General features: G+C 61.9%; 54 protein-coding genes and 1 tRNA gene (2 of these 55 only partly in view). 21 read left to right on the top strand and 34 right to left on the bottom strand.

Annotated elements, in window-relative coordinates; translation table 11 throughout:
* The 6 genes from tuf to rpoB all read right to left on the bottom strand — a co-directional run.
* Positions 1-650: the 5' portion of an elongation factor Tu gene (tuf, locus tag AC1DD5_RS02740; protein ID WP_223933983.1), read on the bottom strand. The gene continues 541 nt to the left of window position 1, outside the view; 650 of the gene's 1,191 nt are visible here — the first part of the coding sequence; it begins with the start codon at positions 648-650; its stop codon lies off the left edge, out of view.
* Positions 651-882: 232 nt separating this feature from the next.
* Positions 883-2,997 carry an elongation factor G gene (gene fusA / locus AC1DD5_RS02735; protein ID WP_431115948.1) on the bottom strand — a complete coding sequence of 705 codons (2,115 nt, stop codon included), beginning with the start codon at positions 2,995-2,997 and terminating at the stop codon, positions 883-885.
* A 69-nt stretch (positions 2,998-3,066) separates the two neighbouring features.
* On the bottom strand, positions 3,067-3,537 hold the full coding sequence (gene rpsG / locus AC1DD5_RS02730) for a 30S ribosomal protein S7 (protein WP_003803829.1): 471 nt from the start codon (positions 3,535-3,537) through the stop codon (positions 3,067-3,069).
* A gap of 1 nt (position 3,538) precedes the next feature.
* Positions 3,539-3,913, bottom strand: coding sequence for a 30S ribosomal protein S12 (rpsL, locus tag AC1DD5_RS02725; RefSeq protein ID WP_009358312.1), 375 nt, complete (start codon positions 3,911-3,913; stop codon positions 3,539-3,541).
* Positions 3,914-4,266: 353 nt separating this feature from the next.
* Positions 4,267-8,166 carry a DNA-directed RNA polymerase subunit beta' gene (locus AC1DD5_RS02720; RefSeq protein WP_477520556.1) on the bottom strand — a complete coding sequence of 1,300 codons (3,900 nt, stop codon included), beginning with the start codon at positions 8,164-8,166 and terminating at the stop codon, positions 4,267-4,269.
* Between the two features lie 104 nt (positions 8,167-8,270).
* On the bottom strand, positions 8,271-11,777 hold the full coding sequence (gene rpoB / locus AC1DD5_RS02715; protein WP_400278053.1) for a DNA-directed RNA polymerase subunit beta: 3,507 nt from the start codon (positions 11,775-11,777) through the stop codon (positions 8,271-8,273).
* Between the two features lie 474 nt (positions 11,778-12,251).
* Here rpoB and AC1DD5_RS02710 point away from each other — a divergent pair, with 474 nt between their 5' ends.
* Positions 12,252-13,451: an acetyl-CoA C-acetyltransferase gene (locus AC1DD5_RS02710; protein ID WP_477520555.1), complete on the top strand. Its 1,200-nt coding sequence runs from the start codon at positions 12,252-12,254 to the stop codon at positions 13,449-13,451.
* Complete coding sequence (locus AC1DD5_RS02705; RefSeq protein ID WP_477520554.1) at positions 13,451-13,945, top strand: aminoacyl-tRNA deacylase; 495 nt, start codon at positions 13,451-13,453, stop codon at positions 13,943-13,945. Before AC1DD5_RS02710 ends, AC1DD5_RS02705 begins: the two co-directional genes overlap by 1 nt.
* Positions 13,946-14,070: 125 nt before the next feature.
* Here AC1DD5_RS02705 and rplL read toward each other — a convergent pair whose 3' ends face one another.
* The 9 genes from rplL to AC1DD5_RS02660 form a co-directional block, all read right to left on the bottom strand.
* A complete protein-coding gene (rplL, locus tag AC1DD5_RS02700) occupies positions 14,071-14,448 on the bottom strand; it encodes a 50S ribosomal protein L7/L12 (protein WP_189013656.1) in 378 nt (125 codons plus the stop codon).
* Between the two features lie 76 nt (positions 14,449-14,524).
* On the bottom strand, positions 14,525-15,115 hold the full coding sequence (rplJ, locus tag AC1DD5_RS02695) for a 50S ribosomal protein L10 (RefSeq protein WP_477520553.1): 591 nt from the start codon (positions 15,113-15,115) through the stop codon (positions 14,525-14,527).
* A gap of 326 nt (positions 15,116-15,441) precedes the next feature.
* The gene (locus AC1DD5_RS02690; protein ID WP_477520552.1) at positions 15,442-16,614 is read right to left on the bottom strand and encodes a GNAT family N-acetyltransferase; all 1,173 of its coding nucleotides are present in this window, start codon (positions 16,612-16,614) and stop codon (positions 15,442-15,444) included.
* Positions 16,593-17,705 carry a GNAT family N-acetyltransferase gene (locus AC1DD5_RS02685; protein WP_477520551.1) on the bottom strand — a complete coding sequence of 371 codons (1,113 nt, stop codon included), beginning with the start codon at positions 17,703-17,705 and terminating at the stop codon, positions 16,593-16,595. Before AC1DD5_RS02685 ends, AC1DD5_RS02690 begins: the two co-directional genes overlap by 22 nt.
* Positions 17,706-17,826: 121 nt before the next feature.
* Positions 17,827-18,534 carry a 50S ribosomal protein L1 gene (rplA, locus tag AC1DD5_RS02680; RefSeq protein WP_442004053.1) on the bottom strand — a complete coding sequence of 236 codons (708 nt, stop codon included), beginning with the start codon at positions 18,532-18,534 and terminating at the stop codon, positions 17,827-17,829.
* A gap of 131 nt (positions 18,535-18,665) precedes the next feature.
* Positions 18,666-19,097, bottom strand: a complete 432-nt coding sequence (rplK, locus tag AC1DD5_RS02675) for a 50S ribosomal protein L11 (protein WP_166183617.1) — start codon at positions 19,095-19,097, stop codon at positions 18,666-18,668.
* 130 nt (positions 19,098-19,227) lie between these two features.
* A complete protein-coding gene (gene nusG / locus AC1DD5_RS02670; RefSeq protein ID WP_442004052.1) occupies positions 19,228-20,088 on the bottom strand; it encodes a transcription termination/antitermination protein NusG in 861 nt (286 codons plus the stop codon).
* Positions 20,089-20,201: 113 nt separating this feature from the next.
* A complete protein-coding gene (secE, locus tag AC1DD5_RS02665) occupies positions 20,202-20,483 on the bottom strand; it encodes a preprotein translocase subunit SecE (RefSeq protein WP_442018772.1) in 282 nt (93 codons plus the stop codon).
* An 81-nt stretch (positions 20,484-20,564) separates the two neighbouring features.
* A tRNA-Trp gene (locus tag AC1DD5_RS02660) sits at positions 20,565-20,637 on the bottom strand.
* A gap of 256 nt (positions 20,638-20,893) precedes the next feature.
* Here AC1DD5_RS02660 and AC1DD5_RS02655 point away from each other — a divergent pair.
* Positions 20,894-22,123: a pyridoxal phosphate-dependent aminotransferase gene (locus tag AC1DD5_RS02655; protein ID WP_442018771.1), complete on the top strand. Its 1,230-nt coding sequence runs from the start codon at positions 20,894-20,896 to the stop codon at positions 22,121-22,123.
* A gap of 221 nt (positions 22,124-22,344) precedes the next feature.
* Here AC1DD5_RS02655 and AC1DD5_RS02650 read toward each other — a convergent pair whose 3' ends face one another.
* Positions 22,345-23,019 (bottom strand): LuxR C-terminal-related transcriptional regulator, encoded by a 675-nt coding sequence (locus tag AC1DD5_RS02650; protein ID WP_477520550.1) that lies wholly within the window; start codon positions 23,017-23,019, stop codon positions 22,345-22,347.
* Positions 23,016-24,539 carry an ATP-binding protein gene (locus AC1DD5_RS02645; RefSeq protein WP_477520549.1) on the bottom strand — a complete coding sequence of 508 codons (1,524 nt, stop codon included), beginning with the start codon at positions 24,537-24,539 and terminating at the stop codon, positions 23,016-23,018. The genes AC1DD5_RS02650 and AC1DD5_RS02645 overlap by 4 nt, the downstream gene beginning before the upstream one ends.
* 125 nt (positions 24,540-24,664) lie before the next feature.
* Between AC1DD5_RS02645 and AC1DD5_RS02640 the strand changes: the two genes are divergently transcribed.
* The 5 genes from AC1DD5_RS02640 to AC1DD5_RS02620 all read left to right on the top strand — a co-directional run bounded on the left by AC1DD5_RS02640 (position 24,665) and on the right by AC1DD5_RS02620 (position 29,014).
* The gene (locus AC1DD5_RS02640) at positions 24,665-26,239 is read left to right on the top strand and encodes a PspC domain-containing protein (RefSeq protein WP_477520548.1); all 1,575 of its coding nucleotides are present in this window, start codon (positions 24,665-24,667) and stop codon (positions 26,237-26,239) included.
* A gap of 1 nt (position 26,240) precedes the next feature.
* Complete coding sequence (locus tag AC1DD5_RS02635) at positions 26,241-26,702, top strand: hypothetical protein (protein ID WP_477520547.1); 462 nt, start codon at positions 26,241-26,243, stop codon at positions 26,700-26,702.
* Between the two features lie 63 nt (positions 26,703-26,765).
* Complete coding sequence (locus AC1DD5_RS02630; RefSeq protein ID WP_477520546.1) at positions 26,766-27,014, top strand: PspC domain-containing protein; 249 nt, start codon at positions 26,766-26,768, stop codon at positions 27,012-27,014.
* 207 nt (positions 27,015-27,221) lie between these two features.
* Positions 27,222-28,247: an ATP-dependent 6-phosphofructokinase gene (locus AC1DD5_RS02625; protein WP_223934019.1), complete on the top strand. Its 1,026-nt coding sequence runs from the start codon at positions 27,222-27,224 to the stop codon at positions 28,245-28,247.
* Between the two features lie 17 nt (positions 28,248-28,264).
* Positions 28,265-29,014, top strand: coding sequence for a GNAT family N-acetyltransferase (locus AC1DD5_RS02620; RefSeq protein WP_442018765.1), 750 nt, complete (start codon positions 28,265-28,267; stop codon positions 29,012-29,014).
* 104 nt (positions 29,015-29,118) lie between these two features.
* On the opposite strand, the gene AC1DD5_RS02615 is transcribed toward AC1DD5_RS02620, so the two are convergent.
* The 7 genes from AC1DD5_RS02615 to AC1DD5_RS02585 all read right to left on the bottom strand — a co-directional run bounded on the left by AC1DD5_RS02615 (position 29,119) and on the right by AC1DD5_RS02585 (position 35,211).
* Positions 29,119-30,633 carry a DHA2 family efflux MFS transporter permease subunit gene (locus AC1DD5_RS02615; RefSeq protein WP_442018764.1) on the bottom strand — a complete coding sequence of 505 codons (1,515 nt, stop codon included), beginning with the start codon at positions 30,631-30,633 and terminating at the stop codon, positions 29,119-29,121.
* Complete coding sequence (locus tag AC1DD5_RS02610) at positions 30,617-31,246, bottom strand: PadR family transcriptional regulator (protein WP_442004043.1); 630 nt, start codon at positions 31,244-31,246, stop codon at positions 30,617-30,619. Before AC1DD5_RS02610 ends, AC1DD5_RS02615 begins: the two co-directional genes overlap by 17 nt.
* A gap of 110 nt (positions 31,247-31,356) precedes the next feature.
* Positions 31,357-31,791, bottom strand: coding sequence for an ankyrin repeat domain-containing protein (locus AC1DD5_RS02605; protein WP_442004042.1), 435 nt, complete (start codon positions 31,789-31,791; stop codon positions 31,357-31,359).
* Entirely contained in the window at positions 31,788-32,873 is a 1,086-nt protein-coding gene (gene ygfZ, locus AC1DD5_RS02600) for a CAF17-like 4Fe-4S cluster assembly/insertion protein YgfZ (protein WP_477520545.1), read from the bottom strand. Before ygfZ ends, AC1DD5_RS02605 begins: the two co-directional genes overlap by 4 nt.
* A 57-nt stretch (positions 32,874-32,930) precedes the next feature.
* Positions 32,931-33,653, bottom strand: coding sequence for a flavodoxin family protein (locus tag AC1DD5_RS02595; RefSeq protein ID WP_442018762.1), 723 nt, complete (start codon positions 33,651-33,653; stop codon positions 32,931-32,933).
* A gap of 56 nt (positions 33,654-33,709) precedes the next feature.
* The gene (locus AC1DD5_RS02590) at positions 33,710-34,309 is read right to left on the bottom strand and encodes a nitrobindin family protein (protein ID WP_442018761.1); all 600 of its coding nucleotides are present in this window, start codon (positions 34,307-34,309) and stop codon (positions 33,710-33,712) included.
* A gap of 167 nt (positions 34,310-34,476) precedes the next feature.
* Complete coding sequence (locus AC1DD5_RS02585) at positions 34,477-35,211, bottom strand: permease (protein ID WP_431115973.1); 735 nt, start codon at positions 35,209-35,211, stop codon at positions 34,477-34,479.
* Between the two features lie 262 nt (positions 35,212-35,473).
* On the opposite strand from AC1DD5_RS02585, the gene AC1DD5_RS02580 reads away from it, so the two are divergent.
* From AC1DD5_RS02580 to asd, 8 genes are all read left to right on the top strand, one after another.
* Positions 35,474-36,172 carry a winged helix-turn-helix transcriptional regulator gene (locus AC1DD5_RS02580; RefSeq protein ID WP_477520544.1) on the top strand — a complete coding sequence of 233 codons (699 nt, stop codon included), beginning with the start codon at positions 35,474-35,476 and terminating at the stop codon, positions 36,170-36,172.
* 237 nt (positions 36,173-36,409) lie between these two features.
* Positions 36,410-37,390, top strand: coding sequence for a mycothiol synthase (gene mshD / locus AC1DD5_RS02575; RefSeq protein WP_442018760.1), 981 nt, complete (start codon positions 36,410-36,412; stop codon positions 37,388-37,390).
* A 105-nt stretch (positions 37,391-37,495) separates the two neighbouring features.
* A complete protein-coding gene (locus AC1DD5_RS02570; RefSeq protein ID WP_442004037.1) occupies positions 37,496-39,745 on the top strand; it encodes an RNA degradosome polyphosphate kinase in 2,250 nt (749 codons plus the stop codon).
* Between the two features lie 9 nt (positions 39,746-39,754).
* Positions 39,755-40,723 carry an NUDIX hydrolase gene (locus AC1DD5_RS02565; RefSeq protein WP_442018759.1) on the top strand — a complete coding sequence of 323 codons (969 nt, stop codon included), beginning with the start codon at positions 39,755-39,757 and terminating at the stop codon, positions 40,721-40,723.
* Between the two features lie 91 nt (positions 40,724-40,814).
* Positions 40,815-41,618: a thymidylate synthase gene (locus tag AC1DD5_RS02560; protein ID WP_477520543.1), complete on the top strand. Its 804-nt coding sequence runs from the start codon at positions 40,815-40,817 to the stop codon at positions 41,616-41,618.
* Positions 41,615-42,214, top strand: a complete 600-nt coding sequence (locus AC1DD5_RS02555; RefSeq protein ID WP_477520542.1) for a dihydrofolate reductase — start codon at positions 41,615-41,617, stop codon at positions 42,212-42,214. Before AC1DD5_RS02560 ends, AC1DD5_RS02555 begins: the two co-directional genes overlap by 4 nt.
* 10 nt (positions 42,215-42,224) lie before the next feature.
* Positions 42,225-42,446: an NF038396 family protein gene (locus AC1DD5_RS02550; protein WP_442018758.1), complete on the top strand. Its 222-nt coding sequence runs from the start codon at positions 42,225-42,227 to the stop codon at positions 42,444-42,446.
* Between the two features lie 108 nt (positions 42,447-42,554).
* Positions 42,555-43,697: an aspartate-semialdehyde dehydrogenase gene (asd, locus tag AC1DD5_RS02545; RefSeq protein WP_224165018.1), complete on the top strand. Its 1,143-nt coding sequence runs from the start codon at positions 42,555-42,557 to the stop codon at positions 43,695-43,697.
* A 23-nt stretch (positions 43,698-43,720) separates the two neighbouring features.
* Here asd and AC1DD5_RS02540 read toward each other — a convergent pair whose 3' ends face one another.
* Together AC1DD5_RS02540 and AC1DD5_RS02535 are read right to left on the bottom strand one after the other, a co-directional pair.
* Positions 43,721-44,722, bottom strand: coding sequence for a DUF559 domain-containing protein (locus tag AC1DD5_RS02540; protein ID WP_477520541.1), 1,002 nt, complete (start codon positions 44,720-44,722; stop codon positions 43,721-43,723).
* A gap of 178 nt (positions 44,723-44,900) precedes the next feature.
* The gene (locus AC1DD5_RS02535; protein ID WP_477520540.1) at positions 44,901-46,043 is read right to left on the bottom strand and encodes a winged helix DNA-binding domain-containing protein; all 1,143 of its coding nucleotides are present in this window, start codon (positions 46,041-46,043) and stop codon (positions 44,901-44,903) included.
* An 86-nt stretch (positions 46,044-46,129) separates the two neighbouring features.
* On the opposite strand from AC1DD5_RS02535, the gene AC1DD5_RS02530 reads away from it, so the two are divergent.
* Positions 46,130-46,609, top strand: coding sequence for a hypothetical protein (locus AC1DD5_RS02530; RefSeq protein WP_442018756.1), 480 nt, complete (start codon positions 46,130-46,132; stop codon positions 46,607-46,609).
* A 24-nt stretch (positions 46,610-46,633) separates the two neighbouring features.
* Here the strand turns inward: AC1DD5_RS02530 and AC1DD5_RS02525 are convergent, their stop codons facing one another.
* From AC1DD5_RS02525 to AC1DD5_RS02500, 6 genes are all read right to left on the bottom strand, one after another.
* Complete coding sequence (locus AC1DD5_RS02525) at positions 46,634-47,701, bottom strand: UDP-N-acetylmuramate dehydrogenase (RefSeq protein ID WP_477520539.1); 1,068 nt, start codon at positions 47,699-47,701, stop codon at positions 46,634-46,636.
* 37 nt (positions 47,702-47,738) lie between these two features.
* On the bottom strand, positions 47,739-48,176 hold the full coding sequence (locus tag AC1DD5_RS02520) for a MaoC family dehydratase (protein WP_477520538.1): 438 nt from the start codon (positions 48,174-48,176) through the stop codon (positions 47,739-47,741).
* 2 nt (positions 48,177-48,178) lie between these two features.
* A complete protein-coding gene (locus AC1DD5_RS02515; RefSeq protein ID WP_224088363.1) occupies positions 48,179-48,640 on the bottom strand; it encodes an FAS1-like dehydratase domain-containing protein in 462 nt (153 codons plus the stop codon).
* 43 nt (positions 48,641-48,683) lie between these two features.
* Positions 48,684-48,908 carry a DUF3188 domain-containing protein gene (locus tag AC1DD5_RS02510; protein WP_216925047.1) on the bottom strand — a complete coding sequence of 75 codons (225 nt, stop codon included), beginning with the start codon at positions 48,906-48,908 and terminating at the stop codon, positions 48,684-48,686.
* Positions 48,909-48,992: 84 nt separating this feature from the next.
* On the bottom strand, positions 48,993-49,913 hold the full coding sequence (locus AC1DD5_RS02505) for a DUF2797 domain-containing protein (RefSeq protein WP_477520537.1): 921 nt from the start codon (positions 49,911-49,913) through the stop codon (positions 48,993-48,995).
* Positions 49,914-49,915: 2 nt separating this feature from the next.
* A complete protein-coding gene (locus AC1DD5_RS02500) occupies positions 49,916-50,779 on the bottom strand; it encodes an HpcH/HpaI aldolase/citrate lyase family protein (RefSeq protein ID WP_442004024.1) in 864 nt (287 codons plus the stop codon).
* A gap of 369 nt (positions 50,780-51,148) precedes the next feature.
* Here AC1DD5_RS02500 and AC1DD5_RS02495 point away from each other — a divergent pair, with 369 nt between their 5' ends.
* From AC1DD5_RS02495 to AC1DD5_RS02480, 4 genes are read left to right on the top strand one after another with little or no spacing between them, the layout of a single operon-like run.
* Positions 51,149-52,177: an ABC transporter substrate-binding protein gene (locus tag AC1DD5_RS02495; RefSeq protein ID WP_477520536.1), complete on the top strand. Its 1,029-nt coding sequence runs from the start codon at positions 51,149-51,151 to the stop codon at positions 52,175-52,177.
* A 2-nt stretch (positions 52,178-52,179) separates the two neighbouring features.
* Positions 52,180-53,088: an ABC transporter ATP-binding protein gene (locus AC1DD5_RS02490; protein ID WP_442018750.1), complete on the top strand. Its 909-nt coding sequence runs from the start codon at positions 52,180-52,182 to the stop codon at positions 53,086-53,088.
* Entirely contained in the window at positions 53,088-54,047 is a 960-nt protein-coding gene (locus AC1DD5_RS02485) for an ABC transporter permease (protein ID WP_442018749.1), read from the top strand. The genes AC1DD5_RS02490 and AC1DD5_RS02485 overlap by 1 nt, the downstream gene beginning before the upstream one ends.
* 52 nt (positions 54,048-54,099) lie before the next feature.
* Complete coding sequence (locus AC1DD5_RS02480) at positions 54,100-55,038, top strand: TauD/TfdA dioxygenase family protein (protein ID WP_477520535.1); 939 nt, start codon at positions 54,100-54,102, stop codon at positions 55,036-55,038.
* Positions 55,039-55,146: 108 nt separating this feature from the next.
* Here the strand turns inward: AC1DD5_RS02480 and AC1DD5_RS02475 are convergent, their stop codons facing one another.
* Both AC1DD5_RS02475 and AC1DD5_RS02470 read right to left on the bottom strand, forming a co-directional pair.
* The gene (locus AC1DD5_RS02475) at positions 55,147-56,901 is read right to left on the bottom strand and encodes a glycoside hydrolase family 13 protein (RefSeq protein ID WP_477520534.1); all 1,755 of its coding nucleotides are present in this window, start codon (positions 56,899-56,901) and stop codon (positions 55,147-55,149) included.
* 76 nt (positions 56,902-56,977) lie between these two features.
* Positions 56,978-57,671, bottom strand: the 3' portion of a protein-coding gene (locus AC1DD5_RS02470; RefSeq protein ID WP_477520533.1) for a carbohydrate ABC transporter permease. The gene runs 218 nt beyond the window's last position; the window shows 694 of its 912 coding nt (coding positions 219-912); the start codon falls outside the window, past its right edge; its stop codon occupies positions 56,978-56,980.

Raw genomic sequence — 57,671 nt, 5'->3', positions numbered from 1 at the left:
ATCGGCATCAGGAACGGCTTGTCGCGGTCACGTACGGGGTCCGGAACGGACTCGTCGACAGCTGCCATCAGGTCCTGGACGGACTTGACCCAAACCGGGTCGCCTTCCAGAGCCTTCAGACCGGAAACGCGAACAACCGGAGCTTCATCGCCATCGAAGCCCTGCGAGCTCAGGAGCTCACGAACTTCCATTTCGACGAGGTCGAGGAGTTCTTCGTCATCAACCATGTCCGACTTGTTCAGTGCGACCAGCAGGTAGGGAACACCAACCTGGCGGGCGAGCAGAACGTGCTCACGAGTCTGGGCCATCGGACCATCGGTTGCGGCAACCACGAGGATTGCGCCGTCCATCTGGGCAGCACCGGTGATCATGTTCTTGATGTAGTCAGCGTGACCGGGGGCGTCAACGTGTGCGTAGTGACGCTTCTCGGTCTGGTACTCCACGTGGGAGATGTTGATGGTAATACCGCGCTGGCGCTCTTCCGGAGCAGAGTCGATGGACGCGAAGTCGCGCTGCTCGTTGATGTCCGGGTACTGGTCGTACAGCACCTTGGAAATGGCGGCAGTCAGCGTCGTCTTACCGTGGTCAACGTGACCAATGGTGCCGATGTTGACGTGCGGCTTAGTCCGCTCGAACTTTGCCTTTGCCACAGGTTCCTCCTAGAACGATTTCAAGTGAAGTGCTCCTCGGCCGCGCTTTTCGCGGCAGAAACTTTAGCAAGTCTACTTGGGGGCTTGGTTTTGGTGAAATTGCAGATTCAGGAACCAATACTAGTTCCTAGAGCCTGTTCGCGCAGGGGGCCGGGCCGCGACTTTCGCCGCAGCCCCGCCACTCACGCTGAGATGCCTTCCCGGAACCGGAATTGCATCCGTTACCGGGAGATTACTCGCCGCGGGTTTTCTGGATGATCTCGTCGGCTACAGCCTTCGGGACCTCCGCGTAGCTGTTGAACGTCATGGAGTACACGGCACGACCCTGCGTCTTGGAACGGAGGTCGCCAATGTAACCGAACATGCCGGACAGCGGAACGTGTGCACGGATAACCTTCACACCTGCTGCGTCCTCCATGGACTGCATCTGGCCACGGCGGGCGTTCAGGTCACCAATAACATCACCCATGTATTCCTCAGGTGTGCGGACCTCAACATCCATCAGCGGTTCGAGCAGAACAGGGTTCGCCTTGCGTGCAGCTTCCTTGAAAGCCATACGGCCGGCGATCTTGAACGCCATTTCCGAGGAGTCAACATCGTGGGACGCGCCATCGATCAGCGTGGCCTTGATGCCAACAACCGGGTAGCCGGCCAGGACGCCGTCGTTCAGTGCATCCTGGATACCAGCGTCAACGGACGGGATGTATTCGCGCGGAACGCGGCCACCGGTGACCTTGTTCTCGAACTCGTACAGCTCGCCGGAAGAGGTGTCCATCGGCTCGATCGCGATCTGGATCTTTGCGAACTGACCCGAACCACCGGTCTGCTTCTTGTGCGTGTAGTCGTGACGCTCTACAGCGCGCTTGATGGTTTCGCGGTAAGCAACCTGCGGCTTGCCAACGTTCGCCTCAACCTTGAATTCGCGGCGCATGCGGTCCACCAGGATGTCCAGGTGGAGCTCGCCCATGCCGGCGATGATGGTCTGGCCAGTGTCTTCGTTGAGGGAGACCTGGAAGGTCGGGTCCTCAGCGGAGAGCTTCTGGATGGCCGTGGAGAGCTTCTCCTGGTCACCCTTGGTGTTCGGCTCGATGGCAACCGAGATCACGGGCTCCGGGAAGCTCATGGACTCGAGGACGATCTGGTTGTTGGCATCACACAGGGTGTCACCCGTAGTGGTGTCCTTCAGACCGATGGCTGCATAGATGTGGCCGGCAGTAGCGCCCTCAACGGGCATTTCCTTGTTGGCGTGCATCTGGAACAGCTTGCCGATACGTTCCTTCTTGCCCTTGGTGGAGTTGACCACCTGGGCGCCGGCCTCAACGTGACCGGAGTATACGCGGATGAAGGTCAGCTGACCGAAGAACGGGTGCGCCGCAATCTTGAAGGCGAGGGCCGAGAACGGCTCGTCAGCAGAGGGCTTGCGGGTGAGTTCCTTCTCTTCGTCGCGGGGATCGTGACCGATCATCGGCGGGACGTCGAGCGGGTTCGGCAGGAAGTCGACAACAGCGTCAAGCATGGGCTGTACGCCGCGGTTCTTGAAGGCAGAGCCACAGAACACCGGGTAGAGCTCGGAGTTGATGGTCATCTTGCGGATGCCGGCCTTCAGTTCCTCAAGGGTGAGTTCTTCACCTTCGAGGTACTTCTCCATGAGCTCTTCGGAAGCCTCGGCCACAGTCTCTACGAGCTGTGCACGGTACTCTTCAGCCTTGGCCTGGAGGTCCGCCGGAATTGCCTGCACTTCGTAGGAAGCGCCCATGGTGACGTCACCCTTTGCGTCGCCAGGCCAAACCAGGGCACGCATTTCGAGGAGGTCAACGACACCGATGAAGTCGTTCTCAGCGCCGATGGGCAGCTGCATGACCAGCGGCTTGGCACCGAGGCGGGAAATGATGGTGTCTACGGTGAAGTAGAAGTCAGCGCCCAGCTTGTCCATCTTGTTGACGAAGCAGATACGCGGAACGTTGTACTTGTCAGCCTGGCGCCATACAGTCTCGGACTGCGGCTCCACGCCTTCCTTGCCGTCGAACACTGCGACAGCACCGTCGAGGACGCGCAGGGAGCGCTCAACCTCAACCGTGAAGTCAACGTGGCCCGGGGTGTCGATGATGTTGATCTGGTTCTTGTCCCAGAAGCAAGTCACGGCGGCAGACGTGATGGTGATGCCGCGTTCCTTTTCCTGTTCCATCCAGTCGGTCGTCGAGGCGCCGTCGTGCGTCTCGCCGATCTTGTGGTTCACACCCGTGTAGAACAGGATGCGCTCGGTAGTGGTGGTCTTGCCGGCATCGATGTGGGCCATGATGCCGATATTGCGGACCTTGTTAAGGTCGGTAAGCACGTCCTGTGCCACGGGGTCTCCCTTTCGGATGGACTACACGTTCGCCGCCGGCTCGGTTGAGCCGACGGCGCCCGGGAGGATTTACCAGCGGTAGTGTGCGAAGGCCTTGTTGGACTCGGCCATCTTGTGGGTGTCTTCGCGACGCTTGACAGCGGCACCGAGACCGTTCGAGGCATCCAGGATTTCGTTCTGGAGGCGCTCGGTCATGGTCTTCTCGCGGCGGGCCTTGGAGTAGCCCACGAGCCAACGCAGGGCGAGGGCGGTGGAGCGACCCGGCTTGACCTCAACCGGAACCTGGTAGGTGGCGCCACCAACACGGCGTGAACGCACCTCGAGGGAAGGCTTGACGTTGTCCATGGCCTTCTTGAGGGCAGCAACGGGGTCGCCGCCGGACTTGGCACGTGCACCTTCGAGGGCACCGTAAACGATGCGCTCTGCGGTGGACTTCTTGCCGTCAACCAGAACCTTGTTGATCAGCTGAGTGACCAACGGGGAGCCGTAAACGGGATCGGAAACTAGCGGCCGCTTCGGGGCCGGACCCTTGCGAGGCATATTACTTCTTCTCCATCTTTGCGCCGTAACGGCTGCGGGCCTGCTTGCGGTTCTTGACACCCTGGGTGTCGAGTGCGCCGCGGACGATCTTGTAGCGGACACCCGGAAGGTCCTTCACACGACCACCACGGACGAGCACGATGGAGTGCTCCTGGAGGTTGTGGCCAACGCCGGGGATGTAAGCGGTAACTTCAACGCCACCGTTGAGGCGCACACGTGCCACCTTACGAAGAGCCGAGTTCGGCTTCTTGGGGGTGGTGGTGTAAACGCGGGTGCAAACACCGCGGCGCATCGGGCTGCCCTTCAGCGCGGGAGCCTTGGTCTTGGAGACCTTAGGCGTGCGGCCCTTGCGGACCAGCTGGTTAATCGTAGGCACTTTCGTGTTCTCCGTTGTTTGATCTCTGCCCCCACACACAGGCGCCAGCCAGTGTAAACGTGGGAACTTTGGCGTTGCTCATGCGGCCGGCCGAAACTCCGGTAGGCGTGCAAAAGTGCGGCATTCGTTGCGCATGTTGCCCGCAACCCGGAAACAGGCTCCACCCAGCACCATGAGAACAAAACCAAAATGATGCTGCGGCGGCCTTCATCCACTGCCACACAGAACAATTACCAAAATTCTAGCACGGCTTGATCTGAGGCCTTAATCGGGTGTATGGCGTTCCAATGACAGGACGGGCCCCGCACTCAAGAGTGCGGGGCCCGTCCTTCAGCCATTAACTACTGCTGGTTTCAGCGGAAGTCGTTACCGAGATCGTAGTCATCCAGCGGGATGGCGTGGAACTCGGGAGCACCGTCGCCGCCCAGGGCGTCATAGGAGAAATCGGTGAAAGCGCTGGGGCCCGTGAACAGGCTTGCCTTTGCTTCCTCGGTCGGCTCAACCGTGACCTCCGTGTAACGGGGCAGGCCCGTTCCGGCCGGGATGAGCTTACCGATGATGACGTTCTCCTTGAGGCCGAGCAGAGGATCGCTCTTGCCTTCCATGGCCGCCTGCGTCAGGACGCGGGTGGTCTCCTGGAAGGAAGCGGCCGACAGCCAGGACTCGGTTGCCAGGGACGCCTTGGTGATACCCATGAGTTCCGGACGACCTGAAGCCGGGGACTTGCCCTCGGACACGACGCGGCGGTTCTCGTCTTCGAAGCGGGAGCGCTCTGCAAGCTCACCAGGGAGCAGGTCGGAGTCGCCGGATTCGATGACGGTCACGCGGCGCAGCATCTGGCGGACGATAACCTCGACGTGCTTGTCGTGGATACCAATACCCTGGCTGCGGTAAACGCCCTGGACCTCGTCCACAAGGAACTTCTGTGCGGCACGGGGACCCATGATGCGCAGAACCTGCTTCGGGTCCACCGGACCGTTGATCAGCTTCTGGCCGACGCTGACGTGCTCGCCATCCTCGATGAGGAGACGGGAACGGCGCAGCACCGGGTAGGCAATCTCTTCGGAACCATCGTCCGGAGTGATGACCAGGCGCATCTGGCGCTCGGACTCTTCGATGGTGATGCGGCCGGCTGCTTCAGCAATCGGTGCGACACCCTTCGGAGTACGGGCTTCGAAGAGCTCCTGGATACGGGGCAGACCCTGGGTGATGTCGTCGCCACCACCAGCAGAAACAGCACCACCGGTGTGGAACGTACGCATGGTCAGCTGGGTACCGGGCTCACCGATGGACTGTGCGGCGATGATGCCCACGGCCTCGCCGATGTCCACGGTCTTGCCCGTTGCCAGCGAACGGCCGTAGCAGAGTGCACAGGTGCCGACCTTGGACTCACAGGTGAGTACGGAGCGGACCTTGACTTCGGTGATACCTGCAGCCAGCAACTGGTCGATAACGACGTCGCCGCAGTCGGTTCCGCCGGCAGCCAGGACGTTGCCCTGGGCATCGACGACGTCGACAGCCAGCGTACGTGCGTAGGCGCTGTTCTCGACGTTCTCGTCCAGGACGAGCTCACCGTTGGAATCCGGCACGGCGATCGGCGTGAGCAGACCGCGCTCGGTACCGCAGTCCTCTTCGCGGACGATGACGTCCTGCGAAACGTCCACCAGACGACGGGTCAGGTAACCCGAGTTGGCGGTACGGAGAGCGGTATCGGCCAGACCCTTACGGGCACCGTGCGTGGCGATGAAGTATTCCAAGACCGACAGGCCCTCGCGGTAAGAGGACTTGATCGGGCGAGGGATGATCTCACCCTTCGGGTTGGCCACAAGACCACGGATACCCGCGATCTGGCGAACCTGCATCCAGTTACCACGTGCACCGGAGGACACCATGCGGTTGATGGTGTTCATCGGGGACAGGCTGTCACGCATCGCCTGGGCGATCTCGTTGGTGGCCTTGTTCCAGATCTCGATCAGTTCCTGGCGACGCTCGTCGTCGTCGATCAGGCCCTTGTCGTACTGACCCTGAATCTTGGCAGCCATGTTCTCGTAACCAGCCAGGATGGCGGGCTTGGAGGTAGGCACCTCGATGTCGGAGATAGCCACGGTGACGCCCGAGCGGGTTGCCCAGTAGAAACCGGCATCCTTCAGGTTGTCCAGCGTGGCAGCCGTGACAACCTTCGGGTAACGCTCGGCGAGGTCGTTGACGATCCGGGACAGTTCGCCCTTGTCGGCAACAGCCTCAACCCACGGGTAATCCTCGGGCAGCGTCTGGTTGAAGATGACCTGGCCCAGGGAGGTCTGGACGAGGGCCGTCTGACCCGGCTCCCAACCTTCCGGAGCTTCCCAACCGGCGTAAGGCACGAAGTTGTCCAGACGGATCTTGACCTGGGAGTTCAGGTGCAGATCACGGGCGTCGTACGCCATGATGGCTTCCGAAACCGAGGAGAAGATGCGGCCTTCGCCGGCAGAGCCGACGCGCTTGGTGGTCAGGTGGTACAGGCCGATGATCATATCCTGCGAAGGCAGGGTAACCGGGCGGCCATCGGACGGCTTCAGGATGTTGTTCGAGGACAGCATCAGGATGCGGGCTTCAGCCTGGGCTTCCGGGCTCAGCGGCAGGTGCACTGCCATCTGGTCGCCGTCGAAGTCAGCATTGAAGGCGCCACAAACCAGCGGGTGAAGCTGGATTGCCTTGCCTTCCACAAGCTGCGGTTCGAAGGCCTGGATGCCAAGGCGGTGAAGGGTAGGTGCACGGTTGAGCAGCACCGGGTGTTCGGTGATGATCTCTTCCAGCACGTCCCAAACCTGCGGACGGTAACGCTCGACCATGCGCTTTGCCGACTTGATGTTCTGGGCGTGGTTCAGGTCAACCAGGCGCTTCATCACGAACGGCTTGAAGAGCTCCAGGGCCATCTGCTTGGGCAGACCACACTGGTGCAGCTTCAGCTGCGGGCCAACAACGATGACCGAACGGCCGGAGTAGTCAACACGCTTGCCGAGGAGGTTCTGGCGGAAACGACCCTGCTTGCCCTTGAGCATGTCGCTCAGGGACTTCAGCGGACGGTTGCCCGGACCCGTAACGGGGCGGCCACGACGACCGTTGTCAAAGAGGCTGTCAACAGCTTCCTGAAGCATGCGCTTCTCGTTGTTGACGATGATCTCCGGAGCACCGAGGTCAAGCAGTCGCTTGAGTCGGTTGTTGCGGTTGATCACACGGCGGTAGAGGTCGTTGAGGTCAGAGGTCGCGAAGCGGCCACCGTCCAACTGGACCATCGGGCGCAGTTCCGGCGGGATCACCGGGACAGCGTCCAGAACCATGCCGAGCGGGCTGTTGTTGGTGGTCAGGAATGCGTTGACAACCTTCAGGCGCTTCAGGGCACGCGTCTTGCGCTGGCCCTTGCCGTTCTGGATGGTGTCGCGCAGGGACTCAGCCTCAGCCTGCATGTCAAAGGTCTCAAGACGCTTCTTGATCGCCTCGGCACCCATGGAGCCTTCGAAGTACATGCCGTAGCGGTCACGCAGTTCGCGATACAGGCCCTCGTCGCCCTCAAGGTCAGCGACCTTGAGGTTCTTGAAGCGGTCCCAGACCTGCTCAAGGCGCTCGATATCGGCGTCGGCACGCTTGCGGACGTTCGCCATCTGGCGGTCTGCGGAGTCGCGGGCCTTCTTCTTGTCGGCAGCCTTGGCGCCTTCACCTTCAAGACGGGCAAGCTCGTCTTCAAGGTCGCGGGCGATCGTGGCGATGTCGCTGTCGCGGTTGTCCACCAACTGCTTCTTCTCGAGGTCGTGCTCGATCTGGAGGTTCGGCAGTTCAGCGTGGCGGTTTTCCGTGTCAACGCTGGTGATCATGTAGGCAGCGAAGTAGATGACCTTCTCAAGGTCCTTCGGAGCCAGGTCCAAGAGGTAGCCCAAGCGCGAGGGAACGCCCTTGAAGTACCAGATGTGGGTTACAGGCGCAGCCAGTTCGATGTGGCCCATGCGCTCACGACGCACCTTGGCGCGGGTGACTTCAACGCCACAACGCTCACAGATGATGCCCTTGAAGCGGACGCGCTTGTACTTGCCGCAGTAGCATTCCCAGTCGCGGGAAGGACCGAAGATCTTCTCGCAGAAAAGACCGTCCTTCTCAGGCTTGAGGGTGCGGTAGTTGATGGTTTCCGGCTTCTTGACCTCACCGTAAGACCAGCCACGGATGTCTTCCGCGGTGGCGAGGCCGATCTGCATGAGGCCGAAGGAGGATTCGCTGGACATATGGTCCCTGTTCTCTCTTGTTCTCTAAATTCTGAAGTCTTGGTTACGGGAAGAGGGAGCTGTTCCGGTGGACAGTGACATACTGCTGCCCACCGGAACGGCTGCTAAACCTCTTCTACGGAACTGGGCTCTGCACGAGACAGATCGATGCCCAGTTCTTCCGCAGCCGTGAAGACTGCGTCATCAGAGTCACGCATTTCGATCGTGGTTCCGTCGGTGGAAAGAACTTCCACGTTCAGGCACAACGACTGCATTTCCTTGATCAAGACCTTGAAGGACTCGGGAACGCCAGGCTCAGGGATGTTCTCGCCCTTGACGATGGCTTCGTAGACCTTCACACGACCGTGGATATCATCCGACTTGATCGTCAACAGTTCCTGAAGGGTGTAAGCGGCGCCATAAGCTTCGAGCGCCCACACTTCCATTTCACCGAAGCGCTGGCCACCGAACTGAGCCTTACCACCCAGCGGCTGCTGCGTGATCATGGAGTACGGGCCGGTGGAACGCGCGTGGATCTTGTCGTCCACCAGGTGGTGGAGCTTCAGGATGTACATGTAACCGACGGAGATCGGGTCCGGGAACGGCTCGCCGGAGCGGCCGTCGAACAGACGGGTCTTGCCGGAGGAATCGATCAGGCGGTCGCCGTCGCGAGTCACGTTGGTGGAGTCAAGCAGGCCCGTGATTTCTTCTTCGCGGGCGCCATCGAACACCGGCGTGGCAACGGTGGTCTGGCCGGTTTCACGGGGCAGGTTGGGCAGGTTCTTGACCCACTCCGGCTCGCCTTCGATCTTCCAACCGGTCTTGGCAACCCAACCGAGGTGGGTTTCAAGGACCTGGCCAACGTTCATACGACCCGGAACACCAAGTGGGTTCAGGACGATGTCCACCGGGGTACCGTCTGCAAGGAAGGGCATGTCCTCGATCGGAAGGATCTTGGAGATAACACCCTTGTTGCCGTGACGGCCGGCGAGCTTGTCGCCGTCGGTGATCTTGCGCTTGGCTGCAACGTAGACGCGGACCAGCTGGTTCACGCCCGGGGGCAGTTCGTCGTCGTTGTCGCGGTCAAAGACGCGGACGCCGATGACCGTACCGGACTCGCCGTGGGGCACCTTCAGGGAGGTGTCGCGGACTTCGCGGGACTTCTCACCGAAGATAGCGCGGAGAAGACGCTCTTCCGGAGTCAGTTCGGTTTCACCCTTGGGTGTGACCTTTCCGACCAGGATGTCTCCGGCTTCAACCTCGGCACCAATGTGGATGATGCCGCGCTCGTCCAGGCCTGCAAGGACTTCCTCGGACACGTTGGGGATGTCACGGGTGATTTCCTCGGCACCAAGCTTGGTGTCGCGGGCATCAATTTCGTGCTCCTCGATGTGGATGGAGGAAAGAACGTCCTCAGCAACAATGCGCTGGGACAGGATGATGGCGTCCTCGAAGTTGTGGCCTTCCCATGACATGAATGCCACGAGCAGGTTCTTACCGAGGGCGAGTTCACCCTGGTCCGTTGCAGGACCGTCGGCGATGATGCCGCCGACTTCCAGTCGCTGGCCTTCGTTGACCAGGACGCGGTGGTTGTAGCAGTTGCCCTGGTTGGAACGGGCGAACTTGTTGATGCGGTAGTTGGTCTCCGTGCCGTCGTCGTTGATCATGACAACGAGCTCAGCGGAAACCTCGGTGACCACACCTGCCTTCTTCGCGATGACAACGTCACCGGCGTCGACGGCTGCTGCGCGCTCCATGCCGGTACCCACGAAAGGAGCCTCGGAACGGACCAGCGGCACAGCCTGGCGCTGCATGTTGGCACCCATGAGTGCACGGTTGGCATCGTCATGCTCGAGGAACGGGATCAGTGCGGTTGCCACGGACACCATCTGGCGCGGGGAAACGTCCATGAACTGGACTTCTCCGGCGGGAACCAGAACAGGCTCGCCTCCACCACCACGGGCACGGACAAGGACGGTCTCTTCCGAGAACTTCTTGTCAGCGTCCAGCGGAGCGTTGGCCTGTGCGATCAGGACCTCTGCTTCGTCGTCGGCCGTGAGGTACTGGACCTCGTCGGAAACGACACCTTCGGAAACCAGGCGGTACGGCGTCTCGATGAAGCCGAACGGGTTGATGCGTCCGTAGGAAGCCAGCGAACCGATCAGACCAATGTTCGGGCCTTCAGGGGTTTCGATGGGGCACATACGTCCGTAGTGGGACGGGTGAACGTCTCGAACTTCCATGCCTGCGCGGTCACGGGAAAGACCACCCGGGCCAAGAGCCGACAGGCGGCGCTTGTGGGTCAGACCCGAAAGCGGGTTGTTCTGGTCCATGAACTGCGACAGCTGGGAAGTTCCGAAGAACTCCTTGATGGCAGCGACAACCGGGCGGATGTTGATCAGGGTCTGCGGCGTGATGGCCTCGACGTCCTGCGTGGTCATGCGTTCGCGAACAACACGCTCCATGCGGGAAAGGCCGGTGCGGACCTGGTTCTCGATCAGTTCGCCAACGGCGCGGATGCGACGGTTGCCGAAGTGGTCGATATCATCGATTTCGACGCGGAGCTCGTGGTCTTCGCCGTCGCGCTTGCCCATGAGGGTCTTCTCGCCGGCGTGCAGCGCAACGAGGAACTTGATCATGGCGACGATGTCTTCAACGTGCAGGACCGAAGCTTCCTTGTCACCAAGGGAGCGGTCGATGCCGAGCTTGCGGTTGATCTTGTAACGGCCAACCTTGGCGAGGTCATAACGCTTTGCGTTGAAGTACAGGTTGTCCAGCAGGGACTGGGCAGCCTCGACGGTGGGCGGCTCGCCCGGACGCAGCTTGCGGTAGATGTCCAGAAGCGCGTCTTCGCGGGTTTCGGTGGCGTCCTTCTCCAGCGTTGCACGCATGGAGTCGTACTGGCCGAACTCTTCCAGGATCTGGCCTTCGGTCCAACCGAGGGCCTTCAGCAGAACGGTGACCGACTGCTTGCGCTTGCGGTCGAGGCGAACGCCGACCTGGTCGCGCTTGTCGATTTCGAGTTCGAACCATGCACCACGGGACGGGATGATCTTCGCAGTGAAGATGTCCTTGTCACTGGTCTTGTCCGCGGTGCGCTCGAAGTAAGCGCCCGGCGAACGGACCAGCTGGGAGACAACGACACGCTCGGTGCCGTTGACGACGAACGTTCCCTTTTCAGTCATGAGGGGGAAGTCGCCCATGAACACGGTCTGCTGCTTGATTTCGCCCGTGTTGTTGTTCATGAACTCGGCCTTGACATACAGCGGTGCCGAGTAAGTGGCGTCACGGTCTTTGCATTCGGCCATGGTGTACTTCGGATCAGCGAACTCCGGCTCGGAGAAGCTCAGGGACATAGTGCCCTGGAAGTCCTCGATGGGGGAGATCTCTTCGAAGATGTCGGCAAGTCCGGAGGTGGTGGCGACGCTGAGGTCGCCCTCCTCGACAGCCTTCGCTACCCGCGCCTGCCAGCGTTCGTTTCCGACGAGCCAGTCAAAGCTGTCGGTCTGCAGGGCGAGAAGATTCGGAACATCAAGGGGTTCGTGAATCTTTGCGAATGAGAGGCGGCGAGTGGCACCATCGGTGCTTGCCGTGTTAGCGGTTTCGTTATTAGAGGTGCTCGAGGCGACCAAGAGGGATCCTTCCACAGACCTTCAGGCGTTTTCAGATCTCCCCCGTTTGCATGATGCAGAGTTCTCCGCATCATACTTATTCCGGTTCCGCTATATGACCCGGACCCAGTCCGCACATGCCAGTGCACGTTGTGAACGGCACGTCAATGTTGCAGCTGAGAGGTAAAGCCCACCGCTATATGAAGGCTGAAGGTTAACAGGGAAGACGCAAATATCTACGATACGGCAAAGTAGCCTTCCTGTCTACCCCAGATTCTCCGCGAATGCAAGCACTGTTGCCGCAGGCACCTATGCGTAGTCCACGGACGTTGTCCGGAGCATCTGCCGGAAGGAGGCACCAAGCCCGTTGTGAAATCTCCTGCCGTGGAATCTCTTGCTGTGGAATCTACCGACGGATACAAGCGTTGGAAAGGATAGGCTGACGCACGCCGCACGATAGCCTTGGCTACACCACCACGGATCGGAAGAGAGACCATGAACAACTCCGCTGACGACAATGACGTTGTCATCCTTGCTGCTTCCCGTACCCCACAGGGTCGGCTCAATGGGCAGCTGGCCGGATTCACCGCCGTCGACCTTGGCGCGCATGCCATCAGCGCTGCACTGGCGGCCAGCGGCGTAAAAGCCGAACAGGTGGACGCCGTGATCATGGGACAGGTGCTGCAAGCGGGCGCTGGCCAGAATCCTGCACGACAGAGTGCCATAGCGGCAGGTGTGGGCTGGAACATCCCTGCCGTCACCATCAACAAGGTTTGCCTCTCCGGCCTCACGGCTGTCATTGATGCCGCTCGGATGATCCGCAGCGGGGACGCCACTGTGGTTGTGGCCGGTGGCCAGGAATCCATGACACGCGCCCCACACCTGCTCCCCGGCTCCCGGCAGGGTTGGACCTACGGCGCAATCCAGGCGTTGGATGTTGCCGCGCATGATGGACTCACGGATGCGTTCGACGGCCAGTCAATGGGCTTGTCCACGGAAACCAAGAACGTAACGCTCGGCATTGACCGCCGCGCGCAGGACGAGGTTGCTGCCGCTTCCCACCAGCGCGCGGCTGCCGCGATCGCTGACGGAATCTTCGACGTCGAAATTGCTCCCGTGAGCGTGAAGCAGCGGAAGGGGGATCCGGTGGTCCTCTCCTCGGACGAGGGCGTTCGTCCGAACACGACTGTGGAAACCCTTGCACCCTTAAAGGCCGCCTTCGCTACGGATGGCACCATTACCGCCGGCAACTCCTCTCCCCTGTCCGACGGCGCCTCTGCACTCGTGCTGACAAGTCGCCGCTTTGCCAAGGACAACGGTCTGGAATACCTTGCGGTCGTGGGCAAGCCTGGACAGGTGGCCGGCCCGGACAACTCGCTGCACTCCCAGCCCTCCAACGCCATTTCGCAAGCATTGAAGCGGGCTGGATGGACTGCCGAAGAGCTGGACTTCATCGAAATCAATGAGGCCTTTGGCTCTGTGGCCGTCCAATCATTGAAGGACCTGAGCTATCCGCTGGAGAAGTGCAACATCCACGGCGGCGCAATCGCCCTCGGCCACCCGATCGGTGCGTCCGGCGCCCGGCTGGCCCTGCACGCGGCCCACGAACTCAAGCGCAGGGGAACAGGCAAGGCTGCCGTGTCCCTTTGTGGCGGCGGCGGCCAGGGCGAAGCTCTCCTGCTGTACCGCGACTGATGGCTGACTCATTGCTTGGGCCGGGAATGAACGGAGCCGAACGGTTCCTGTCCGACGCCACCGCGCGCGGACTGGACGTGGACGTCGTCGAGCGCCCTGCTGCCCGGAGCCTCGAGGAGGCGGCGGGCATCCTGGGGATCAGTCCCGGAGACATCGTGAAGTCCCTCGTGGTCAAGCATCGCGACGGTAGCTTCCTCTTCGCGCTGATCCCCGGCGACCGGCAGATCTCCTGGCCTAAGCTGCGGGCGTTGGTGGGCGTGAACAAGCTCTCGCTGCCGCATGCCGACGTCGCCCTTGCCGCAACCGGCTATGAGCGCGGGACCATCACGCCGCTGGGAAGTACCACGCCCTGGCCTGTGTATGCGGATGCCACCATCACCGGGCGCCGCATCTCCATGGGTGCTGGAGCCCATGGCAGGAGTGCCTTCGTGGATGCGGATGAACTGACGGCTGCACTCGGAGCAATCATCGCGGACATCAGCGAACCCCTCTAAAGCAACGCGGGGTCACTTAGAGCCCATTCCGGAGGGATTATTGGGCTATAAGTGACCCCGCGTTGTTCTTTAAAGCAGGAAGCCCCGCCCGGCGAACCGGACGGGGCTTCCACAAGCAAGACGAGTTACTTGAGGGTAACCGTTGCGCCAGCTTCTTCGAGCTGAGCCTTTGCCTTCTCTGCGGCTTCCTTGGTGGCGCCTTCGAGAACAGCCTTCGGTGCGCTGTCAACCAGGTCCTTGGCTTCCTTGAGGCCGAGGGAGGTGATGGCGCGAACTTCCTTGATCACTGCGATCTTCTTGTCGCCAGCAGCTTCGAGGACGACGTCGAAGTCGGTCTTCTCTTCAGCAGCTTCAGCAGCACCGCCGGCAGCGGGGCCAGCAACTGCAACAGCAGCAGCCGTAACTTCGAAGGTCTCTTCGAAGAGCTTGACGAACTCGGAGAGCTCGATGATGGTCAGTTCCTTGAAAGCTTCAATGAGCTCTTCGTTGCTGAGCTTCGCCATGGTGGCGTCCTTCCATTAGTCGGTGCAGGTCCGGACAATGCCGCTCCATGCACCTGAGTTTGATTGGGGGGAGAACTTAGTTCTCTTCGGTTGCAGCTTCAGCGGCTTCGGCCGGAGCCGCAACCTCTTCAGCAGCAGCCTCAGCGGCCGGAGCTTCGTCAGCGGCCGGTGCAGGTGCGCCGCCCTCTTCTTCAAGCTTGAGGCGCAGGGCATCGATGATGCGTGCGGCAGCGGATGCGGGGGCCTTGAGGACACCAGCAACACGTGCAAGCTGCAGCTCGCGGGACTCCAGCGCTGCCAGTGCGGCAACACCTTCTGCGTCCAATGCCTTGCCTTCGAAGTAACCGGTCTTGATAACCAGCTGCTTGTTGGTCTTGGCAAAGTCCGTCAGGCTCTTGGCAGCAGCAACAGCGTCGCCCTTGATGAAGGCGATTGCAGTGGGGCCGGCAAGCTGATCGCCGAACGCGTCGACTCCAGCTTCCTTGGCTGCAATGGCGCTCAGGGTGTTCTTGACGACCGAGAACTTGGTGTCCTGGCCGAGCGCAACACGCAGTTCCTTGAGCTGTGCAACAGTGAGCCCGCGGTATTCGGTCAGGACAGCCGCGTTCGATTCCTTGAAATCGTTGGTGATCTCTGCAACAGCGGAGATCTTGCTAGGCGTTGTCATAACCCTCCTTCCGGGGAATAAAGCCGGTCTTCCGGGTCCCCGCTCACGAGAGCTAAAACTAAAAACGCCCCGCGCAGATGCACGGGGCTTGGCTCAACACAGCTTGCACTGCGGAGACTTGCTTCGTTCACCTGCGTTGGCCGCCCTATGTTCAGGGTCCTTCGTCAAGGAATGCACTTTGTTCTCAGGGGCGTCGCTGCAGAATTGAGCTGCGCTCGAAAGAGTGGATTCCCATCAACCGACGGTCTTTGGTACTTCAAGGTTACGGGAGAGGGATCAGCAAACCAAATCGAGGCCGCTGTGCTCCCACTGCGATGCCCGGCTGGTTACTCCGACGACGTGACCTTAGGTCCCCGATCAGGAAGCTGCTTTTGCCAGAGTCCGGTGACTCCCGCCGTCGTAAATCCCAATTGCTTATTCACGGTCAGGAGGTACCGGTTTTCCGGTGCGTTCCAGGTGTAAATGACGCGGGCATCGGGAAATTGCTCACTGAGCCTTTCCATGTTGGCCACCTTGATCAGCAGTCCCAACTTATTGCCGCGGTGTTCCTGCAGGACCAAAGTATCGTCCTGGAAAACGACGTCCTGACGGTGCGCGAGGACGCTGATCGTGGTGAGGCCGGCCAGCCGCCCGCTCTCAATATGCTCGACGGCGGTAACCACCGTCCGCCGACCCTGCGCCAAGGCGGCGTCTTCGGTTTCGCGCAAAACGGCGGCATCGAAGACCATACCGGAAACCTCAACGGCGGAGTCTTCTTCCTCGCCGTCCTCTCCGTGGACAACCTCACCCGCAGCGTTTTCCAGCTCCGCCACGGCCTCCAGCCAAGCCTCAGGGCAGCGATCAGTCCAGTGGTGCAGCCTGTAGCGGCCAGCGTTCGCTTCCTCGGCCTCGGCTTGAAGATCCGCAACCAGTTTGGAGTCGAGAGGCAACACGCAGGAACTGAATTGCTCGATGTGCTGAAGGGTGTAACCGGCCCGCTGGGCAAAGTCCACTTCCCTGCTGCTGACAGGAAGGAAACCTGGGCCGCTGCCGGGAATCAATTGGTCTTCAGGTATCTCTGTAAGCGAGGTCGCCGGATGGTTCGTGTCCACCAAAACCATGGTGCGGCCCTCTGAACGTGCCAGCTGCTCCGCAGCCTCCAGGAGCTGGCGTCCGACGCCCTGGCTTTGGTAGTCCGGCAGGATATCCAGCGTGAACTCCGCCAGGTCCATGTTGTCCGCGAGCGGCAGCGCAATGTCCACTGTTCCCACGATGACCCCGTCCACCTTGGCCACCAGGATGATCTGGCGCTCGTAGGGGTCGGAGAATTCAAGCAGCTTCTCCAGGGGCGTGTACGCCAGGTCATCGCTCCCCCAGGTCTGCATCCGGACCCGTCGCGCCACTTCCACGGCGTCAAGGAAATCCCCTGCTTTGGGGCTGTCCAGATTCTCCGGCACCCATAGCTGCTCGACTACAACGGTCTTCGCCTCGTCTACAGTCATCCCAGCCGTTTCTGCCATTCGCCTTCAAAACCGGAAGGCTTGAATCCAAGGGCGATATTTATGGCCAGCATATGCCGGTTTTCGCTGGCGTTCCACGTCATGACGCACGCGGCGTCCGGCCAAAGATCTTCTGCACGACGAAGATTGGCGATTTTGACCAGCATGCCAAGGCCGTGTCCCCGGTGTCCGGGAGCCACCAGGGTGTCCTCCTGGCTGACCACCGCCGGCAACGCGTCGCGGTGGGTCAGGACCGTATAGGCAGCCAACTCCCCGCTCGTGTGGTGCTGGGCAGCAGCTACAACTGAGTCCATGCCGCTTGCCCGCCATGTCGATTCCTCACGCCGAACCCGCACGGCGTCCCACTCTTCGCCTTCCCATCCCAGACCGGCGATGGGTACCTCCGTGCTCATCAGGCTCTTGAGCTTGGCAAAAGTGTCCACGAGTTCGTCCGGGCATTCGTCCGTCCACCCGATGACGTCGTATTCCGTTGCCCGGCGCATCGCCTCGACTTCGAGTTCAATCAGGTGCGCCTCATCAACCGGCAGGGCCAAGGTGCTGCTGGTTTCGACCTGTTCCAGGGAATAACCATGGTGCAACGCAAAGTGGGTCGATGCCGCGTTCAGTGGAACGCCACCCGTGCCTGACTTTGCTTTCAGCAGCGCCTCCCCGGCAAGTACGGGGGCGATCGGCTCCCCACAGTACCCGTCAAGCGAAGTGCGGCTCCGCTCCACTGCCGCCTGCTCAAGGACTTCCAGGATACTCGTCCCGATCCCGCGCCGACGGAAAGCGGCGTCCACGAGGACGTCCACTCCCGCCGTCGTCGTGTTCTCGCTCAACGGCAGCGTCAGCGAACCGCTGCCCACCACAACGCCGCCCAAGCGGGTCAGGTAGACCTGCCGCTCCTCGTATTCGTTGCCCTGCCAGAACATGAACGACTCGGCCAATGTGGCCGAATGGTCCAGGTTCCCCCACAAGGCAAGCTCATGGGCGATCCGTAACGCATGGAAGGCTTTGAAGTCCGGTGACGCATTGGCCTCCGGACCTTGCAGAACGGGAAGCCTCTCTATGGTGAGCCCGCCGTTGGCGGAAAAGTTCGACGACGGTGCCACGCCCCACAGCCTACGGCCGCCTCTGGCGCCAAACAAGTGACCAACCGCCGATGCGAACCCATGAAAAAGGGACCGCCCGGCAATGCCGGACGGTCCCTCTCAGAGTTAGTACTCGCGATGCTTATGCGTCGGTGAGAACCTTGGTGACGTTCGGGTCAACGGTGATGCCCGGACCGAACGTGGTGGCAACAGTAGCCTTCTGGATGTAGCGGCCCTTGGAAGCGGACGGCTTCAGGCGAAGCACCTCTTCCAGTGCGGCTGCGTAGTTCTCAGCCAGCTTCTGGACGTCGAAAGACACCTTGCCGATGATGAAGTGAAGGTTCGAGTGCTTGTCGACGCGGAAGTCGATCTTGCCGCCCTTGATGTCGTTGACAGCCTTGGTGACATCCGGGGTAACCGTACCGGTCTTCGGGTTCGGCATGAGGTTACGCGGGCCGAGGACCTTACCGAGGCGGCCAACCTTACCCATGAGGTCAGGGGTTGCCACGGCGGCGTCGAAGTCGGTCCAGCCGGCTGCGATCTTTTCGATCAGGTCATCGGAACCAACGAAGTCGGCGCCGGCAGCGATTGCTGCCTCAGCCTTGTCGCCTGTTGCGAAAACGAGGACGCGGGCGGTCTTACCGGTGCCGTGCGGCAGGTTGACGGTGCCACGGACCATCTGGTCAGCCTTACGCGGGTCAACGCCCAAACGGAAAGCGACCTCAACGGTTGCGTCGAACTTGGAAGGGTTGGTGTCCTTCGCGAGGGTGATTGCCTCGAACGGGGCGTAGACCTTGTCTGCCTCGATCTTGGCTACGGCTGCCTCATATGCTTTGCTGCGCTTTGCCATGCTGCTATTTCTCCTTGTGCAGTTGTGGTCTGCGGACCGCGCTGGGCCCTGCCACAAGCCGCGGATCCGGCAAGGATCCTGCGGCATTTCAATGTTTCAGATGCCGGTTGCCCGGCGGATGAAGGCTGTATTTAGCCCTCTACGGTGATACCCATGGAACGGGCGGTACCAGCGATGATCTTGGCAGCTGCCGCGATGTCGTTGGCGTTGAGGTCTTCCATCTTGGTGGAAGCAATCTCTTCGACCTGCGCCTGGGTCAGCTTGGCAACCTTGACGGTGTGCGGGGTAGCCGAACCCTTGGCAACGCCTGCAGCCTTCTTGATGAGCTCTGCAGCCGGCGGGGTCTTGGTGATAAAGGTGAAGGAACGGTCTTCGTAGACCGTGATTTCAACCGGGATAACGTTTCCGCGCTGGGATTCCGTTGCAGCGTTGTACGCCTTGCAGAATTCCATGATGTTGACACCGTGCTGGCCAAGCGCAGGACCGATCGGCGGAGCCGGGTTAGCGGCACCTGCCTGGATCTGCAGCTTGATGAGGCCGGTGACCTTCTTCTTGGGAGCCAATGTAGGGTCCTTCTCTCAATAGCTTCCTGGGACACAGGAGCGCGTCCCAGGTTGGTGGCCGCCATGGCAAGGCGGCCGGCCGCTTCCGAACCGCAAAGCAGGCGGAACGGGAGCGAAATCTTGGAATCAGCTAGATCTTGGTGACCTGGTTGAATGCGAGCGTAACCGGGGTTTCGCGCTCGAAGATCGAGACCAGGACCACGAGGGTCTGGGACTCGGGCTTGATCTCGGAGATCGTTGCCGGAAGGGTCTCGAACGGGCCTTCCTTGACGATGACGGACTCGCCGACCTCGAAATCAACGGCCACGGGAGCCTGGTTCTGCTTGTTGACCGGCTTGCCCTTCTCGGCCTGCTCTTCTTCGAAGACCGGTGCGAGCATGGAGAAGACCTCGTCAAGGCGCAGCGGGACCGGGTTGTGGGCGTTGCCCACGAAGCCAGTGACGCCGGGGGTGTGGCGAACGGCGCCCCAGGAAGCGTCGGTCAGGTCCATGCGGACCAGGACGTAACCGGGGATGCGGACGCGGTTGATCACCTTGCGCTGGGCGTTCTTGATCTCGACGACTTCTTCCATCGGGACCTGGATTTCGAAGATGTAATCTTCCATGTCCAGTGTCTGGATGCGGGTCTCAAGGTTGGCCTTCACGCGGTTTTCGTAACCGGCGTAGGAGTGGATGACGTACCAGTCACCCTCCTGGCGGCGCAGCTTGGCCTTGAATTCCTCGGCCGGATCGGCGGGGGCTGCAGCAGCGGCCGCCTCCAGCGAGACATCGGCAGCGTCCTCATCGGACTCAGCGTCTACGTCGTCGGCCTCGTCATCAGACTCAGCGTCTACGTCAGACTCGAAATCCTCTTCGGAATCATCGACGTCGGCAGATTCGGGCGCAGCAGAGTCAGCCTCCGACTCTTCCGCAGCCTCAGCCGCGGCGTCGTCCGTGCTTTCAGCGGGCCCATCCAGCTCAGCCTCGTTTACCTCAAGCTCCTGCTCAGACACTTGGTCTCCTGCTTCCTCATTGCCTAACATGCCTATTTAAATGGCTCAATTCCGCAAACCCCACAAAATTCCTGAACTTCATGGAATTTCACGCGGTTTGCGGACAGATCCGCTTAGCGGTCCGTAGCGCCTGATCCACCGAAGACCCAGCTCACTCCCGTGCCGAAGGCAAGGTCCAGCAGGGTGACGATGAGCATCATGATGACTACGAACACCAGCACCACGAGCGTGTAATTGATCAGTTCCTTGCGGGTCGGGGCAACGACCTTCTTCAGTTCGCCGATAACCTGGCGCATGAAGAGTGCAATTCGGGCAAAGAAGCCGGCATCGGCTTTCTTGGCAGGACGGCCCTTTGAGCTGCTAGCAGCCGTTTCGGTCACCTGGTCCTCACTCACCTTGCAAAGTCGTTTGACCCGGCTCTGATCAGAGCCATGGTTGCTGCGCTTGCCCCGGCGTTTCCGCCGGAACAGCTTGCGCAGGGCAGACAGGACTCGAACCTGCAACCTGCGGTTTTGGAGACCGCTGCGCTACCAATTGCGCCACTACCCTATGGATCGAATCCATGTTTCAGGCCGCACTTCAGCCTGTGGTGCTTTTCAACACCGGTGAACCAGTCTACGCAAGAACTTCGCGATAGTCGAACCGGACTAATTCCGGGCCTTCCGGCCGCTTATGAATCAATGTGAGCAGCATTATCAGTCACATTGTCCAGCAGGCACCCGGGAGCTCCGCAGAACAGCATAAGGTAGTTTACGTCGAATCCCATCATCCAGCCCACGAGCTGCCTGCGAAGAACGGTACATAGATGTCTGCCGGAACACCTGCCGCCCGCATTTCACAACGAATCTCCGCTATTGCCGAGTCCGCCACCCTTGCCGTTGACGCCAAGGCCAAGGCACTGAAGGCCGCGGGGCGCCCCGTGATCGGTTTCGGTGCCGGCGAACCCGATTTCCCCACCCCGGACTACATCGTCAAGGCAGCAATTGAGGCTGCTGCCCAGCCGAAGTACCACCGCTACTCCCCCGCTGCCGGGCTTCCTGAGTTGAAAAAGGCCATCGCCGATAAGACCCTCCGGGACTCCGGCTACAAAGTGGACCCATCGCAGGTCCTGGTGACCAATGGTGGCAAGCAGGCTGTCTACAACACCTTCGCCACCTTGGTTGACCCGGGCGACGAAGTCATCATCCCCACGCCCTTCTGGACCACTTATCCGGAAGCCATTCGTCTCGCAGGGGGCGTTCCGGTGGAGGTATTCGCCGGACCCGAGCAGGGCTACCTCGTCACCATCGAGCAGTTGGAAGCCGCGCTGACGGACAAGACCAAGATCCTGCTGTTCGTCTCCCCGTCCAACCCGACCGGCGCTGTGTACAGCCCGGAGCAGGTTGCGGAGATCGGAAAGTGGGCTGCTTCCAAGGGCCTGTGGGTTGTCACGGATGAAATCTACGAGCACCTGACCTATGACGGCGTGGAGTTCACCTCCATCGCCACCGCGGCGCCGGAGCTTGGCGACAAAGTCGTCATCCTCAACGGCGTGGCCAAGACCTACGCCATGACCGGTTGGCGCGTGGGTTGGATGATCGGTCCGGCCGATGTCATCAAGGCCGCAACCAACCTCCAGTCGCACGCGACGTCCAACGTTTCGAACATCATGCAGGTCGCTGCCGCCGCTGCCCTCACGGGTCCGCTGACCGCCGTCGACGAAATGAAGGTCGCCTTCGACCGCCGCCGCAAGGCAATCGTCGCCGGCCTGAACGCGATTGAGGGCGTGGAATGCCCGACGCCGACCGGCGCCTTCTACGTGTATGCCGACGTCCGCGGCCTGCTGGGCAAGGAATTCGAAACCTCCCACGGTCCGGTGCGTCCGAGCACGTCGGCAGAACTTGCCACGCTCATCCTGGACGAGGTTGAAGTTGCCATCGTTCCCGGTGAAGCATTCGGCCCCTCCGGATACGTCCGCCTGTCCTATGCTCTCGGAGACGACGACCTCGCCGAGGGTGTCCGCAGGATCCAGGAATTCCTGGGCCGGGCGAAATAGCTCCAACCCCAGTAGCTATTCCGGGTTAGATGCTCCCGCACCAATGTTTGGTGCGGGAGCATTTCCGTTTAAGCGGCGGGATCTGCGAGAGGATCCGTTCAAAGGCCGGCGGATGTGCGAGAGGATCCGTCCAAAGGCCGGCGGATGTGCGAGAGCATCCGTCAGAAGGCCGGCGGATCTGCGAGAGGATCCGTCCAAAGGCCGTTGGATGTGAGAGAGCATCAGAGGAGGCGGCGCTCGGCGGCCCACTTGGTGAGTTCGTGGCGGCTGGAGAGCTGCAGTTTCCGGAGCACGGCGGACACATGCGTCTCCACGGTCTTGATGGAAATGAACAGCTCCTTGGCCACTTCCTTGTAGCTGTATCCCCGCGCGATGAGTCGCATCACTTCCAGCTCACGCGCCGAGAGGCGATCCAATTCGTCGTCCGCGATGTCCGCGGGTGCCGTACCAAAGGCGTCCAGCACGAAACCAGCAAGCCGGGGTGAAAAGACGGCGTCGCCATCGGCCACGCGGATCACGGCATCGGAAATCCCGGCACCGGAAATCGTCTTGGTGACGTAGCCTCGGGCGCCAGCCCGGATCACTGCCACCACGTCCTCGGCGGCGTCCGAAACACTGAGTGCCAGGAAGCTGGTGGTGCCCAGGAGCGCAGCGGACCCCGCAATGACCTCGCGCCCTCCGCCGCCAAGGCCGCCAGGAAGGTGGACGTCCAGGAGGACAACCTCGGGCCGGGTTTCCGCAATGACAGCGATGGCCTCCTCGACTGTGCCCGCCTCGCCCACGACGTCCATGCGGTGATCGAGATCCGCCTTCAGCCCGGAACGGAAGATCGTGTGATCATCGACGATCACGACTCGTACCCTGCGTGAAACGCCGCTTTGGGAGGTGTTGTTCATTGCCGGGGTTCTCCATTCCGTACTTCACTGTTGCGCACATCGCTGCTGCGCATATCACCACCGTCGGCGTTGAGCGAAGGGAGGGCCAGCCGCACTTCGGTTCCGTCCCTGCTGCTGTTGATGGTTGCCGTGCCTCCGTGACGCTTCATGCGGCCGATAATTGATTCCTTGACGCCCAGCCTGTCGTCGGGGACCGCTTCCAGGTCAAATCCCGGACCGCGGTCCTTGATGAAGACCTCGGTGCTGCCTGCCGTGCTCTCCATGTAGACGGATACTGTTCCGCCAGCGTGCCGGGCCGCATTGAGCATGGCTTCCCTGGCTGCCTGGACCAGTGCCTCGTGCCTGTCCGTCATGTCGGCGTCGCCCACGGTTACCACCTCCACGGCCTGGCCGTGGGCATCCTCGACTTCGGCGGCCACGGCTTTGATCCGCTCGGCCAGCAGCCCGGCATCCTTGGCGGCATCAGTGAAGAGCCAGGACCGAAGTTCACGTTCCTGGGCCCTCGCCAGCCGAACAACGTCTTGCTCCGAGCCTGCCCTACGCTGGATCAGCGCAAGGGTTTGCAACACTGAATCGTGCAGGTGGGCTGCGATCTCCGCGCGCTCGGTTTCCCGTACACGCCCCGCCCGTTCAGTCTCGAGGTCCTTCCAGAACTTCAGTCCCCACGGCAGCAGGACCAAGGCAACGCCGCCGAGGACAGCAACGGATGCCAGGAGCGCCAGCCAGGTCTGCTCCCAGGATCCCGATCCGGACACCATGACCAGGACCCCGGCCACCACCAGCGCAAGGCCAGCTGCCAGGCGGACCCAGCCACCAGCCTGGTCGGCCTTGGTCTTGTCCACCAAGCCTGCCCTGCGCGTCTCGTCGAGTTGCATCCATGCGATCGCCGCGCCGCCCAGGATGGCAGCTGCGGGAATCAGCGTTCCCAAGGGCACATCGACGCCGAACTGGCGCGCGATCAAGATCGCGGCGACCAGGAGCAGGCCGGCTCCGAGCAGGATCTCCTTGCCGTACTGGATCCGCCGAAAGTTGAACCGGGAAACTGGTAACGCCCGGCTTCCGGGTTCAGCCCAACCGCCGGACGGAGCTGCCGTGCTGCCAATAGTTGTCGCATCGAACGATGGGCGCCCAGGCAGTGCACCCACGCCAGTTGCAGTATCCCGTACCGGAAGGTTTCCACTCACCGCTGGAATGCCGGCCACCGCTGGTGCGGGTCCGGCGTCGGGCGCTTTGGGCGCATGCTGCACCGCAGAGACGTCAGGCGGAAGGCTGACTGCAGGAGCAATAGGCGACGCCGGCCGGCGGGCATTGCGGCGCGCGCTCTCATCCGCGGTGGGAACCATGGTCCAGAGCCAGGCGTAGAAGGCCAGTCCCGCTCCACCGGCGAAGCAGGCAAGGACCATGCCCAGCCGAACGTACTTCACGGGCCAGCCCAAATGGTCGGCCAATCCGCTGCAGACGCCGGCGATCATGCGGTCGCTGCTGCGGACCAGCGGCGGGCGTTGTACAGCGGTTGTCATGTACCAATCCAAACACGGATCAGGGTTGCCCGGACCTGAATCCGGCGTTCTTCGGGGGTCCCTCAGGGATCATTCAGGGTATCCCCCAGTAGAGGGCAGGGTACCCGGGACGGCAGGATCGAAGTATGAACGCGAACAGCATGAACCCAGAGGGATCCGGAACGCCTGGCAATGCCGGCACACCCGATCCCGACGCCAACGCCGGCACTTCCGCCGGCGCATCGGCGGGTCCCTCCGCCGGCGCCCCCGGGGAACCGTCCACCCACTCCTATCCTTCATCCGGTACTGGTCCCGCTGCACCCCATACTGCACCACAGCAGAACTTCTTCGACTGGATCCGCAGCCAGGGTGTCCGCCGCGGGCCGGACCGCTGGATTGGTGGCGTCTCCAGCGGAGTTGCGCACCGGTTCGGCATCGATCCCCTGATTGTTCGGGGCATTTTCATCGTCCTGGCGCTCTTCGCCGGCATTGGCGTCCTGCTCTACGGCCTGGCCTGGGCGTTGCTGCCTGAACCTGACGGCCGCATCCACGTTCAGGAAGCAGCCGCCGGGCGTTGGTCAGGCGGCATGACGGGTGCCTTGATCACCACGATCATCGGCCTGCCCGGCCTGGGTCGCGGATTCTGGGGCTGGGGCTGGAACGGCCTTCCGGGCGTGCTGTGGACGCTCTTCTGGGTGGGCGGCGTCATCTACCTCATCTACTACCTGGTACAACGCAACAAAGGACCGAAGGCAGCCCGGCCCATGAACCAGCAGAACTTCGCGGCCACTTCTTACGGAACGGGCACTTCCTACGCAACGGGCACCGCCTACGGAGCCCCCACGGCCTACGGAACCCCAACAGCCACCGGGACAAGCCCTGTTGCCGGGACCAGCACTCCTACCGGGACCAACAGCGGCGTGCCGGTGTACGGTCAAGGCCAGCCAGGCACAAAGCCGCAGGATCGTGCGGCTGGCCCCTACGAGCCATCAGGTCCGCGGCCTCCCTACGGACCCACTCCTCCGCAGGGCGGCCAGCCTTTTAGCGGCCAGCCCCACAACGGTGAACCCAAGCCGCCGCGCGCCAGGCGCAAGGGTCCCGGGCCAGCGATAGTAGCGGTTACTGCGGGTGTGGCACTGCTGGTTGGCGGCACCTTGAAAGCGCTGGACGCCGGCAACATCATCGAGCTCGGCAACGCAGCCAACGCCGTCGTGTGGGCAACAGGCGCAGCCGTACTTGGTTTGGGAATCCTCTTTGCAGGCTTGCGGGGACGGACCTCCGGTTTCCTCGGTTTCCTGGCAGTAGTGGCCCTGATCATCGGTGGAATCTTCAACGTTGTCCCAAGGAATGGTGATCGCTTCACCTTCCATGACGTGAACTGGGCACCAGTAAGCATCGAGCAGGCCCGGCAGGGAGTCGACGTCACCGGCGGCAAGGGAACAGTGAACCTGGACGACCTCGCCCTGACGCCTCCACTGACCACCGAAATCGTGGTTCCCGTGGACGCCACCTTCAGCAACGTCACCGTCATCATCCCGAAAGACGTACCCGTTGAGGTCAGGGCGGATATGACCTTCGGCAACCTGAATGAACACGGCTCGGACCGCGGCGGCCGCCTCCAGGACGAGCGAACGGTCTACAACGCCGAAAAGCCCGGGGCCAACCTTGTGGTGGAAATCGATGGCACATTCAGCAACGTGACCATCCAGGAAGGAAACTGACATGAGCACGAACGAGCCAAGCAAGGCACGCGAAGCAGGGGAAAACAGCAGTGATGCCAAGAACCCGGTGGACACCACTCCGCTCGCCAAGGAACAGGACAACAGTCCAACGGAACCCCTGACAAGGGAGCCGCTGACCAAGGAGCCGGCACCCGCACCGCAGCTCCAGCCAGTACCACGACTCCAGCCAATACCGCTCACGCCATCGCTTGAGCCCGCCTATCGGGTGGAACGGACCATCGACGACAACGAACCGCAGCAGGCGCGGATCGGCACCGTGGTGTGGGGGTTGATTGTGATTGCCCTGGCCGCTTTGTTGGTCATCTCCACCCTTGGTTGGGTGGTGCTGGACGGCACGTATGTGCTGATCGGCCTCATGATCGGCGCGGGCGCAGCCTTGGTCATCGGAGGACTCCTTGCCGCCCGCAGGAGTGCGGGCAAATCAAAGACTCCTGCCGAGTAGCTGCCCGCAGATCGAGGCAGGTACTTACGTGACAAAGCAACCACAACAAGGAAGTCTGTAGCCATGGACAAGTTCTTCAGCATCGTCAGGGGCTTCGGCCTGAAGCGTGGACCCCAGCGCTGGTTGGGTGGCGTCTGTGGTGGCATTGCCGCGAAGCTCAGGGTGGATGTGGCATATGTCCGGGTGGCTTTCCTGCTCTTCTGCCTCTTGCCAGGACCAGCGGCGGTGTTCTATATCCTCGCCTGGCTCATACTGCCGGACCAGAAGAACAGGATCGCCCTGGAGTCGTTCATCAGCCAGCGCTCCAATTAAGCGCACAACGATCGACAACTTCGACGTCAGCGACACAAAGCGCCCCGCCGCAGCGGGGCGCTTTCGTTGTTTTCAGAGAGATTTCCAATACCGCACGGCCGGGGTCAAAAGTAACCATTTGTGTCCCACCCCACATCGACGTCTACAATCGTTGGGAGCTCAGCGTGGCGCTCCAGACGTATTCCTCCAAGCCATGAGTGAGCAAACATGAAAATTGGCATTCTTACCAGCGGTGGCGACTGCCCCGGACTCAACGCAGTAATCCGGGGAGCGGTCCTGAAGGGGATCGCAATCCACGGCCAGGAGTTCGTGGGTTTCAAGGACGGCTGGCGCGGCGTTGTGGAAGGTGATGTCATCGACATCCCCCGCACCTTGGTCCGCGGTATCGCCAAGCAGGGCGGCACCATCCTGGGCACCTCACGTACCAACCCGTTTGAAAATGGTGGTGGCCCGGACGTCATCAAGGCCCACATGGAACGCCTGGGCATTGACGCCATCATCGCAATCGGCGGCGAAGGTACTCTGGCGGCGGCAAAACGGCTCACCGATGCCGGACTGAAAATTGTTGGTGTTCCCAAGACCGTGGACAACGACCTCGACGCAACGGACTACACCTTCGGCTTCGATACAGCGGTTGAAATCGCCACCGAAGCAATCGACCGCCTCCGCACCACGGGTGAGTCCCACCACCGCTGCATGATCGCCGAGGTCATGGGCCGACACGTAGGCTGGATCGCCCTGCACGCCGGAATGGCAGCTGGTGCACACGCCATCCTTATCCCGGAACAGACGGTCAGCATCGAGCAGATCACCGAATGGGTCCAGGAAGCCCACGACCGTGGCCGCGCGCCGCTGGTGGTGGTAGCTGAGGGCTTCGTTCCGGACCACATGGAATCTCCCCACTCCGAACGCGGACTGGACACTTTTGGCCGTCCCCGCCTGGGTGGAATCGCCGACCAGCTCGCGCCGGAAATCGAAGCACGCACAGGCATAGAGACCCGCGCCACCATTCTTGGCCATATCCAGCGTGGCGGCGTACCAACTGCCTATGACCGCGTCCTTGCAACCCGCCTGGGCATGGCAGCCATCGATTCAGTGGTGGAGGGCCGTTGGGGCACCATGGTGGCCCTGAAGGGCACGGACATCTCCCACGTTGGTTTCGAAGAAGCACTGGGTAAGCTCAAGACCGTTCCCCAGCACCGCTACGACGAAGCGAGTGTGCTCTTCGGCTAGTCGGCTAGGCTGAATCCATGACTCTTGAGCCCACGTCCGCTGCCATTATCCAGCTGGCGTGGGCTCGCCATTTGGGGTTCGACGACGACGCTTTCGCCGCTGCTGCTGCCCGGGCCACCACTTCTGCGGTGGACCCGAGCGACCCCTCAAACCGCATCACCCGCCTCGATGAATCGGCGCGGGCGGTTGTTTTCCTGCGCCTTTTTGGTGCCTCGGCGTTGGTGGGACCACAATGGGTCCTCGACGCAGCCGCTGGAATTCCAGACACCGAACTTGCCCAGCATGTGACGCTGTTGACCCTCACGCGGTCGCACGGTGGACATGGCCTCGGGTCCTCAGCCTTGTTCTTTGCCGACGACCTCCCGCTCAATCAACCCTCCGAAGACCTCACGGTCTCGCGAGGCAATCCAGAGGCGATCGCGCTGGAAGGGCTGTGCCCCCCGGATGACGTCAATGAAGTAGGCCTGCAAGCCCTGGAGCACCGCTTCACCATCATGCATCCCGAAGAAGAACAACCCACTCCCGTGGCGTGCGGCGCCTACTCCGAGTGGGAGGGGATCCTGGCCAACATGGGCGTTCTGGTAGCACCGCCCTGGCGCCGGCGGGGCCTGGGAACGCTGGCTGCATCGATTGCTGCCCATGAGGCCCTGGCCGCGGGGCTGACGCTCCAGTGGAAGGCCGATGTCAGCAACAGCAGCGCGCTCGCGATGGCCCGTAGCTTGGGATTCGCCACTGGCGGACTCCATGCGAGCGTGCTGCTCGGCTAACAAGGAATCGAACCGGCCCAGCTTTGGTCTTGGCAAGCGCTGGTCCTGCCCCTGTCCGGGTCAGGACCAGCCCAAGAATGGGCTGGTCCCCGCCGTTTGCCGCGCTACTTCCGGACAGTTTCCTGTGGAGCCTCTTTTGCAGCAGCACCGCCCCATCCTTCAACGGACTTAGGCTTCGCGAAGAACAGGGCCACCACTGCCCCGACGAGAATCGCACAGGCGGGCAGCACGATCGACTGGCTCATCGCCGTCGAGAATCCTGCATGCAGCGCCTCTGGCAGGGCACCGTTCATGGAAGCTTCGTTGGCCGGGGCTCCTGCCGGCGCCGCGGGTAACTCGGCCGCGAGCCGGGCCTGGATCAGGGCGGCAATGGCCGCCGATCCAAGGACTGCCCCGATCTGGCGGGTGGTGTTGAACACGCCCGAACCTGCGCCCGCTTGGCGTGGCTCAAGGTTTCTGGTGGTCGCATTGGATACCGGCCCCCAAATGAAGCCATTGGCAACACCCTGGAGGGCGCTGGGAAGCAGGAACATCCAAATGGGAGTATCCGGCCGCAAGAGTGAAGCTGTCCAGAAGAGCGCTCCTGCGAGGCAAACGAGGCCGAAGGACGCGAACCAGCGCGGGTTGGCTCGATCGATCAGCTTACCCACGACCGGTGCCAGGCCGCCGGAGATCACTGCCATGGGAATCATGAGCAGCGCTGATTGGGTGGGGGTCAGGCCCCGCACCACCTGGTAGTAGAAGATGGTCGGCAGCGGGAACGCCGTCACTGTGAAGCCGACAACCATGATGGTGGTGTTGCCCAGGGAGAAATTGCGGTCCTTGAACAAAGCAAGCGGCAGCAGCGGTTCCCCGCCTCGCCTGCCCAGTAGCCACTGCCAGAAGACGAAGAGCACCAGGACGACGAGCCCTGCGATGATCAAGCCCCACACGGTGACGGCGCCGGTGACCGTTCCCCACTTGTAGGTTTGGCCCTCCTGGATGCCGAAGACCAAAAGAAACATACCGACGGCGGAGAGCACCACGCCCGCGACGTCGAATGAATGGCTGTGCGTAGTCAGCTTCGGGACGAAACGCGTGACCATGACGAAAGCGACAATTCCAATAGGGACGTTGACGAAGAAGATCCACTCCCACCCCAGTCCGTCCACCAGGACACCGCCCAGAATAGGGCCTACGAGAACAGCCATGCCGGCTGTCGCTCCCCAGAGTCCCATGGCGGCGCCCCGACGGTCCGGAGGAAAAATACGTGTGATGACTGCCATGGTCTGGGGTGTCATCATGGCCGCGCCGAGTCCTTGGACTGCGCGGGCGGCGATCAGCATGGTGACGTCGCTGGAGAGGCCGCACCACAGCGAAGCCAAGGTGAAGACCACCAGGCCGATCAAGTACAGGTTCTTCGGCCCGAAACGGTCACCCAACCTGCCGGTGATGAGAAGGGGCACTGCATACGCCAAGAGGTACGCGCTGGTAACCCAGATGACGGCATTGATATCGGTGTTGAGGCCCTGCATGATCCGCGGATTCGCGACCGACACAATGGTGGTGTCGATAAGGATCATGAAGAAGCCTATGACGAGTGACCATAGAGCGGGCCACGGCTTAGCTACGTTTTCCAAGGGATTCCTTCGGCTGGTGTGAAAGTTCGGATGGAGTTGGCTCCGGTTCGTCCCAGGGCAGGATTCCGCTGCCCAACTCCTCGAGGAGGCCGCGGATCCACGCGATCTCCGTGCGACGTAGTGCTTGTTGGTAGGTGATGTCCAGCCAGTACTTGCGGTCAAGGCCCTTTGCCCTGACCACTGTTTCCGCGCTGACGAGGAAGTCGAGATCGGCGCCGAGTGCTCCGAGCCGCTGTTCAAGGAGGCCTGCCACCACCTCCTTGGGGAGGTGGTGCGCTTCAGCAATGGCGTGCGGAAACACCGGGTAGTCATTGACGGGCGTGGAGAGCATGGCTTTAACTCCCGCGTCCAAGGCATCATGACCGGCCAGGGTGATGCGGTAGGTGGTTCGTTCAGGACGGTTGCCTTCGCGCTCCGTTCCGGTAGCCTCAACCAGTCCGTTAGCCTCCAAACGGCCCACTGCGTGGTAAAGCGTGCCCGGCCGGACCTTAACGAGCCGATCCTCATGACGGGCCATCAGTACTTGAAACATCTCGTAAGGATGCATGGGCTTTTCAGCCAGGAGCGCCAAGGATGCCACGCCAAGAGGCGTTAAGTCAGCAGCTTTCGGCACGACAGAAACCTTTCTCACACATATTCCACTACAACTATTCCACGTGGAATATATAGACGCAAGAAAGCCCGGCTGCCGTAGCAACCGGGCTTCTCCGAACCATTCACGCCTTAGCCGAGAAGGGCCAATATTTCGGTCCGGGCAAACATACTGGCCGCTTCGCGCGCGGTGGGAGTTCCGGCGTCGGGGTCTGCTCCTGCATCCAGCAGCGCCCTGGCGACGCCCGTGTATCCCTTGAATACCGCCCCTGCAAGCGGGGTCTGGCCACGGTCATTGGGGGTATTCACGTCAGCGCCGTGGTGCAGAATCAACTGCACGGTTTCCTCGTGCCCATGGTAGGCAGCAAGCATCAGCAGCGAATCTCCGGAAGCATTGGTGAGCGTGGCTGGGGCACCGGCGTTCAGGTAGCTCCGCAGCATCTCCGTGTTGCCTTCGCGGGCGGCATCGAAGAGGGTGTGGGCCAAGGCAACCGCTTCGTCGTCGGCGCCCGTGTCGGTGTCGGCGGAGTCGGCTTCGGGTCCAGTGCTGTGACTCGGTTGGCTCATCGGTGGGGTCCCTTCAGGAATCCGGTTTGGCGCCCGACGACCTGGCCGGCGTCGGGGGCGACGATCACTTCCTGGGCTGCGATATAAGGCTCCTCGCCGTCCATGACTGTCAAGGTTTCATCCGCCGGAACGGAGCGCTTGATGACTGCCAAAGCCACAGGGCCCATCTCGAAGTGCTGCGCCACAGATGTCAGAGTACCCACCTTGCGCTCCCCCGCAAATACAACACTGCCAACGGCCGGAAGCGTGTGTTGCGAGCCATCCAACTGCAGGAAGACCAAGCGCCGCGGCGGATGGCCGAGATTGTGCACGCGGGCGATGGTCTCCTGGCCCTTGTAGCAGCCCTTGCTCAGGTGGACGGAAGTGCGAATAAGGTCCAGCTCATGAGGGATGGTCCTATCATCGGTCTCCGCACCGAGACGCGGCCGCCACGCGGCAATCCGCAGGGCGTCGGCCGCCATGGCACCAGCCAGGGGCAAGCCATCGACCAGGGATTCCAAGTCTGCCGCCGGGACGAGATATTCGAACCATGGGCGTTCGAGCCCAGGGTGCGACTCCTCCGGGACGGTGCTGTAGGAATAGCCGCCCGGGCCTACCTGCGGCCACGGATCTTCCCAAACCAAGTAACGACCCAGCTTCTCCACGGGCTTCGTGGAACCAAGGACAGCCCACTCCCCCGAGACATCCGCGATCTCCACGCGCAGCATGAACTTCATCTTGTTCAACCACTCGGACAAAGGTTCGGCCTCTGCAGCCTCGACGATCAGCCAGGTTGTTTCGCCGTCGTCAATAACCCGAGCATCGAACTCAATGCGACCCTGGACACTAAGCAGCAACAGTTCACTGCCAACCCGCGGCTGGAGATTGGTCACCTGCTGGGAGGAAAGCGTGTTGAGCCAGCTGAGGCGGTCCGGTCCGGATACCGTCACCACGCCGCGGTGCGAAAGATCCACGACGGCGGTACCGGTTGCCAGGGCGCGTTGCTCCCGCAGCGGCTCGCCGTAATGGGCCGCGACGCCGGCATCCAGGCCAGTGTCTTCGACAGCGCCAGGGCGCGACAACAGGGGGCTCTTGTAAGTCATATGTAGTAGAAGTCCTTGCGGCTCAGTGGTATTCCAGAACTCGGTAGTATTCCGGAATCAGCGATATTCCGGGTTCTCGAAATCGAATCGTGTGCCGGCTTTCCATTCCTGCGGAAGGTTGCCATAGGCAGGGATTCCGCCTGCATCCCTGAGGAGGCGGGCCATGTGCATCAAGTTCCAGGACATGAACGTGGTGTTCCTGTTAGTAAAATCACTCTCCGGACCACCAGACCCTTCATCCAGGTAGCTGGGTCCTGGGCCTACAGGGCCGATCCAGCCGGCATCAGCCTGCGGCGGGATAGTGAAGCCTACGTGTTGGAGGCTGTACAGCACGTTCATGGAACAGTGCTTGATGCCATCTTCATTGCCGGTGATGAGGCATCCACCCACTTTCGGGTAGAACGCCCACTGGCCCTTGTCAGTGAGTTCGCCAGAGTGGGCATATAAACGCTCAATGAGTTTCTTGGTCTGGGAAGAGTTATCGCCCAGCCAGATGGGACCTGCCACCACCACGATGTCCGCCTCAGCGACCAACGGATAGATCTCCGGCCATTCATCGGTTTTCCAGCCATGCTCCCGCATGTCCGGGTAGACGCCGCTGGCGATATCGTGGTCCACAGTCCGGATGAGGCGGGTAGTGACACCCTGCTTTTCCATGATGTCGCGGCTGATCCGGATCAAGCCGTCGGTGTTGCTGAGCTGCGGCGAAGGTTTCAAGGTGCCATTGAAGAACAGGGCCTTGAGTCCCTCGTAGCCTCCCGGCTTGAGGTGGTTATTCACTAGCTGCTCCTTTGCTGGTTGCTTGTGGAACGTTCAGTGAGACCTCGCGCCGGGCGTCAGGAAACCCTGTGGAGGAACGCCGAGGCGTGTGGTTCCAATGCCTTGCCGTTGGAGGCAACATCCCAGCGCCACAGGAGATTGCCGTCCACCAAGCCAAAGATCCTTGTTGCTGCGGTGTACTCCTTGGAGTGGCTGCCGCGCATCACCATATCGGTGGTGAGCTGGATCTGCGGCCCTTTGATCTGGCCGTAGTAGAGTTCGGTGATTCCGCCGGGGTGGGCAATCGACACGGAGATATCGAAGCCGCCTTCTTTGTTCCGGCGTTCTTCGACCTCATCGGCGGTCTTGAGCACAGGCACAATGTCCGCGGGAACAAGCCCCGGACCACCGTCGCCCTCCTGGAGCTTGCGCTCCAAGGCCCAGAACCCGGTTTCAACGGTCAGCGGGCGCAACTTTGTGCCGGCGTCGTCGCTGATCCAGGTCTCGGCCCTGTACTGCAGGTACGGCAAACCGTTATGGGTGAAGGAAACGTGCTGGACGAAATGCTCCGAATCCTCATCACCACTGCCGAGCCGGCCGCGGCCTTCCCACTCACCAATGAGCCAGGAAAGCGGGACAAGTTCAGGCGTCAGGTCTGTTGGAATCTCAATAGGCACAACGACTACCTCTTTTGGACTGCAGGATCAGAAGACTTTACTTCTGGCCCTTGAAAAGGCGGTAAACAACGAAACCCGCAAACCACGCCATGGCAATGCTTGCCAGGCCAAGGAGAACGAGGAAGAAGATTTCAAATGCGAGTACAGACATGATGCAATCCTAACCGTTAGTAGATGAGTAGTTTGTCTATGAAGTAGGCCAAGGCTCCAACAGCCCAAACCGGCGCCACACCCATTCCCACTGCGGCGGGAATATTGAGCCGCCCGCGCCTGAGAGTGGTCATGCGCCGGAAGCAAACGAGGACCGACCCGACCACGACGCCCACCAGGGCAGCAGGCAGGACGGCGATATCGGAAAAAACAAGTCCGGCCAAAGGGCCCATAAGACCGGCCATGACGATGCCAAGGGGAGCCACGATCCGGTCCGGCCATCGAATGACACCTACCAGGAGTGCCACCGCCGCACTCAGCCCGGCAACGAGGACCATTTCCTTGACGCCGTTGAACCGGGCGCCCGCAATCCATCCTGCACCGAGGCAATTCAGCAGGACGCCGGCACAACAGCCGAGCGTGGATTCCAGGCGCTGTGCCTGTCCGGTTCCCCGCACGAGCTGGATGATGAACACCGCCATCACGCCCAAGGCAATGAAGGCGGGGGTGCCATCCAGGAATCCAGGAGCCGGCATATAAGCCGCCGTCACGGCTGACCCGGCACCGGCCAAGGCGATGACGGAGGCCAGGGTTTTCTTGGCGGGGACTGCAAGGAAATGCGGCCAACCAAGCCCCACAGCCGCAGACGCCACAATGCCAACGCCCACCATGGCTTCCCGGGAAACGAAGGTGCTGGCCACGATGGCTGCGAGCGCCACGAGTCCGAATACCCCGATGCTCCAAGACTTCACTGTGTGCCCGACCTCAATTCGATGCGCCTTACGACCTCCCGACAATCCTGCCTTATGGCGGGCGAATATGTCGTAATTCCGGTGGCAGCCCGTCACGAATCCCTGACTGGCGGGGCTCGGGTGGGTATACTCGGACTTCAACGGCGCACACTGTTTGCCTTCATCCCGTTACAACGGGCAAAGGCTTGCCAGCTGCCGTGACCGGCCGGTGAAACTCCGGTTTCGACGCCCGATGATGCGCGTACAGCCCATTGGAGGAACTATGTCGCACATCCTGCTCCTGACGAACAGCACCGGCTCTTCGGTGGACATTCTGCCTGCCCTTGAGCTGCTCAACCACCGCGTTCACATTCTCCCGGCAGAACCGACCGCGCTGCTCGAAACCGATCCCACGGACATCGTCTTCCTGGATGCCCGCAAGGACCTGGTGGGGGCACGCTCCCTCACGCAACTGCTGAAGGCCACCGGACTTAGCGCCCCTCTCGTGCTGATTCTTACCGAGGGCGGCATGGCTGCCGTTTCCTCTGCATGGTCAGTGGATGACATCGTGCTGGACTCTGCAGGCCCTGCTGAGGTCGAGGCCAGAATCCGTCTGGCCATGGCCCGGGCTGTACCAGGCGAAGAGGAGACCCAGACGGAGATCCGCGCTGCCGGCGTCGTTATTGACGAAGCGAGCTATACCGCCCGGGTCAGCGGCCAACCCCTGAACCTGACGTTCAAGGAATTCGAGCTCCTCAAGTACCTCGCCCAGCACCCGGGACGCGTGTTTACCCGCCAGCAGCTGCTGACCGAAGTCTGGGGCTATGACTACTACGGTGGCACCCGAACTGTAGACGTGCACATCCGACGCCTCCGCGCCAAGCTCGGTGTTGACCACGAGAATCTCATCAGCACGGTCCGCAACGTCGGTTATCGCCTGACGTTGGTCAGGCTCCCGGACGACGAACTCTCGGAAGCGTAAACCGCCTGTCGACTATATAGACGAAAAAGAAGAGGCCAGGATTCACATGAATCCTGGCCTCTTCCAATTTCCGTGGAGGACATACGGGTCGAACGTATCGAGGCCACCCCACTGGTGGATCCCCCCTGTGTTGACTACGCGCGGATAAACCGCAAAGCCGAACGAGATAACGAGACTACAGGCGTTTCAGGGGGACTTCAAATTACAGTGCTTGCCCGGGACGTATAGCCTTGCATCATGAGTCACGCGCACCCCGAGAACTGGCCAGTGCTGCTCGTCACCGGCGCCCTCGATCCCGAACTCCTCAAGGACTTCAGGACCCTCGCAGCGGCCGCCGATGAATCCGACGGCAACCCTCCCCTGTCCGAACAGACACTGGTGATGCTGCGTGGCGCCGATGCCGGGGATCACTCTGTCTTCTCGCTTGCCCTTTACGCCCCGGATGAGGATTCTGATCCGGCGACTGGAGAAGATCTGGCGGGAATCGCCGTCGTCGTTGAAGCGCCCGGCCCGTCAGGAACAACGGGTGTCCTTGAACTGGCTGTCCACCCGAGCTACCGCAATCAGGGCGTGGCGGGCCGCCTGCTGGAGGCATTGGAAGGCAAACGCGGTTTTGACGGGTTGAGCGCTTGGTCCCATGGCAACCATGAGGGCGCGGCGGAGCTGGCCACGCGCTTCGGCTACGGTCCTGTGCGGGAACTGTGGAAGATGCGGCTGATGTCCTCCACGTCCGCACTGCCCGACGTCGGTCTTCCGAACGGAGTCTCACTGCGCACCTTCGTGCCGGGACAGGACGAGGAAGCCTGGCTGACGGCCAACCGCGCGGCCTTCTCGCATCATCCCGAGCAGGGTTCGATGACCCGGGCCGATCTTGAGGCCCGCAAAGGCGAAGATTGGTTTGATCCCGCCGGCTTCCTCCTGGCCGTCAATGATGAAGGCGAACTGTTGGGGTACCACTGGACCAAGGTTCACCCACGCCAGGGACCGCATCCCGCCATCGGCGAGGTTTACGTGGTGGGTGTCACGCCCGAAGCGCAGGGCCTGGGCTTGGGCAAGGCACTCACCGTGGCCGGAATCAGGTATCTGCAGGACAAGGACCTGCACGCCGTCATGCTCTATGTCGATGCCGACAACAAGGCCGCCGTGTCCCTATATCAGAAGCTTGGCTTCGTCCGCTGGGACACCGATGTGATGTATGGACCTTTAACCAAGAATTAACCTCAGCATCCCGCTGCAAGGAAAGCCCGGGACTTCTTGGATTCGGGCACTGAAATTGCTTGTAATGTGGGAGGAAACCCCAGTCCTGAGCTTAGGAGAACCCCCATGCAGCCGGACCCCGTCGGCACCGCCGGATCCACTTCGAAGGGCGCCACACTGCCCCCACGCTTCGGATCATCGGAAGTCCCGGCCTCACGAGCCACCCAGGACCGCATTGACATCCCGGAATTTGCGCCGAGCCTGGAACCCGAAGGCGACATCTCGCCAGACCGTTTCCTGGATCGTGAGCTCAGCTGGCTGGCATTCAACTCCCGCGTTTTGGAGCTCGCAGAGGATCCGGACCTCTTCCTTCTGGAACGCGTGAATTTCCTGTCGATCTTTGCCTCCAACCTCGACGAGTTCTTCATGGTCCGCGTTGCCGGTTTGAAGCGGCGCATCGCCACCGGACTTGCTGTTCCCTCCCCTGCGGGCCTGAGCCCCATCGAGGTGCTGGAGCAGATCGGCGAGGAGGCGCACAAGCTCCAGGAACGGCACGCGCGTGTCTTCGCCGAGCAGATCCGTCCTGCCCTGGCCTACGAGCACATCCACATCATGCACTGGAATGAATTGGATGAAGACGCCCGCCACCGGATCAGCATTATGTTCCAGGAGAAGGTCTTTCCCATCCTGACGCCGCTGGCCGTGGATCCCGCGCACCCCTTCCCCTACATTTCCGGCCTCTCGCTGAACCTTGCGGTGATTGTCAGCAACCCCATCAGCGACAAAGAACTCTTCGCCCGTGTGAAGGTTCCGGACCAGCTGCCCCGCCTGATTTCCGTAGACGGTCCGCGCGCAGGTGCCATCCCTGGCCGCGTTGCCCGCTTCATCGCGTTGGAAGAAGTCATCGCAGTTCACCTGGACAAGCTCTTCCCCGGCATGGAAGTCCTTGAGCACCACACCTTCCGCGTCACCCGCAACGAGGACCTCGAGGTAGAAGAAGACGACGCCGAGAACCTCCTCCAGGCGTTGGAGAAGGAACTCCTGCGCCGCCGTTTCGGTCCTCCTGTGCGCCTCGAAGTCACCACGGACATCAACCCGAACATCAAGGCTCTGCTTATCCGGGAACTCGGCGTGGAAGAGTCCGAGGTTTACTCCGTACCCGCACCCCTGGACCTCCGTGGTCTCTCTGCGATCAGCGCCATTGACCGCCCCGATCTCCACTACCCCAAGCATGTTCCGCACACGTCCCGGTATCTCAACGAATCCGAAACGTCCAAGGCGGCCAACGTGTTTGCCGCCATGCGCCGCCGCGACATCCTGCTCCACCACCCGTACGACTCGTTCTCCACCTCGGTTCAGGCATTCCTGGAGCAAGCGGCGGCGGACCCCAAGGTCCAGGCCATCAAGCAGACCCTGTACAGGACGTCCGGTGACTCTCCGATCGTTGACGCCTTGATCGACGCCGCCGAGGCCGGCAAGCAGGTTCTGGCGTTGGTGGAGATCAAGGCTCGCTTTGATGAGCAGGCAAACATCTCATGGGCCCGGAAGCTGGAACAGGCGGGCGTGCACGTTGTCTACGGCATTGTGGGCCTGAAGACCCACTGCAAGTTGTCCCTGGTGGTCCGGCAGGAAGTGGACGGCCTGCGCCGCTATTGCCACATCGGTACGGGCAACTACCACCCCCGGACGGCCCGCTACTACGAGGACCTCGGCTTGCTCACCGCCAACGAGCAAGTGGGCGAAGACCTGTCCAAGCTGTTCAACCAGCTCTCCGGATACGCGCCGAAGTCCACCTTCAAACGGCTGCTCGTGGCGCCGCGTTCCGTACGTGCCGGCCTGATCGAAAGGATCGAAGCGGAGATCCGCAACGCCCGCGCCGGCGTTCCTGCCCGTGTCCAGATCAAGGTCAATTCCATGGTGGATGAAGCCATCATCGACGCCCTCTACCGCGCCTCACAGGCCGGCGTGAGGGTGGACGTGGTGGTCCGCGGGATCTGCTCCCTCCGGCCCGGCGTACCTGGCCTGAGCGAAAACATCACGGTCCGCTCCATCCTCGGCCGATTCCTGGAACACTCCCGCGTCTTTGCTTTTGCCAACGGTGGGGATCCCGTGGTGTACATCGGATCCGCAGACATGATGCACCGCAACCTGGACCGACGTGTTGAGGCACTCGTCCAGTTGGCCAGCAAGGAAGACACCGCAACGGTGGTGGACCTCATGAACCGTTACGTGGACGACGCAACCGCGAGTTGGCACTTGGACAACCAAGGTCACTGGACCAGGCACCACCTTGACGAGGAAGGAAAGCCCCTGCTGGACATGCAGTCCTGGCTCCTTGCTTCCCGGTCACGCCAGCGTGCAGCGGCCCGGCGGTAAGGGAACGAGTTGAAAAGCGATACCCCCGTGGCGGATCAGACGGACCACCCCGGTGAACGGGTGGCCGTTGTTGCGGCCGGTGCCATTCCTTGGCGGATTCAAAAGGGCGCCCTTGAGGTGCTCCTGATCCACAGGCCCCGCTACGACGATTGGTCCTGGCCCAAAGGAAAGCTCGACGACGGCGAAACAGTTCCGCAGTGTGCCGTCCGTGAAGTGCATGAGGAGATCGGCCTCAACAGTTCGCTCGGCGTGCCGTTGCCACCCATTCATTACCACGTCACTGCCGGCTTGAAAGTTGTGCACTACTGGGCCATGCGGGTCAACGGCGAACAGCTTCGCCCCGACGGCAAGGAAGTAGACAGCGTCATGTGGTGCAGCCCGGACAGGGCTGCATCCTTCCTCAGCAACCCCACGGATGTGGAGCCCCTCGAGTACCTCGAGAAGGCACACATCCGGGGCGAACTCGATACATGGCCGCTCGTATTGATCCGCCATGCAAAGGCAAAGCCCAGGTCCTCATGGACCAAGGCCGAAGGGGAACGTCCGCTGGCCGCTACTGGGCTGCGCCAGGCCGCGGCCGTCCAGCGCCTGTTGGAAGTGTGGAAGCCGCAACGGATAGTTACCAGCCCGTGGACCCGATGCGTAGCAACCATTGCCCCCTACGCAAAGGCAAGCGGAGCGAAGGTAAAGCTGGTTGAAGCCCTCACTGAGCACCACCACAACCGGTCACCCAAGAAAACGGCTGCCACAGTGGAGGCCCTGTTCGATAAGCAGGTGCCAATCGCTGTGTGCACTCATCGCCCTGCGTTACCCACCGTGCTGAACCAATTAGGCCAGCACATGTCCGCGGCTTTGCGGGGCTTGCTGCCCACGTCCGATCCGTTCCTTTCCCCGGGCGAGGTCATCGTCTGCCAGGTGGCCAGGGGCTCCGAACGGAAGATTGTGTCCGTGGAACAGGTCAAGCCTTTCGACGACTAGCCACACCGCACAGACGTCGCGCCGGGATCGGTGATGAGACACTCATCGACCTACTGGGGGGTCGCATGGTCCTAACCAGTAAGCTGGACTCGTGAGCATCCCCACCCCGTATGAAGACCTCCTGCGCGACGTCATGGCCAACGGCACGCACAAGTCGGACCGCACCGGAACCGGAACGCGAAGCGTCTTCGGCCGCCAATTGCGCTTCGACCTCAGCGAAAGCTTCCCTCTCATCACCACCAAGCGGGTCCACTTCAAATCCGTGGCAGTGGAGCTCCTGTGGTTCCTTCGTGGCGATTCGAACGTGAAGTGGATGCAGGACCAAGGCGTTTCCATCTGGGACGAATGGGCGGATGCCGACGGCGAACTCGGCCCCGTGTACGGTGTGCAGTGGCGGAGCTGGCCTACGCCCGACGGTGGGCACATCGACCAAATCTCCGAGCTCATGGCCAACCTGGCTGCCAACCCGGATTCCCGGCGACACATCGTCTCCGCCTGGAACGTGGCCGAGCTCAAGGACATGGCGCTGCCGCCCTGCCATGCGTTCTTCCAGTTCTATGTAGCCGATGGCAAGTTATCCTGCCAGCTGTACCAGCGCTCTGCAGACACTTTCCTGGGAGTCCCGTTCAACATCGCCTCCTACGCTTTGCTGACGTGCATGGTTGCCCAGCAGTTGGGCCTTGAGCCTGGCGAGTTTGTCTGGACAGGCGGTGACGTCCATATTTACGACAACCACGTGGAGCAAGTCACCGAGCAGCTCACCCGTGAACCGTACGAGTATCCGCAACTGAAAATCCTGCGCAAGCCCGACTCGATCTTCGACTACACGCTGGATGACTTTGAAGTTGTTGGCTATCGGCACCACCCCACCATCAAGGCGCCGATCGCGGTATGAGCACTCCTCCATCCGACGCTCCTTCCCAGCTTCCCGGCGTCATCTTCACCCAGGAAACCGCGGCCAAAATGACCGGCATCGGCATGATCTGGGCCCAGACCACATCCGGTGTGATTGGCAAGGACGGCTCCATGCCGTGGCACCTCCCCGAGGACCTCAAGCACTTCAGCCAGCTGACCACGGGGCACCCCGTCATCATGGGCCGCAAGACCTGGGAATCGTTCCCGGACAAGTACCGGCCTCTGCCCGGGCGCACCAACATTGTGGTGACCCGCCACCCGGAGTGGGCTTCTACGCCTGAGGCCGAGGGCGCCGTCGTGGTTTCCTCGCTGGACGCAGCCTTGCTGGAATCCCAGTTCGCACCCGGTGGCCAGAAGGTTTGGATCATCGGCGGCGGCCAGATTTTTGAACAGTCGATGGGAATTGCCAACGTTGCCGTCGTCACCATCATCGATGCCGACCTCGACGGCGATACCTTCGCGCCCGAACTCGGCGACGACTGGACCTTTGATACTGCCGCGCCGGCCGAAGGTTGGCTGGCCGCCAAGAGCGGCACACAATACCGGTTCACCACGTGGCGCCGGACGGAAAGCTAGGAACGCCCGCATGCTGAAGAAACCCGAAACTTTGTTCGTGCTTGGTTACATGCTGCTACCGCTTTTCGCGCTGATCTCAGCCATTGTGGGGCTGACCATGATTCTTGGCGGCAACCGCATCGTTGGCATCATCGTCTTGATCGTGGTCACGCAGGTCTTCACTTTCGGTGCGTTCTTTGCCTTGCGCAAGCGCAAAGCCGTCCTGCTGCAGGAGCCCGACGCCGGGAGCTAGGCTCTGCGTGCCGGCTTGCCTGCCGCTGTGGGCGAGTGCCGGCGTCGTGCATTGCGTGCGTGACGTAACCAACAGCGGCACTTTGCTGCGAAAGTTTAGACTGGGTAAATGACTACAGCAGCTAATCCGTCCGTTGGACTGGTCGGTTGGCGTGGCATGGTCGGCTCCGTCCTGATGCAACGTATGCAGGACGAGAACGACTTCGCCAACATCAACCCGGTATTTTTCTCCACCTCGAACGCAGGAGGTGCCGCCCCTTCCTTTGCTGACGGGGCTGGCAAGCTCGAGGACGCGTTCGATATTGAGACGCTTGCCAAGCTGCCAATTATTGTTACCGCCCAAGGTGGCGACTACACCAAACAGGTTCACGGCGAACTCCGTAGCCGCGGCTGGGATGGCCTCTGGATCGATGCTGCCTCCACCCTGCGCATGAATGACGACTCGATCATCGTGCTGGACCCCATCAACCGCGACGTCATCGACGCCGGCCTGTCCGGCGGCGTGAAGGACTACATCGGCGGCAACTGTACGGTTTCCTGTATGCTCATGGGCCTTGGCGGACTGTTCAAGAACAACCTGGTCGAATGGGGCACCTCCATGACGTACCAGGCTGCCTCCGGTGGCGGCGCTCGCCACATGCGCGAGCTCCTGAACCAGTTCGGAACCCTCAATAACGAGGTAAGCAGCGAACTGCAGGATCCGGCCTCGGCCATCCTGGAGATCGACCACAAGGTCCTCGCCGCTCAGCGCACCGGCGTTGACGCCACCCAGTTTGGCGTTCCACTGGCCGGTTCACTCATTCCCTGGATCGACGCCGACCTCGGCAACGGCCAGTCCAAGGAAGAGTGGAAAGCTGGAGTGGAGACCAACAAGATCCTCGGAACGGGCAAGGGCACCGCCGGCAAGGACCACATCGCCATGGACGGCCTGTGCATCCGCATCGGCGCCATGCGTTCCCACTCCCAGGCCCTCACGCTCAAGCTGCGCGAAGACCTGTCCGTCACGGAGATCGAGAACCTCCTGGCCAAGGACAACGAGTGGGCCAAGGTTGTTCCGAACACCAAGGAAGCCTCGATGGCGGACCTGACTCCTGTGGCTGCCTCCGGCACGCTGGACATTCCCGTTGGCCGTATCCGCAAGCTTGAAATGGGCCCGGAGTACATCAGCGCCTTCACCGTGGGCGATCAGCTCCTCTGGGGTGCAGCTGAGCCGCTGCGCCGCATGCTGAACATCGTGACGGGCAAGCTCTAGGCCCTTTCCGCGCTTCTACGTCGTCAACCCGCTGTTCCGCTGCTGCCCAGCAACGGAACAGCGGGTTTTCTACGTTCTACCCGTAGGTCCAGCGCCTCCTTGAGCTTCCGGTCCACATCCCAAGGCCGGCTGAGATCGTCCCATTCGATGCGGACCACTTTCCACCCCTGGGCCTGGATTGCCTTCTCCCGCCTGCGCTCCTCGAAAACCACTTCCTCAGTGGGTGCGTACTCGAAATACTTGGCACGGCCATCAAACTCCAGGATCACCTTCTGCCGCTGCCAGCCGAAGTCCCCGCGATAGTTGCCCAATGGCGTTGCGACATCCAGCTGCAACACGCCACCCACTATCCCCAACTTATCCAGAAGCACCCGGGTGCGGGTCTCCCCCACGGATTCGGACCTTGCGTCCATGAACTCCAGGACCCTGCGCAGACGGCGGTTGCCACGAGTGATCCTGCCGTTGTCCAGATAATCCTGCATCTTCCCGGGATCTGCGCCGAGACGAAGAGCATGATCGGCAATGACGACCGCCCGCTCAAAGTCCAACGTCCGAGCACAGTCCACCACCGTGCGCTCAAGACTCGTGGTCTGCGCAGGCCTCTGCCATGGCGTCTGCACTTGAACAATCTCGTCAGGGACCAAGCACCCCGCATGGGCTGCGACGTCGCTTCCCGAACTTGCCTTAGCGGGTGAGAAGGGCGTCGTCACGTGTACCAGCGGCCCGCCTTCCCACTCCTGGCAACCATGCAGGCGGGCGGCGCTTACGTGGCTGTAGATACTTCCACCCAGAGTGCTGCAGTGGTGGGCCTGGATCCGCAGCAGGTCCTGTTCCCAGGGTTTGCTTCGACGCCATTGATCCATGCGCACGTACGCACCCCGCCTCAGCCTGAGGAGCTTTCGATTCCGAACACCGGCCGTGAGGACGCGGTCACCGAGGCCGCCGCCAACAAGCTCGGGAGTCGAGGCCACTGGGGATTCCGGCCAGTGTGCAGTGATCAGGGCATCGAGTTTTTGTAGTTGCATGGGACTATCGTGGCCAACATCTGCGCCCCGTTTGCAGGGCCTGAGAACCGTATGTGGACAACTTCGTTGGGGAGCCGCTTATGCGTTGTTGGCCAACCACTTAATAGCGCCTAAGCAACGCGGTTGGCACAGAGCAAGCAACGCGGTTGGCACAGGCGGGTTGGGACAGGGCCGGGCCTCAGCCCTCCATGAACTTCAAGTAAGCCCGCCCCTGCGCCTGGAACGAACGCTCGGAGGCCGGGCCAAGCTGCCCTTGGAAGGGCTCAGGAACAACGCCGGGCGCCTTGCCGTTGCCGGTCCTGGCCCACGTGCCCACGACTTCTCCCCCGGCCATGATGATTCGTTTGAACACTCCGTTCCTGCCTGGCACCACTAGTTCGGCGTGCTCGGGCGCGAGGACGAGGCTCCGGTCCTGGTAACCGAGCAGGAACTCATCGAAGCCAGGAAGAGCCAGCAACGCGCGCGAGCCTGGGACGCCGTCGTCGAGCAGCGCTGCTGTTTCCGGCGAAAGCCAATAGCTGCTACCGCCGAACGGCAGCTCCACCAACCGGTCCCGAACCGAGGCGAGGGCCTTGCGTGCTTCCGTGAGCGGCACTTGGCTCCACCAGGCAAAGTCCTTCACCGTGGCAGGTCCGTGGCTCCGGACGTAACGCAAGAGGAGCTCCTCGATGCCTTCCTCGCGATCAAGATCCCTGGAATCCTTGATCCACTCGTCGAAGGGAACAAACAACTGTTGGACGCCCACCTTGCCGCGTGAACCAGCCATGGGACCTTGCACGAGCCACGCACGCTGGCACAGGCTCCCGAGCAGATGGATGCCACGCTGGGCCTTCGTCATCTGGCCAGCTTCTTCGAAGGCTTCAAAGAGCTGCTCGCGTGTTGCGCCCCGTCCGCCGTCGGCCGTCTTGAGGGACTCCAGCGTCTTCAGCGCAATGTCCCGGCAATGGCTGATGTCCTCGGCGGTGATGCCAAGCTCCCGATGCCGCCCTGCCACCAGGTTCATGAGTCGTGGACTGGTGATTCGGAGGATCCAGCGGAGGTCCTCTGGTGCCAGAAGGTGCAGTGTTCCCCGCATAGGCCATGATCGGACGATGGTTCCGGCGTCAAGGGCTGCCCGGACGTCTGAAGCGGCAGATCCCGGAACTCGCTGCCCCACTGCCCACAGCGCGGATCCGAGGTCCTGCGCCTGCATGGCTGTCATCCACCGGACCGCTTCCGGCACCGAGGCAAAACCACCATTGAGGAGTCCTTGGCTGGCGAGCCGCAGTCGGCCCATGACTCGTGGAGTGACAGCGGTTAAACGCGTATCGGGTGCAGGCATGCTCCATCCTAAAAGCGCCCCGGCGTAACAGGGAACCTTGCAACACCTCCCAGCAGCCTTCCAGCACAGTTTCCTAGGATGGGTTCATGCTCTTTGGTGATCTTGCTCCGCTTGTGCGGCCGCTCAGTCGATGGTTGGCTGCGGCCGGCTGGTGTTGCACCGTCGTCGGGCTTGGAACGGGACTCGTTGTGGCCGTTGGTACTGGAGTCAGCCTCACGCCTGCCATGCAAGTCATCCAGATGGCGGGTCTGGTGGCGACTGCCACTGCCGCCCTGCTCATCGGTACCGCAGCGGCCATACAACCTGTTGCCGATCCCGGGGACGACGCCCCGGAACCCTGGTTCTACCCTGCGGCCGCAGCACAAGTACGCAGCTTCCTCCTGGGTGCCATCGTGATGCTCCTGGGACTGGTGGGCTTCGCCATGGCTGGGCTTTTCATGCCGAGCGGCCCTTCGCCCCAGAGCATTGCCTTCAGCCAGATCTTCTTGCTGGGATCGGTGAGTTGCGGGCTGACCTTCCTGCTGCTCAACAAAATCCTGCCCATCGCGGCACGAGGCACACGCTAGCCCGCCGCGGCTCACTGTGTCGCGCTAGAGGGAAACGCCGATCAGCAACGGTTCGGGGTGCAGCTCAATGCCGAAGCGATTCACGACGCCGGCACGGACCTCGCGCGCGATGGCCACCATATCCGACGCCGAGGCCGAGCCACGGTTGGTGATGGCCAAGGTGTGCTTGGTGGACAAGGATGCCCTGCCACCGGAAACGCTGGTTTCATCGAGCCCGAATCCCTTACCGAATCCCGCGTGATCGATGAGCCAGGCAGCCGAAAGCTTTACCAATCCGTCCTCGCCGGCCGGGTACTTCGGCGCGTTCTCCGGCAAGGCTGCGGCACGTTCAGCCGGAATGATCGGGTTGGTGAAGAACGAGCCCGTGGAGTAAGTGTCGCGGTCTGCGGCGTCAAGGACCATGCCTTTGGACGCGCGGAGCCGGAGGACTTCCCGGCGGACATCGTTGGAGTAGGCACGTTTGCCCGCCTCCACGCCCAGCACGCGGGCGAGCTCACCGTACCGGATGGGGGCGCTCATTCGTCCCAGCGGCAATTGGAACTCAACAGTCAGCACCACGTAGCGCGGAGAACCTTCCACCGTGGTCTGCTTCAGGATGGAATCCCGGTAGCCAAACTTGAGTTCTGAATTGGTGAACGTCTGAACTGCATTGCGTTGCCGGTCCCAGGTCCGCACGGCGGCGATGGTTTGCGAGACGTCCGCACCATACGCGCCCACGTTCTGCACCGGCGTGGCACCTGTGGCCCCCGGGATGCCGGACAGAGCCTCAAGGCCAGACCAAGCATGCAGGACCGAGTGCTCCACCAGTGCGTCCCAATTATGGCCGGCCTGAACCACCACTGACACGCCGCCACAGCTGTCTTCCGAATCCACGGTGAAGCCCTCGGACGCAATCTTCAGGACCGTGCCGGGGTAGCCGTCGTCCGAGATCAGGAGGTTGGAACCGCCACCGATGATGAGGAGTTTCTCGCCCGCAGCGTCAGCCGACCGCACGGCGTCGATGATTTCGGCCTCCGTGCGGGCCTCTACATAGTTTCCTGCGGGGCCGCCGACGGCAGCCGTGGTCAGGTCGGAAAGCAGCGTCTGGGTCACCCATCAAGCCTAACGGGGATTGAAGTGCTCACTTGGTTCAAGAGACCTTCACGACTGCTTGGGACTTCATAAGGACCTTCTGCCCGGCTGCCACGACGGTGAGATCGATACGGACGGTGCCGGCCTCGGCGTCGAGCGCTCCCACTACACCCGTGACATCGATAAGTGCGCCGGCTTCGTCAGTTCCGGTGGTGTCAGCCACCAGGACCGGCTTAGTGAAGCGCGTCTGGTAATCAACGACGGCGGCGGGGTCCCCTGCCCAGTCGCTCACAAGCTGCACTGCCGAGCCCATGGTGAACATGCCGTGGGCAATCACGCCAGGCAGCTCAACGGAGGTCGCAAAAGCTTCGTTCCAGTGAATGGGGTTGAAGTCCCCCGAAGCGCCGGCATACCTGACCAGGTCCTGGCGGGTGACCTCAATGCTGCGGGTGCCAATTTCCTGGCCGAGCGTCAGTTCTTCGAATTTCGGGCTCATGGTTACTGTCCCTCTCCGCGGACCAGGATGGACGAGGTGGTGGTGGCTACTTTTTCACGGTCATCGTTGCCGTCGAGGGCGAAAATCTCCGAGCGCGTTGTGATCATCGCGCCGCCGCCCATGGCCCGTACTCCGTCAACATGCAGTTCAGCCACGAGGCGGTCCCCGGCCACAATGGCGCGGTGATGGGTAAAGCGCTGGTCCGCGTGGACCACGCGGGAGAAGTCGATGCCGGACTCGGGGTCCTCCACAAGCTGGGCGTCGGCGCGCTGGGCAACAATGATGGCAAACGTCGGCGGGGCTACAAGATCGCTGTGGCCCATGGCCCGTGCTGTCTCAACATCGAAGTGCGCAGGATTGCTGGCCTTCACGGCCTTCGCAAATTCGCGGATCTTCTCACGGCCGACGTCGTAAACCTCTGCGGCAGGGTAGCTTCGGCCCTGCAGGTCCGGATTGATACTCATGGTCCAACCCTATCGGGCCAGCGGACCCGCCGTGGTGTTGCGACTACTTCTTGTAGCTCTTGCGGATCTTCTGGCCGCGGACTACGAGCCCTGTGACGTGAAGCAGCAGCCCAACGCCGATCACGGGCAGGGATGCAATGGCCAATCCCTGGTTGCCGGTCGTGTTGCCGGCAATGGAAAGGATGAGCCCGACGGCGATGAGCCCCATGGCGCTGAAAACCAGCGTTTTGTAGGCGGTGGACGAGGTGGCCCAGAATTCGTTCAGCACTGTCCAAGTCTACCGGTGCGCGTTGCGGGGCCCGCTCTGCGCCCCAAACCGACAAATAGCCCGCACACCAGGCCCCACAAGGAGTTAGAACAACGAGTCCTGCAGCGCGGGGATTTCCGTGACGTGGGGGCCGAACTCGATCTTTCGTCCCTTCAACGCGCCCAGGTCTGCCACGAAGCTACCCTCCACCTCGTTGCCCTCGGCGTCGGGGAGACCGGCCAAGGCGATGGCACCGGAAAGTGAGTGGACCCGCAGACCATGCCCGCCGCCGTCGAACGCTGCTGGGTACGGGTGGCGGGAAGAACCGGAGGCGCGAACGGTGCAGAGCCGGTCAGCCAAGGCCGGCCGCTCCCACTCTTCCTCCACAAGGGCGAACCCGTTCATGGCAAGTCCGCCCAGCAAGCCGCGCACCTGTCCGGCATGCCGGCGATTGGTGGCAACAATCTCGACGCCGGGACGCGGCTCAACGAGCGACGCCGCCTTGGCAGCGGAACGGACCTGCTGGACGAGCCCAAGCTCACGGGTCACAAGGTCCTCGAGCACCCGAACAACCCGACCGTCGTCGGCAAGGGCAACATAGGAAGCGTGCACGGCACCCTGCTCGGCCAGCCGGTTCCACTTGCGGGGTGCCGAGGCAGTCCCGACCTTGGTGGCCCCGTTGGCGAACGTTGCAACGTACAGCCAGTGTGGCTGCATCAGGTAAGCGCGGAGGCCGGTGGGAACTGAGCCGCCTCGGTGGAAGTCATGCATGAGCCGGGAATCGTCCTTGGCGAAGCAGGCCCCGCATTGCTTCCCACGCTCGGCTGGGGAACCGCTGCGGCAAGGAACATGGGTTCGGTTGCCTGGCCCGTGGACTTTGGTATGGCCAAGGCACCACACTCCGGGCATGACGCGAAGGCCCAGGGTTGAACCCGGGGCCAACGCAACGTCACTGAACTCCCCGTCCGGCCGCAGCAACCTCAACGCCGGTGAAGAAGAGTCCCAAGCTATGCCGTGGACCAGCATGGCTACAGGGAGGGCTGAACCCCGAAGGCAACTGCGAGCTTCATGATCTTCTCGGCACGGCCAAGGCGCGGAAGGTCGGAACCATCGCGGATAACCCGACCATTGGCTTCGAAGTCGCTCATGAAGTCGGTTGCCCAGGCAACGTCCGACGGGGTGGGGCTGATGACCTCGTTGATCACGGTGGTCTGGTCGATGGCCAGGCACAGCTTGCCGGTCATGCCCATGGTGACGGTGATGCCGGTCTGCTCGCGCAGAATGGGGTGGTTCGTGCCGACTGTGGGCCCATCAATGGGGCCCGGCAGGTTGCCCACGCGGCTGGCAACGACGAGCTTGGCACGCGGGTAGGCCATGGCCTCGGGGGTAGCGGCCATGCCGGTGTCGCGGCGGAAATCGCCGGAGCCGAAGGCCAGGCGGAAGGCACCCTGGGCGCGGGCAATGTGGTTGGCTTCCTCGATGCCGAGGGCCGACTCAACCAGTGCGATCACGGGTGTCTTGCCGTCCATGCGGTGGTAGGACTCGGTGACCTGGTCCGCGGACTCGGTCTTGGCGAGCATCACGCCGAGCAGGCCCGGGGTGCCGCGAAGGCCAGCGAGGTCATCGGCCCAGAAGGGACTGGTGGCGTCGTTGATGCGAACCCAGGCCTGACCGCCGGACCTCAGCCAGTTCACGACATTCTCGCGGGCAGCATCCTTCTGGGAGGGATCAACGGCGTCTTCAATGTCCAGGATGATGGCGTCTGCCCGTGAGACCGCGGATTCGTCGAAGAGTTCCGTCTTCATGGCGTTCACAAGGAGCCATGAGCGGGCGATATCGGCGGGAATATTGCGGGTAGGCCGAATGGATTCGGCGGCGATGCTAGACGTCATGTATCTACCGTATCCGGCAAGCGGCCCGCAGGGCGAAGAAATCCGCCCGGTTGTGAGGATCAATACGAACTAAAGCCCTTATGACTGTGCCCGCGCCCAGTATGACCGTCCGACGGCGGCACGCGCCATTCGCTTCTTCATGCAGCTCAATGCTGCGACTTTGTGTCCGTCGGTTGCATTTCATGGCTTCGCGTTGCGCCCGGTTGCCCGCTGTTTCACAGCATTTCCCGCCGTTTCCCGCCGTTTCCCGCCGTTTCCCACCATGACCGCGGAGCTTTCCACCGGCGGTGCAGATGGGCTTACATCGTTCCCAAGCCGCTGAACGTACGGCTCCCCCAACCGAACCACACTCACTCGAAAGTAGCTCCCATGAAACTGCACCTGCCCCTGCTGAGCGTCGCGGCCGCCGTCGTACTAGCGCTGACGGTGTCCGGCTGCGGCGGTGCAGCCGAAGCCGGACAAGCGAACCAACCCGGCAACGAGGTCAAGGAACTCCGCTACCAAGGCTCCGCCAACAATGTGACCTTCCCCGAGCTTGCTGCAGACCTCGGCTATCTGGGCGACCTGAAGCTGAACTGGGTGGGCAACACCACCAGCGGGCCCCAGGACATCCAGTCCGCGGCGACCAACCAGACGGACTTCGGCGGCGCATTCTCCGGAGCGGTGGTGAAGCTGATCGAAGCGGGCGCCCCCGTGAAGGCCGTGGTCAACTACTACGGCTCGGACCAGAAGACCTTCAACGGCTACTACGTGAAGGCGGACAGCTCCATCAAGGGACCCCGCGACCTGATCGGCAAGAAGATCGCGGTCAACACCCTGGGCGCACACCACGAAGCGGTCATCAATACGTACCTGACGCAGAACGGTCTCAGCCAGGACGAGATCATGCAGGTCCAGCTCGTCCCCTTGGCTCCGAACGATACCGAGGAAGCCATCCGCCGCGGCCAAGTGGACGCCGGCACCCTTGGCGGAGTGCTGCAGGACAGGGCCATTGAGGCTGGCGGACTGCGTTCGCTGTTCAGTGATGTGCAGTTGTTCGGCAACTTTGCGGGCGGCCAGGTCGTGCTCCGGAACGACTTCATCGAAAAGAACCCGAACACCACCCGCACTTTCACCACAGGTGTCGCCAAAGCCATCAAATGGGCAGCAGAAACACCCCGCGACGAAGTCATTGCCCGCTTCACCAAGATCATCGAAAACCGCGGACGCAATGAGAGCACAGCCAACCTGAAGTTCTGGAAGAGCCCTGGTGTTCCGGACAGCGGTGTGATCAAGGACGAGGACTTCACCCGCTGGGAGGCGTGGCTGAACTCTGCCGGGATCGTGAAGGACAAGCTCACGCCGTCCAAGTATTACACCAATGAATTCAACGATCTCGCCGGCGCCAAGAAAGGATAGCCATGACAGCCAAAATCAGCCTCCGCAATGTCACCAAACAATTCACCGTCCGGGCTACCAAGTCCACTGCTGCCACGACGCTCACAGCCATAGATTCGCTGAGCCTGGACGTGCGCGACGGCGAGTTCCTCACCTTGGTAGGGCCCAGCGGCTCCGGTAAGACCACGCTGCTGGACTTGCTCGCGGGTCTCTCGACGCCCACGTCCGGGGAGGTGCTCGTTGACGGCAAACCTGTGACGGGTCCCGGCAAGGACCGCGCTGTGGTGTTCCAGCAGTACGCCCTGTTCCCTTGGCGGACAGCATCGGCCAACGTGTCCATCGGCCTGGAAGGAGCAGGGCCGGACGGCAGGAAATTGAACCGCCGGGAACGGGCAGCCAAGGCCAAGGAGTATCTGGCATTGGTCGGGCTGGCTGGGTTCGAGGACCGCTATCCTCATGAGCTCTCCGGCGGCATGAAGCAACGTGTTGCCATTGCCCGGAGCCTGGCTTACGAGCCCGACGTCCTTCTGATGGACGAGCCTTTCGCGGCATTGGACGCCCAAACCCGCGAACAGTTGCAGGACGAACTGCTGCGCATCTGGAAGGCCACCGGCAAGACGATCGTGTTCATCACGCACGGCATTGACGAGGCCGTTTACCTCGGCGAGCGCGTAGCTGTGCTGAGCGCGCGGCCGGGCCGGCTGAAGGAAATTGTGGACATCAACATCCCCGATCGCGACGGCGAGGACGACATCCGCTCCCACCCGGCCTTCGTCGAGCACCGGCATGAGGTATGGACGCTCCTCCACGATGAGGTCCGCCGCGCACAGGACGCCGGGCACAGGAAGATCCTCCCGGACGGCAGCGCACCTGATGAACCGTCAACCGTCACTAAAGAGGGAACCGTCACCAATGAAAGGACTGCGGCCTGATGAGCACCACATTGACGCAGACAGAATCCGCGGCGGCAGCGCGCAAGGCAAGCGTCACGAGCGAGCCGGGTAACGCCGTCGGGCCTTCCGGTACTGATGCCGCAAACGGCCAGGACGCCGCTGCCCGGGAAGACACGGCGCAACGTTCGACGCCGGTCCTCACCACCGTGCGCAGGGTTACGGCAGCAGCCGGTTCAGGCGTGTGGAAGTCTGCAGGCATCCTGGCCTTCCTGGCACTGTGGGAACTCGGGCCGACGTATCTGGCCAGCCCGTCCACCAGGGTCTTCCTGCCACCGTTGCACGAAGTGCTGCTGGCATGGGGCAAGCTCTTTGAAGCAGGCACCATCCAAGGCCACATCGCGGCCAGCCTCACCAGGTCCGTCACCGGTTTCGGCGCGGCGCTCGTTGCAGGCGTGTTGCTGGGACTCTTGATCGCTTGGTACGGACGGCTCAACGCAGTCCTCAACCCCTTGCTGGAGCTCTTCCGCAACACGGCCGCACTGGCCCTGCTGCCCGTGTTCACGCTGCTGCTGGGCATCGGCGAGGAATCCAAAATCAGCATCGTGGCTTATGCGGCTTTCTTCCCAGTGCTTCTGAACACGATCGCGGGAGTGAAAACCGTGGATCCGCTGCTCATCCGGGCTGCGCGCTCGCTGGGACTGAACAGTTTCCGGCTCTTCCAGAAGGTCATCCTGCCATCGGCCGTGCCCACGATCTTTACCGGTATCCGGATGGCCGGCACCGCGTCCATCCTGGTGCTGATCGCCGCCGAAATGGTCGGCGCCAAGGCCGGCCTTGGCTACTTGATCGTGAACGCGCAGAGCAGCTTCCTGATCCCTGACATGTATGCGGGCATCCTCACGGTCTCGCTGCTGGGCCTTGGCGTGAACTTCCTGCTGGTCGCCCTGGAACGTCACTTCTCCCGCTGGCGGACGGCAGTGGGCGCGGACGCCCCCTGAAAACCATCCCCGTGGCATCTGCCACAAACCATCACAAAGTAAGGAAAAAACAATGACCGTCATTACCGAAACCAAGCTTGAATTCGCCAAACTAGGCTCCCGCATCGGCGCGGAAATCCGCGGACTCGACATCAGTGGAGACCTCAGCGAGGACACGGTCGCTCAGATCCGGGGTGCGCTCAACGAGCACAAGGCCCTGGTGTTCCGGGAGGCCAATATCCTCACCGACGAAGCCCAGGTGAAGTTCGCCAGCCATTTCGGTCCGCTCACCAAGGCACATCCCACGGTTGCGTCCGTGGAAGGTGAAGAAAACGTCTTGCCGGTGGACAGCGAGAATGGCTCCGCGAACAACTGGCACACGGACGTGACGTTCGTGGTCAATCCGCCGCAGGCCTCCACGTTGCGGAGCATCGACCTGCCTGCCTACGGCGGGGAGACGCTCATCGCTTCCTCCGCTGGCGCCTACCAGGACCTGCCGGAGGAACTGCGCAACTTCGCGGATACCCTGTGGGCCATCCACACCAACGATTACGACTACTCAGTGCCCAAAAACCTTGAGCATTCCAACGCGGAAGAGCGACGCAAGGAATTCACCCGCCTGAAGTTCGAAACCGCCCACCCCGTGGTGCGAGTCCACCCGTTGACCGGCGAGCGCGGATTGTTCATTGGGGGCTTCGCGCAGCGGCTTCGGATCGTGGGCCTGTCCAACACCGAATCCCGGGACATCATCCGGCTGCTGCAGGCTTATGTGACCCGCCCGGAGAACGTGGTCCGCGTGAATTGGGAGCCCAACCAGGTTGTCTTGTTCGACAACCGGATCACCCAGCACTACGCCCCGGACAACTACGACGGGCAGCCGCGCAAGCTCAATCGTGTCACCATTGCCGGCGACATTCCTGTCAGCATCGACGGCAAGGCAAGTCAGGCCATTCAGGGTGATTCCAGCACCTACTCGGTGGTGGCCCCGGTGACCGTCGCCGCCGTTTCGTAGGGGCGAATATGTGTTGCTGTTGTAACCCATCTGAGTCGCAGTTAAGCACGTTTTCAGCTCATAACGCGCACAACTGCGACTCAGTTGGGTTTAAGGGAGGCCCGGCGCTTACGCGTCGCGGACCACCCAGGCGGTGGTATCCGCGGGGAGCAGGCCGCCTTCCAGCGGTCCGCTGCTCACGACGACGGTACCCACCGGAAGTGCGAAGGGCTCACTTCCGAAGTTGGTTACCGTTTCCCAACCACCAGGACGGCTGAAGTGCAGGACGTCCTGGTTTCCGGTCTCAACCCATTCGAGTTCCTCGTCGGTCTGCAGTTCCCGGCGCAAGCGCAGCGCTTTGCGGTAAAGCTCCAGCGTTGAGCCTTCACGCCCTTCCTGCTCGGACACCGCGTACTTTGCGAACCATTCCGGCTGCGGCAAGTGTGCCTTGCCTTCTCCGAAGCCGTAGGAGGGTCCTTCTGAGGTCCACGGCAGTGGGACGCGGCAACCATCGCGACCGATCTCCACCCCTGGGTTGCGGTAGAAGGACGGGTCCTGCCGCTCAGAGTCCGGGATCTCAGCTACTTCCTGCAGGCCAAGCTCTTCGCCTTGGTAAAGGTAGGCGGAGCCGGGCAGGGCGAGGAGCAGCAACGTGGCGGCGCGGGCACGGCGCAAGCCGAGTTCGACGTCGAGCTCTTCCGCAGGCGCGCCAGCCAGCAGCCAGCCTTTACCGTCCTGGCCCTTTGGCTTGCTGGCCGAGACATCCTGGGCGGCGTTGGTTCCCTGCGCAACTGAACCACCCTTGGGCAGTCCGTAACGGGTGGCGTGGCGGACGACGTCGTGGTTGGAGAACACCCAGGTGGAGGACGCCCCGGTTTCCTTGGCGGCGATCAGGTTTTCCGTGATGATCTTCCGGAAGGAAGGCGCCTCGAAGTCGGCCTGCAGGAGGTCGAAGTTGAAGGCCTGGCCCAGTCCCTCGGGGCTGGCATAGCGGGCGCGGCGGGATTCATGGACCCAGGCTTCGGCGACGGCGGTGCGCGGCGGGTTGTACTCGTTGAAGAGCTTGCGCCACTCGGCGTAGACCTCATGGACTTCGTCGCGGTCCCAGAACGGGTGCGATCCGTCCACGAAACCATCGGTGCCATGAGCCCGGGCCTCAAGGTCTGCCTTCATCGGCAGCGGCTCGGAGAGATCCTTGGCCATGCCGTGGGCGACGTCGATGCGGAAGCCGTCCACGCCGCGGTCGGACCAGAAGCGCAGGGTCTTCAGGAAGTCCTCGCGCACCTCAGGGTTGTCCCAATTGAAGTCCGGTTGCTCCTTGGCGAAGATGTGCATGTACCACTGGCCGGGAGTGCCGTCAGGTTCAGTGATGCGCTCCCAGATGGGTCCACCGAAGACAGAGTCCCAGTCCGACGGCGGCAACTCGCCGTTTTCGCCCCGGCCGTCCCGGAAGATGTAGCGTTCCCGCGCAGCAGAACCCTTCGGCGATGCCAGTGCCTCCTTGAACCACTCGTGGCGGTCCGAAGAGTGGTTGGGCACGATGTCGGCCACCAGCTTGATGCCTGCGGCATGCAGTGCCGCTGCCATTTCATCGAAGTCTTCAAGCGTCCCCAGCTTGGGGTCCACGTTGCGGTAATCGTCGACGTCGTAGCCACCGTCCGCGAGCGCCGACGGGTAGAACGGGCTCAGCCAAACGGCGTCGATCCCCAGTTCCTTCAGGTACGGAACCTTGGCAGTGATGCCCTTGAGGTCACCGATGCCGTCACCGTTGGAGTCGGCGAAGCTGCGCGGGTAGATCTGGTACACAGCTGCCTGGCGCCACCAGTTCGGATCAGCCATTCGCTCTTCGTCGGTACGGTGTGCCTGAGTGGCGGAAGTGCTCACGAAACTCCTTTGATTTAGAATCTAAATTTATGTCCCGGACCAGTATGAAACGCTGGGCTCGGAAGGTCAACATCCACTAGCCCTTAACGGCACCTTGTGTCACGCCCGCCATGACCCACCTCTGCGTGAAGAGGTACGCGACGATCGCGGGCGCCATCGCCATCAGGTAGGAGGCGAAAGACACGTGGTAGTTGTTGCTGAACTGGGTTTGAAACAGGTTCTGCCGTACTGGAAGGGTCTGCAGCGCCGGATCGGAAATGATCAGCGACGGCATCATGAAGTCATTCCACGCATAGAGGAAGGCGAAGATACCGACGGTTGCACTCATCGGCGCCAACAGCGGGAAGATCAGCTTCCAGAATGTCTGCCATGTTGTAGCGCCATCGATCCGGGCACTCTCTTCCAGTTCCATGGGGATGGAACGCAGGAATGCAGTGAAGAGCAGCACGCTGAAGCTCAGTTGGAACATGGTGGCCAGGAGGATGACGCCGAGCGGATTGTCCAGCCCAAGACGACCGGTGAGCTGGATCTGCGGCAGTGCAACCACCGGGAACGGAATGAACATCGCGCCAAGAAGGTAGAAGAACGAGTACCTGAACAACCGGCGTTCCCAGTTGCGCACAATCGCGTAGGAGGCGAATGCAGCAAGGACGATGGTGGCAAGGACGGTCCCTGCGGTCACCAGCAATGACATCGTGGCACCCACGGGAAAGTTCGTCAGGGTCCAGGCTTGGATAAAACCGTCGAGGCTGAAGGGGGCGGGAAATGAG

The organism is Paenarthrobacter sp. 10L420 (assembly GCF_056395385.1).
This window is presented reverse-complemented; position numbering and strand designations above follow the sequence as displayed.

Bases quoted from the DNA above. Each gene is read 5' to 3' on its own strand.
- AC1DD5_RS02620 (WP_442018765.1), top strand. From the start codon at position 28,265: ATGACTCTTGAGCCCACGTCCGCTGCCATTATCCAGCTGGCGTGGGCT.
- asd (WP_224165018.1), top strand. From the start codon at position 42,555: ATGACTACAGCAGCTAATCCGTCCGTTGGACTGGTCGGTTGGCGTGGC.
- AC1DD5_RS02710 (WP_477520555.1), top strand. From the start codon at position 12,252: ATGAACAACTCCGCTGACGACAATGACGTTGTCATCCTTGCTGCTTCC.
- AC1DD5_RS02505 (WP_477520537.1), bottom strand. From the start codon at position 49,913: ATGCTGGTCCACGGCATAGCTTGGGACTCTTCTTCACCGGCGTTGAGG.
- rplA (WP_442004053.1), bottom strand. From the start codon at position 18,534: ATGGCAAAGCGCAGCAAAGCATATGAGGCAGCCGTAGCCAAGATCGAG.
- AC1DD5_RS02490 (WP_442018750.1), top strand. From the start codon at position 52,180: ATGACAGCCAAAATCAGCCTCCGCAATGTCACCAAACAATTCACCGTC.
- mshD (WP_442018760.1), top strand. From the start codon at position 36,410: ATGAGTCACGCGCACCCCGAGAACTGGCCAGTGCTGCTCGTCACCGGC.
- AC1DD5_RS02705 (WP_477520554.1), top strand. From the start codon at position 13,451: ATGGCTGACTCATTGCTTGGGCCGGGAATGAACGGAGCCGAACGGTTC.
- AC1DD5_RS02605 (WP_442004042.1), bottom strand. From the start codon at position 31,791: ATGAGCCAACCGAGTCACAGCACTGGACCCGAAGCCGACTCCGCCGAC.
- AC1DD5_RS02630 (WP_477520546.1), top strand. From the start codon at position 26,766: ATGGACAAGTTCTTCAGCATCGTCAGGGGCTTCGGCCTGAAGCGTGGA.
- AC1DD5_RS02495 (WP_477520536.1), top strand. From the start codon at position 51,149: ATGAAACTGCACCTGCCCCTGCTGAGCGTCGCGGCCGCCGTCGTACTA.
- AC1DD5_RS02625 (WP_223934019.1), top strand. From the start codon at position 27,222: ATGAAAATTGGCATTCTTACCAGCGGTGGCGACTGCCCCGGACTCAAC.
- AC1DD5_RS02550 (WP_442018758.1), top strand. From the start codon at position 42,225: ATGCTGAAGAAACCCGAAACTTTGTTCGTGCTTGGTTACATGCTGCTA.
- rplL (WP_189013656.1), bottom strand. From the start codon at position 14,448: ATGGCGAAGCTCAGCAACGAAGAGCTCATTGAAGCTTTCAAGGAACTG.
- AC1DD5_RS02485 (WP_442018749.1), top strand. From the start codon at position 53,088: ATGAGCACCACATTGACGCAGACAGAATCCGCGGCGGCAGCGCGCAAG.
- AC1DD5_RS02540 (WP_477520541.1), bottom strand. From the start codon at position 44,722: ATGCAACTACAAAAACTCGATGCCCTGATCACTGCACACTGGCCGGAA.
- rplJ (WP_477520553.1), bottom strand. From the start codon at position 15,115: ATGACAACGCCTAGCAAGATCTCCGCTGTTGCAGAGATCACCAACGAT.
- AC1DD5_RS02640 (WP_477520548.1), top strand. From the start codon at position 24,665: ATGAACGCGAACAGCATGAACCCAGAGGGATCCGGAACGCCTGGCAAT.
- AC1DD5_RS02520 (WP_477520538.1), bottom strand. From the start codon at position 48,176: ATGAGCCCGAAATTCGAAGAACTGACGCTCGGCCAGGAAATTGGCACC.
- AC1DD5_RS02580 (WP_477520544.1), top strand. From the start codon at position 35,474: ATGTCGCACATCCTGCTCCTGACGAACAGCACCGGCTCTTCGGTGGAC.
- AC1DD5_RS02635 (WP_477520547.1), top strand. From the start codon at position 26,241: ATGAGCACGAACGAGCCAAGCAAGGCACGCGAAGCAGGGGAAAACAGC.
- AC1DD5_RS02500 (WP_442004024.1), bottom strand. From the start codon at position 50,779: ATGACGTCTAGCATCGCCGCCGAATCCATTCGGCCTACCCGCAATATT.
- AC1DD5_RS02480 (WP_477520535.1), top strand. From the start codon at position 54,100: ATGACCGTCATTACCGAAACCAAGCTTGAATTCGCCAAACTAGGCTCC.
- AC1DD5_RS02645 (WP_477520549.1), bottom strand. From the start codon at position 24,539: ATGACAACCGCTGTACAACGCCCGCCGCTGGTCCGCAGCAGCGACCGC.
- ygfZ (WP_477520545.1), bottom strand. From the start codon at position 32,873: ATGACTTACAAGAGCCCCCTGTTGTCGCGCCCTGGCGCTGTCGAAGAC.
- AC1DD5_RS02650 (WP_477520550.1), bottom strand. From the start codon at position 23,019: ATGAACAACACCTCCCAAAGCGGCGTTTCACGCAGGGTACGAGTCGTG.
- AC1DD5_RS02720 (WP_477520556.1), bottom strand. From the start codon at position 8,166: ATGTCCAGCGAATCCTCCTTCGGCCTCATGCAGATCGGCCTCGCCACC.
- AC1DD5_RS02555 (WP_477520542.1), top strand. From the start codon at position 41,615: ATGAGCACTCCTCCATCCGACGCTCCTTCCCAGCTTCCCGGCGTCATC.
- AC1DD5_RS02515 (WP_224088363.1), bottom strand. From the start codon at position 48,640: ATGAGTATCAATCCGGACCTGCAGGGCCGAAGCTACCCTGCCGCAGAG.
- rpsG (WP_003803829.1), bottom strand. From the start codon at position 3,537: ATGCCTCGCAAGGGTCCGGCCCCGAAGCGGCCGCTAGTTTCCGATCCC.
- AC1DD5_RS02570 (WP_442004037.1), top strand. From the start codon at position 37,496: ATGCAGCCGGACCCCGTCGGCACCGCCGGATCCACTTCGAAGGGCGCC.
- AC1DD5_RS02530 (WP_442018756.1), top strand. From the start codon at position 46,130: ATGCTCTTTGGTGATCTTGCTCCGCTTGTGCGGCCGCTCAGTCGATGG.
- AC1DD5_RS02535 (WP_477520540.1), bottom strand. From the start codon at position 46,043: ATGCCTGCACCCGATACGCGTTTAACCGCTGTCACTCCACGAGTCATG.
- AC1DD5_RS02690 (WP_477520552.1), bottom strand. From the start codon at position 16,614: ATGGCAGAAACGGCTGGGATGACTGTAGACGAGGCGAAGACCGTTGTA.
- AC1DD5_RS02655 (WP_442018771.1), top strand. From the start codon at position 20,894: ATGTCTGCCGGAACACCTGCCGCCCGCATTTCACAACGAATCTCCGCT.